Genomic DNA, 57,671 nt, shown 5'->3' with positions numbered 1-57,671 from the left:
ATTTTTGGATTCCTGAGAGAATGGAAGATCCAGATGCACAGGTTTCAAAGAGAATATTAAGCTTAGCTGCTTCCTCTTCGTTGATGATGGCTTTTCCATTGATAATCTGATAGCCGTAAGGAATATGTGCTGCCATTCATAGTCCCTCCTTAAGTTTGAGTCCACATTTCAGCTCGAATTCCACTTCACTTCTGGAAATGGCGATTATTTTTTCTCCGAAGGTGTCGAAAAGATCGTCACTAAATTCCTCCAGAGTGTTGGAAGAGGTCAGGTAAGAAATGAGTTTCTTTAGCTCATCTATCTGTGACCTATTTCCCACCATCGACTCGGATAATTCAGCTTTTTGTTTTTCCAGTTTCGTTTGCTCCTGAAGCAGCTCGTTTCTAAGTTTGGTCATCAATGCCGGTTCAATAATTCCGTCAGAGACTAAGCCAGCTAAGGTCTGTTGTTGTTCGAGATTCTTTTCCAGTCTTTCTGTAATTTCATCTATTCTGATCAAGTTTTCCTGGCTATCGAATCCTTGAAGACTTTTCAAGAGCGGATATAAAATCTGATCTTTGGCAAAACGTAGTTTATTCAGCATCGTGATAAAGGCGGTTTTCAACTCTTCATCTTTGATTGCCTTCAAAGAACAGGCTGTCTTGTCGGCCAGGTGTCCCTTACAAGACCAGAGGATGATTCCAGGCTCTGGCATTGCATGCTTCATCCGCTTCAGCTTTGATCCGCATTCTTTGCAATAGATTTTTCCAGAGAAGGAATAGCGGTTGCCATAGGAATCATTTCCTGCTTCATGTCCTTTTTCTGCAGCTCGACGTTCAAGCTCTCTGTTAGCAAGTTCGAAGATTTCTTTACTGACGATCGCTTCATGATGGTTCTCGACAATGTACATGTTTTTCTCACCGGTGTTTGAATGGCGGTTGAAGTTATCATCGGTATAGGTCTTCTGAAACAAGGCGTCTCCCGTATAGGTTTCATTTCTGATGATCGAATTCACCGTTGTCGAGTGCCACTTTCCCCCTCTTTGTGTTGGGGTATTCTCTGTATTGAGTTCTTTGGCAATCTGACAGGTACTTTTTCCATTGACAGAATCTTCAAAAATCCGTTTGATTACTTCGGCCTGTTCAGGGATTAGAACCATCTTCCCGTCCTTATTCCGATAGCCATAAGCAGGAACGGAAGTCTGATATGTACCGTCTTGAAACTTTTTCTGAACACTCCATCTTATGTTCTGGGAAATGGAATGGGACTCGTCTTCAGCCAAGCTGCTTAGAATGGAAAGCATGAGCTCACTTTCCATGCTTCCTGTGTCGATGTTCTCTTTTTCAAATAGAACCCTGACCCCCAGGTTCATCAATTTTCGAACCATATCAAGACAGTCTGTCGTGCTTCGACTAAACCGGCTGATAGATTTGGTTAAAATAAGATCGATTTTACCGATCTCACTATCTCGGATGAGATTCAGCAGGCCAAATCTGTCTTTCTTCTTTGTTCCAGAAATGCCTTCATCGTAGTAGACTCCGACAAACTCCCATTCCGGATTTGATCGGATGTATTGTTCGTAATGAGCTCTCTGAGCATCCAGGCTGATCAGCTGTTCTGCACTGGAAGTCGACACTCGGCAGTAAGCCGCGACTCGTGTTTTCTTCGCTATCAGCTGTTGTTCATCTAGATCGATTTTTGTAATTGTTTTTGTCATGACGACCTCCTTTCCGTCAGCACATATTTGCGTACTATCCGAAGCTTATCAACTCAATTTCGGCATAATCTCCGATAAGTAAGGCATAAATGAAGCTCTATTCTTTTCCGTAATTCGGTTAAATTCTTTCTTACTGATCAGCCCGTTCTCGAGAAGCGACGCAGTCATTTTTTGGGCCATTTGGTACTTACAGTCCCGGATGAGCAGCTCATGAGAAATCTTATTCATCGCTTCTGGATAGATTTCAGTTCCTTTATCCAGTCTGGTAATCGTTGTTTCTTCCATAAGAAAACACCTCCTACCAGGTAGCCGTGGCAGGAGGTGAAATAGGACGTTTCTCAATCCTTTTTATAAAATTCGCATTCGTATCCATCTGCTCGCAAAACAAGTCCATCCGCCCACGGTGGGGTCTTTCCCATCTGCTTGCAGATATAGTCGAGGTCCGTTTCTTTTGGACATTCAATGATCAGCTCATCATGAACATGAGCTGTGATAGCATAGCCTTCCAAAGTCTTCATGGAATACATCAAAATGTCCCTGGCTATTGCCTGAGTGATGTTTTCGACAAACTTCGGACCATAGCTTTCCAGACGTTCCCATTTCTTGGTTCCGCCTACTCCTTCATAAGTAACAGATTCGCTGCCGAATTGATTCATTCCAATTCTTGGCTTTACATAAGCCAATCTTCTTCCGGATGGCAGCGTGATGAACAGAAATCCGCTTTCATAGCTGAATCGGATTCCATGCGTTTTCGTTGGAACCCGGTATTTTACGGTTTCTTTTACGCAACGGTCCACTTCCCACCAGAGATCAGTGATTGCCGGATTTGTATTTCTCCAGGCATTTACCAGAGGCTGAAGCTCGTCTTCAGAAAGGCCCATTTCAAGAGCGCCCATTGCTTTTAAAGCACCGACCGAGCCGCCATAACCAAGAGCCAATTCCGCAATCTTCCCTTTCTGACGCAGATGGCCATTAATTCCATGCTTTTCAACTGGAACACCAAACATCTGGGAAGCACTTGAGCAGTAGATATCTTTCCCCTGCTCGAACACGTCAATCCGCCATTGTTCTCCGGCCAGCCAGGCCAAAACTCTGGCTTCGATGGCAGAGAAGTCGGAAACGATGAACTTGTTCCCGTTTTGAGGGACAAAGGCAGTCCGGATCAGCTGGGAAAGTGCATCTGGAATGTTGTCGTAGAGCAGACTGACAGCCTCATAGTTTCTGACCTTGATCAGCCCTCTGGCTGCTTCAAGATCGCTCATATGGTTTTGTGGCAGATTTTGCAGTTGTACCAGTCGGCCAGCAAACCGACCAGTTCGGTTTGCTCCATAAAACTGAAACATACCTCTCACTCTGGAGTCTTTGCAGACGGCATTTAAAATAGCCGTATATTTCTTGACGCTGCTTTTGGCCAGCTGCTGCCGAAGCTTCAGAACTTCAGCCAGATCTTCCGGAGATTCTTTAATCAGCTGCTCAACAGCCTTTTTCCCCAACGTGTCTGTTTCCAGACCGTTCTGAGAAAGCCATTCTTTCATCTGCATGACAGAGTTTGGATTCTCTAGTCCCGTCTTTTTCCGGAGTTCGTCAGTAAGCAGTTCTCTGCTCATGCCATCCAGGTCTATTGCGCTGTGGACAAAGGGCATGTCTACGCCAATCCCTCTGTCATTGATAATCTGATCCAGGTGGTATTCAGACCAGATGCTGCCGCTGACCGGGAATCGGGAGAGTTTTGACTGAATGCCCATTTCGGTTTCAACATCTCTTAAATTGTAGACTTTGAACTTCTTCCACTTTTCAGGATCGTCTGTCGGATAATTTCGAGTCCTTCCCCCATTGGTTTTAGTAGGTGAACAGGGAATGCAAAAATATCGAATCAGAGTTTTTCCTTCTGTCAGCTTCTGTTTTTCCAATCCCAGAATGGCTCCCACACCTTCCAGCGAAAGTGGAAGTCCTAATGTAGCTGACCAGACCATGGAGCAAAACCAGGAGTCAGGGTTCAGATATCCATTTCCTGTTCCGATAGCCACTCCCAGATCTGACAGATATCTTGACAGGCAGATCCTTTCAAACTGAGCGTTGAAAGCCCATTTCCGAATTTTTGAATCCATCAGAGCTGCAAGAATTTCACATGGGATTTGCTCTCCTGAAGCAAGATCCACAACCTGAACGGGGTCTCCATCAACGGAATATCCGAACAGCAAAATCTCGAAGTCAGGACTTTCCGCATATTTATAAACTCCGCATTTGCCAAGATCCACGCTGGAGAACGTTTCGATATCGATGCTGATGTTTTTCATCTGCTTCTCCTTCCATATATAAATAGCGGAGAGGACGATTCCCCTCCGCGTGTTTTACTGGTTTCTGGCGTTCTGTTCTTCTTCAAACTCACGAAGCCATTTCTTTTCGAGCTTTTTCTGAATCCACTTCAGGATGGAAGAGAAAATATTCCACCAGCCGATAATCGAGATTTCGATAAAGATGGCGAACAGGAAGATCACATCCCACTGAAGGGCAATTTCAAATAAGTCATTCATATCGTTAACCTTCTCATTGCCTAGTTCAGGAAGTCGTCATCCGTTTCAGTCTGGAAATCTTCAGCAGCTGTAGAGCGACCGCCCAGCGATTCTCCATCTCGAATTTTCTGGATGTTTCCAAGGCCCACAGCCACTCCTTTATTCCCATTGGAGTTGAAAGCGTAGAAATTCAGAGAAACACGTGCGTAGCATCCACTGTACACTTCATCACGATCCAGAATCGGATTAATAGACTTATCCACAATCTGCGGCGCAGTCTTCGAATTGGCATTCAGGAAGTAATGACCTTTGTAGGCTTCATCCTCTCGCTCTGCATCGCCATCGCGCAGCGGAAGCTTAATCGCTGCTTTGTTGGGCTTCTTTCCACCGAATTTTGCAATTCCTTCTTCGATAGCCGCATCAATCGCTTTATTGATGGCATCGATTGTTTCCTTATCGTCCTTCGGGATGAGGACAGAAGTAGAATAACGTTCCGGTCCACCGTTGATGGATGCGGGTTCCCATCCGTGGAAATATGAAAGACGTGTGTTGCGTCCTGTAATCACTCTTGTTTTATTTGCTTTTGCCATTTTACTGTTCCTCCTTAAATTCGCTGTTCGCGTTTTTCACTTCTATGGCTTTTCTCTTATCCGTTTCCGGAACGAGAGTTGGTTTTCCCTGGGGTTTGATGATGAAATCACCCAGGATTTTTTTGAAAGTTTCTTTTCCCATCAGCTTTTCCATTTCAGTCAGCGGGATCAGAGACTGACGGTAAATATCGGTATATCCTGCTTCTTTGCAGGCTTCAGCCACCTTAGCTTCATCCTTGTACTTACGGTTAGAACGGCCTTCTACAACCTTGAAGCCTTTCCACTGCTTTCCATGTTCAATCGCAGCTTCAGATGCATAGGCCATAAGGTCATTGGCCCACCTGGTAAGCTCTGGCAGCACAGCCAGTATTTCTTCGATTTCCTCATCGGTAAGCAAGGGCGGCAGTCTGAATTCTTCCTGTGCCAGCTGAAGCTTTTCTTCACTTCTCGCCCTGCATCTAGCTTCCGCTCTGCAGAATGTGCACCAGGGACCAGAATGAAATTCACCCTCACCCTTCAAGGCCAGCTGCGCTTTCGGCTTCAATACCTCATCAGCCCACTGCAGCAATTCGTGGATAGGAATAGTCCAGGTACAGACGTTTTCTCTTCTCGGCTGAAAGATGGTCATCGAGACTTCCTGGATGTCGTAGAGGGAGTCAAAAAGTGTTAAGGCTCCAAGCGCATAGCATTTCATCTGCGGATTATCCTTGGCATCAACCAGAACTCCGGTTCCATATTTGAAGTCAATTACATGAAGCTTGCCGTCTGATACGATCAGGCAATCGGCAGTGCCAAATCCATCCGGCACATATTTTGAGAAATCGACTTTCTGCTCGATCAAGATCAGCGGATCTTTGCAGTTCTGTTTTGCAGCTTCATAGCTTTCAAGAACAAACTGAACATAAGCATCACTGCATTCTTCCATCTCATCGCTGTCATATACGGAAACCGGGCGTTTGCTTCTCTTCTTCAATGCCCGTTTCAGCTTGTGTTCACAAAGGGCATGAGCGGCTGTTCCTTCTTCGGCTGCCTGGCTTGTTTTGCTTTCAAATTCGGCTTCCAGATTGGCACTGGGTGTGCATTCGAGCCAGCGATGGGAACTGGACGGTGAAAGCTTTGCATGCTTAGCCATTGGCAAGTTCTCCTGCTTCTTTGGTCAGATCCGCATAGTATTTCGGATCTACATCGGACAGTTTGTCTGCACCGTATTTGGCAATCAGTTCTTTCACCTTAGCGGTTAAGCCTGCTCTGCTTTTTTCAGCGAGAATTGCACGGACTTCTTCCAGAGAACAATTCTTCTTTTCCGCCTTTGTTTTTTTGGAATCCGGATTCTTCTTCTGAGCGGTTTTCGATTCAGGCGGTTCTTGAAGCATAGCTTTGAGGTGATTGGTTAAACTTTCCAGGTCAGCGATCACGCTCTTCAGATTTTCGGTGTTTACATTTACTTCGCACATACGGGTTCTCCTTTCTTCGACTTCGTGATCTCAAGTTCCTCGATCGCATCGCCAGGAACGAGGATGGTGATCTGGTGCTTTCTTCCAAACAGAAAGTTCAGAAGACGCTCACGGATGGTAATGTTTCTGCAGCTGATGGCACTCTGTTCCATCCGTTGCTTTGAAACGCAGATATGAAGGTTCTGCTTCATGGGTTTCCTCCTTTCCAGAGGGCTTACTGCTTTCCTCAACTGGTAGCCTTGGGAAGAGGAAAAATCGGACGTTTTCCAGAAGATTTCTAAAATTTCTTTCTGATCGATCGTCTGCATATCCCTCACTGGGTAGCCGTGAAAATAAGGGATCCAGGACGTTTGGCCAAAAAAAGATCTGAACCTGAAACAGTTCAAATAAAATTACGGTTGAATCGTGAAATATGCTGCTATATCGTTAAAAAACAAGAGTTATGGCTTTGGAGAATTGTATGGTGTCATTTGAATTGATTGAGAAAGATGACAGTCATGTTGTTTATTATTATTGGCCAGAAAATGACAGAACCAAAAAGCCAGGAAAAGTAATCATTGACCGAATAGCAGAAGAAGTTGATTTAGAACTGGCTGAAGGTGATTTCTGGTGCTCGTCCTCTGTAGAAGAGCAAAACAGCATGCGTCAGTCCATGAACCAAATGCGCATCGATGAGGGAAAGCCGGAACTGACCGAAGAAGAATGGCCTGTTGCTACAGAAGAAATGCGATGGACCTTTTATGGAAGTCATGCTGTTCATCAGATTATAAAAAGCTATAACGCTGGTTCCATCCCAGAAAATGGCATGGAAGCCTGGTACTAAGGAGGAAATACAATATGTTATGGGACATTTTTAAATCCAGCAGCAGGAATACCAAACGTGCTCCTGCGCCTGTTTCTCGACCTGTAGAACCAGAGGAATATTTTCACGGAGTTCCTCTATCTGAATTATCTGACTTAGCCAAGACTATCAATAAAGGTATCCGCTGTTCTCTCGACAATTCCGGTTTCTTGATTTTCCACTACTGGACTAACCGGGGAAATATCACAGTTAGCGCTCAGAACAGCGTTGATGAAAACGGGAAACTATATAAACTATTCAGCTACCACTATCCAGGACAAAACTGGTGTCCATTAGACGACTTCATCGATAAAGCCAATGAGACTTTCACTTTCACACCAGGAAGACCGAGAAACGAATAGAGCTCATAGACCATTGAAAGAACCCTCTTGCTTGTGAAACCCAATATAAAAGGCGGCGGGCTCACTCCACTAATGGAGCAGGGCCCACCGCCTTTTATTACTCATCTCAGCAGCTGATTGACTCGATGCTGAACTTCTGTTGGGTTATAACCTGCTTTGGAAAGACGGTTGATTCGATCCTGCCCATTGCCCCATTTTCCAGCAATAACCTCTCTGGCAATCGCATCCACCGATTTTTTGGAAGAAGCTCCCAGTTTCAGATTAACTAAAGCCTGAATAGTATTGGGATCATATCCAGCAGCTTTTAAACGGGTGATTCTATCAGAGCCATTGCCCCACTTCCCGTTAATAACCTCCTGCGCAATGGTGTCATTGGTTTTCTTTGTTTCTGCTGAAGAAGATGGATCAGGAAACAACTGATGCCCATGTGCATCAAAAACTTTGTAACCAGCTTTGCATGCCTTCTTTGCATTCTCAAGATTTCGGAAAGCTCCAATCTGGCTGACCGCATCGTTCCAGTTTTTTCGAACTCGGTACAGCTGGCCAGAAGCTGGATTGGAAGCCTGGGTTTCTCCCATTGCAGCCAGCACATCTTTTTCATACTGACCACTCTCAATTTTCTGCGTCAGCCAGTTTCCTGGACAGCTGGTAGCTGCGAACTGTTTATGCATGGTGATGGAACCGTTTGTCGTTCCATCATAATGAGGTTTAAATCCATGTCTTTTGCAGACATCAGCCGAAAGCTTAACCAGAGCCTGATAACAGGCATCGGTCAATGTTCCATTGCTGTCGATATTCGCACATTCAAAGGTCACTGCCCTACAGTCATTTTCATAGCTGGAGGAAGTCCAGGCTCGATAATCTTCCGGAACACAGACTGCAATTGAGCCGTCGCTTCCAATGCAGTAATTACAGGACGCCTGTCTCTCTGTGCTTTTAAGATAATCTGCACACTGCCTGGCTCCAAGATTTCCAGCCATATAGTGAGGCGTCAGCCTGTCAATAATATGGTTTCTTGGATTTCGTTTCGTACAATCGGCGTTATAAGAAGCTAATGTTGAATTTGGCATAATGTCTCCTTTCAAAATGAAAGGACGGAAACCATCATTCCCGTCCTTGTTAAAGTTCTCCGGCTTTCGAGGCGATAAAGTCATCGAGAATTTCCGCCTGCTTCTGCAGCTGACCAGAATGGTTCCCATCAGCGCAATGCTTCAAAAGCAAGCTCATCGAATGCAGCATGTGTTTGTTCATCTGGGCCTGAATTTCAAAACTGTGATCTCCGTCTCCAAGCCGCTGGGCATTTTTTCGGGCGGTATTTTCCAGATCATCCATCCTTTTGGAAAGGGAATCCACCAACTCTGCCAGATCATTGACCGGTTTCTTGAGCGCAGCGCTGATTTTATTAACCAGACCCCAGATGGTCGCAATCGCTGCGCAGATTCCTGCTGCCCAGATCAGAGTTGCTTCCACCTGACTCATTCCTGTTCCTCCTGCTGATATTTGACAGAAGATACACCCAGCAGTGCGCCTAAGAAGGTGTCAACAGCGGTAATCGTCATGGGAATTTCTGCTTCTCCGGGAAGTCCCCAGATCTTAGCCAGCATCGTGTAGAGCGTTGCTGTTGCAGGCAGGACCACCAGGGCGATCCATTTAAGAATGTCATAAACTCGATTTGTCATTTCTGATTCTCCTTTTCTACTGGTAAACAAAAGCCCCTCAATTTCGAGGAGCTAAGTTTCCAAACAAATCCATTGTTTCGAAGTCGAAAAAACATGAAGTTTTCCGTCGATAATGCACCGGTCGTTCACCTCATAAGAATGCGTGGGATCATAGACCGGATAAAGAGGCTTTAGCAGCAGAGCCTGCTCATCGGTTGCGCTTTTCAGAACCAGATCTTTCATCAGGGTCTGATATAGATTCTCGGCTTTGGTTTTCGCTTCCAGCGCTTCTTTTTCAGCCTTCGCCTTCAAATAGGCGTTTTCGTCATAAACCAAACTATTGATGCCCTTTTCATTTGGCTTCACGGAATAACCATCCAATCTGTCCATATTGATGGATCCGGTATCGCATTCGACTGGCGCAAAATCCATAAGCCGCGATGTGCAAATAGCGTCTACTTTTCCATCTTCGGTCAGTTTTACATAAACCTCCATTCGTTCTCCTTTCTGTTATGCTGTTCGTTTCCAGAAATACACTCCCAGAAAAGGCGGAGCATTATCCGCTGGGGTGGTATCCGCATACATATTCCAAAGACCCGGATCCGAGCGCTGTCCACCGGAATTGCATCCAGTATCGGAGAAGTTGGATTGAACCTTCGTTGGGTTTATCCAGCTGTAGTTGCTCTTCAGATCAGACTGATGCAGATTTCGAATGTGAGAAGCCCCGTTAACATGGCTGTACTGGATTCCATAGCAGTGGTTATGGTTAAAAACTCCGCCCGTCTGGCCAGATGTGATGGTCCAGGCGATTCCATTTGAATCGGTTAAGGAACCAACTCCAATCAACATTCTTCCCTGAGCAATCTGAGACCAGGTACCGCCTAAACGGCTGCCGGGATTCGTCGAACTAGATGATTGAATAATCGATCCAACAGGATAACACGCATCCAGAAATTCCCAGTTGGCTCTTCTGACTCCACTTGGAAGACTGGAAACATTCACATTCGCAAAACTCCATGAGATACAGGATGGCAGATACTGAAAGATATTAAATACCGCAGCCTGCTCCGACCCAGTCCTTTGAACATATACGTCCCAAGTATTGGCGGCAGATTTATGGATCCAGAACGGAAAATCCGGATCGGTTGTTGTGCAGATATCTGGTGAGGGGTCGGTTGTGTTCCCTCCAATGAGAATGATTTTTCCTGTCGGGATTTTTCCTCTCATGGCTCCAGAAAAATACTTGAATTCTATGGCTCCGTAGTTCCAGGCCTTATTCAGAATTTTCAATGTCAGAATTTTCAAATAGCCACCGGAACCGGAAACACTCGTGCGATGTGCGGCTCCTATTGGAAGCATGCATTGGAATGTACCATCGTTTGCGCTGACAGACCCCAATGCGATAGACTTTCCGTTCGCGCCATAGTTGATCAGCGTAAACGTCGGACCGACTTCTTTCTCAATCGTAACCGTAGTGAAGTAGTCCTGCGCCACGAATCGCACCTTGGTCGTAACATCCACCCCAAAGACGGATCCGGACGTTACCGATCCGCTATCGCCGTAGTCCGCTGTGTTACGGTATATATCTGTCCAAGTGGAGCCATTAAGATACTGGATGTAAAAGACGTGGGTATTCTTGCTTCCTACACTTGAGATGGAAAAACTGTAAACCGCCGTTGCTGTGGTGGATTCATCCGAGGTTCGAGTTACATTGGATGCGGTTATCTGAGGTGGACTATACGCAATCACAGTAATATTTGTTGTCTTACTGGCTGTTCGCCCCCTCGTGTCTGTGACCGTTGTCTGGACTGTAATCGTTCCTGAACCCTGGATGGTACCGGTTGTACATGGAGAGCCACTGTAAGACTTACCTTCTATGACGGTCATGATGGATCGTATCGTTGAACCCTGTGCTCCAGCGGCAGATGTAGTGACCTTCAATGTACTCTTGCTTTGAACATAAACCCCAAATTTCGATGCCAGGTTTGCGGTAGCTTCTGCAACGGTATGGGCTGAAATAGACGGAGCCACGGATGAAGGCACTGTCAAGGTGATGCTGACGCTCTTGGTACCAATAGTCGTACTTCCGTTTTTGGTAACAACGGTGATCGTTCCAGTACCGCTGACGGCGTTTGGTATCTGTTGCGCCAGGGTAACATCGGGTGTCCATGAGCAAGATGTACCAACACCTGTAGCGATTGTGCCGGAGGTGTTTCCGAATTGATAGGTAACGTCATGGGTAAAGCTGCTCGATGCTCGTGCCAAGCTGATGGTAACAGCCGAACCCAGGGTTACATTCGACGCTGAAAGTGACGGAGTGGTCGCTCGTGGGATAGTAGACATGGTCAGGGTTCCAGACAGAAACATACTGCCAGGCAGATAGCTGGCACTTGATGTCGGACTGTACGATGCAGAGCATCCGCATGTCTTTGTACCATCATTGTTGTGGCTGACCGTAACGGTGCCTGAACCGATACTGATTTGGCTGTTATAGCCGCTGAACACCATGGCAGGACGTGCATTATAAACAGCCTGACCATTGATGTAGGCTGTAACAACACCGGCACCGGGATTCCACTGGCAGTAAGCCGTTGTGGCCTTCATGACTAAAGACCAATTGACCGTCGACGTGTTGTTGGCGACGCTTGTGCTGGCTTCAGTGACTGTCAGAACCAGCGAGTAACCGGTTGATGTATTTGATGTGTATGTTGCCATAGATCAAATCCTTTCAAGAAAAAAGGTGTCCGACATCATCAGGACACCTTTTTGAAATCGAGTGAGCCGTTGGCCCGAGGAACAAAAGCGAAATTACCGATCTTGAGCGAATGCAAAATAGAAGCGTCCGTGATGACGAGCTGGTTGTCAGACAGATACGCCACCTCTTCACCAGACTGGGTAAATGAAATGCGATCATTCTTGATGGTCAGGATGATGGGATTCTGATTCTGTCCAAGAATGATGTTGCCATCCACGAAGCGGATATATTTCTGCCATTCCTGGAACGTCGCATCTGTTCCCTGCTGATTGCCGTTGACCGTCGAAACGAGATTGTTGAACTGCATTTCCCATCCTTCTACCGTCTGCTGCAGCTGCGTTGACTGCTTGGACAACAGGGTGTCTGTATCGCCTTTGGAATAGTAAGACTCCTCAATATATTGCGTGATGGAGTCACTCTTTGTGGTGATTTCCGCATTCAGCCGTTGTTCCAGTTGAGTGCTGTTTTCAACGATGAGAGCCACCTCATTGACCACTTCAATACTCCCTCTCGCTTTAATCATCGTCGGATACCTCCAGCTTTGGTTTCGCAAATTAGATTTCTCATCCTTCCAGCCTCACTTCCCATGACTCTTTCGCGGTGATCGTCCGAGTCAGCGTCTTGCCACTTGCCGTCTTAGTTTCACTGCCGTTCAGGTACCAGTTAAGAACGCCCTCATCTGCAATCTGTGAATCCGTCAGCTCTTCGCCTCCAAGGAATACATGAGCATTCAGGGTGCAGGACACACCAGACCATACTGGTGTAATCGTGATATGAAGGGCTGGAGCACCGTCTTTGCCTGATGGGCCAATCAGTCCCGTGGCTCCCGCAGCTCCCGTTGAGCCAGTATCTCCCGTTATTCGTACTGGAGAAGATTCAGAAACACTGCCATCCACATAGGTGGTTTTCATCTTCATCCAGATAAACTTTCCAGCTTGCTCGGTTGGTTTGGTGATGCTCCAGGAACCATCGATCGGCAATGTAGCCGATGAGGACAGATAGTAAAAGTACTCGACTTTCTGCTGCTGCAGACCATCGACTCTTGTACTGACATTAGATACGGTCAGTTCAATGCTGGATGCCGTATTTTTAATTTGCGTGGTAACTTCATCTGCGGTCAGATAATGCTCCCCAAGCTCATCCTGCCATTCCTTTCGCTGCTGTGCGGTATAGCTCGCGTTGATCTGGTCCGCTCCAATCGATCCAGCCGCTATATACTTTCCTGAAATCGTTCCATCCATCGTGATTGCCAGTTCGAAAGGTCCGTCTTTGCCATTACGGCTGAAGCCAAGACCATTCATATTCCAACGCCAGCAGTTGACGGCTTCATCAAGACTGGCATAGTCGGTTATGTAAAGCTCATTGGGTTCTGCAAGAGAAGGACTGAAAATGACATGACCGTCTTTCCCGGTCATGGTAATCAGGTGTTTAGCGTTATCGAGTGCTACGTTTAAGACGGTCTCTTTGGACGGAATGTTAAGCAGCCGAGTCTGAACGGACTTTTGCGCCTTGCCAGTAGACTGGCTGAATGTTTTCTGTTTGCTTCCAAGCGTGTAAATGTTTTGAGATGGATCTAGAAGATTGACCTTCAAAGAAGTCAGAGGAAACTCTCGATTCATCCCATGTGGTGCGGATGAGCAATGGATCCGATCAAGCAATCGAAGATGATCCATACTCACTCCAAAATCCGCCAGGTCCACAGCAGTCAGTTCCAGTTCCATACTTTCGTACTGGTTGTCCTGCAGCCACTTCTGGCCTTTGGATTTCAGGTTCGTAGCGGTCTGAACGTCATCCCAGATTACGACTTTGGCAATTCGGCCATACTTGTAAATGGCATCAGGCAGTTCCAGATAGTCCTTTCCATCATTGACCGATCCAATCGTGAGCCGTTCTTCCAGAGCTTCAATGGCTCCTTCGTCCTGACGGGCTCCCAAAGGGATACAGATGGTCGCCAGATCGATAGCCTGCGTGTTTTCTGAATAAGAAAGAAGATTTTCTCCAAATTCGATTTTTTGATTCGACACATGCGGATAGTCGGACAGATAGTCCAGATAGCGATGCGCGCCATCATATCTGATTCGAAGATGCCCTCCAAGGCTGTCCAGCAGGTCCTCTTTGATGGAATCTAAAGTGGATTCCCAGTTTGTATACCGATACAAAGAATCATTGTTGTCTGTAACCGTAACAGCTCCAAGTTCAAATTGTTTTTCCGCTTCGACCTGGCTGTTGTGAACCTGAATAAGTGTTGCCAGGTAATTTCGAACAGACTGGTCGTGGTATTCGGCTGGTCTTTGAATGCTGTCTGCAAGATAAGCCAGTTCTCCTTCACAGGTTACGCTGAGCGACTTGTCAAAGTTTCGAGACATCTCGATGATTCTGCCTTTAAACAGAACTTCCTCTTCCCACAAAACCGTTACAACGCTGGCGAGCATATTCAGGTGTTTGAAGCCTGGGTTATTTTTGTAAATCGTAAAAGTAAAAGAGCCGGCTGTATTGTCAGCCAGCTCTAAAGTTGGGTTTTCCAGGAGAATTTCGCGGGATGCATCCAGAATGCAGGTTTGATCAAGATAAGCAAAATACATTAAAGGCTCTCCCCTCTGAAGCTGATGGCCGCTGTTCCGGTTCCTGTGAAGATGAAGTCCGTCGAGTTTTTATAGAGAACCGTATCTTCCAGAAGCAATGGAGTGTTGGCCCAAAGCTGATACGTCTGGTCATTGACGACAAGAGTCATATTGGCGGTGGCAGTAACCGTCGGTGTGCAGGGGATACTTTTCGCGGTAATAGTGACGGTTTTGCTTCCAGAAATCTGAATATCGTTCAAATTGGATACCATCTCGCTGTCTGCAACATCTGCATTGCTCGTCCTATATTTATAGGGTTCCGCATCAATGGTAATCGTAAAAAAACTGGTCACCGGATTGTCTGCGCTCATCTCGCTTTTTACTGATGCCCGACCCATCCAATAAGCTCCTGGATCAATATCCAATGCCACCTTGCAGCGTTTTCCTGCAATGGCTGACTGGATCCGGCTGGAAAGCTCCATCCATTCTGTCCAGTCTGTATGAGCCCAGAATCCGAAAGTAAGAGCCCTGTTTTCATAGGTGACCTGTCCGAACAGACTTTCAGTGGCGTCCAGTTTGGTCTTCCTTCCCGGAATGTCCACATAAGAAGTAATTGGAACAGGCTCAGAGATCTGGCAGCTGTTCCAGTGAAGTCCCCAGTCTTTCAGGGTATGAAAGCCGTTGATGGCTACTCCCAGTTCTGCCATCTCATCATCTCCTGTTCTTTCTCTTCTCGAGTCCTTTATCAATCAAAGGAATCATTTCATTCAAAACGGGCTTCAGCCCGACATTCACAGAATTTTGAATCACGACACCAGACAGTGCAGAAAGCAGAGCTGTTGCCATCTGGTCATAGTCAATTTCAGCCTTGTAAGAGACAGAGCTGTTCCGGGTTTCCGTTTTGATCTGCTCCAGCCTTCTCATCGCAGCACGATCTACCGCATTTTCAATCAGCCGCTGCAGGCTGTTCACTCCAATAACCGCTTCGGCTCCTGCTTCTCCACCGCCTAAAAGCTGACCGTTTTGAGCCATGCCAAAGATGGTCGGAGAGTTCAGAATCATACCTTTGTCCATCGCTTTGGCATACCAGCTGATACTGATTCGCGGAATCTGGCCTTTCAGCCAGTCCAGTGGATTGGCTGAACCGGAAACAGAAAAATGTGGAAGTGGGATATGTGGCCATGAAATTTTGAAGTTGAAAAGGTTCTTGATTTTCCCGATAGCGGAGCTTACAGCATCTTTTGCACCATTAATCCTGTCAGAGATTGCGTTCTTGATACTGTTAAAAATCGATTTGACTGACCCCAGAGCGTCATTAATAGGATTGACGATGCTGCTTTTAATGCCGTTCCAGACATTCGAACAGGTACTTTTAATTCCTTCCCAGATTCCGGAAAGAAATCCTTTGATACCGTTCCACACGCTTTCGCATTTGGATTTGATTCCCTGCATCACATTGTCAAATACAGTTTTGATTCCGTTCCAGACATTCGAAAAGATGCTTTTTATCCCGTTCCAGATGGTGGATCCAAACTGCTGAATTCCATTCCAGAGAGTTGACCACGCTGTGGATAGATGGGAACAGAAACCATCCCAGTCTCCCTGAAACAGCGACACAAACGATGCAGCAAATTCCTGAATGGCAGTCAGGATCTGGTTGACGAAATCGCGGATGGCTGTCCAGATAGCCTGCCATTGCTGGCTGATCGTATCAAAAGCCGGTGTCCAGTTGATTCCAAACCAGCCAAGGAAATTTGAGATGACGCCAAAAATAATGTCGAGAATGTTTTGAACCGTATTCCCGATTCCGCTCCAGCAGGCATCCCAGATCGACTGAATTCCTGCCCAGAAGCCGTCCCAGTCTCCCTGGAAAAGAGCTATGAAAGTATCCACCAGTCCCATGATGACATCGAGTGCTGCTGAAAGAACGATTTCCACCTGCTGCCATACGCCTTCAAAAACCGTTGCCAGCAGGCTGCAGAAGCCGTCCCAGATTGCTTTGATGGCATCCGTAATACTCTGAAAATCGAATCCTAACGAATTGATCCGCTGAACAATTCCGTCGCAGAAAGCACTGACTTTTCCAACAATGCTCTCCCAGATCGAAATCATGTTGTCTCGAAATTCAGAATTCGTATTCCATAAAGAAACAAACGCAGCCCCAACCGCAGCAACGGCAGCGACAATCGCAAGAACCGGTCCCAGGGCGAGAGTAATTCCGCTTCCCATCCCTGTAAACATGGCGACCAGCTTACCGCCCCACGTAGCAGCATTTCCAAAGTAGGCAATCATCCTGCTAAATCCCAGCTCCATCTTGCCTATTACAATCAGCATCGGACCAATCGCAGCAGCGACCAGTCCAAACTTCACAATCAGATCTTTTGTATGCGGAGAGAGATTTTTAAACCAGTCAGCCAGTTTTCGACAAGTTTCTGCCAGCTTTTCGATCATGGGAGCCAGCGTTTCCTGAATCTGACCGCCCAAATCGGCTCCAACAAGTTTTAAGTTGTTCAAAGCCACCTGCACTTTATCGGCAGGATCTAACATATCGTTAAAAGTCTGGTCCAGCCCGCCTGCAGAATTGTTAATCACATCCATCATGTCCTGGATGTTCAGCTTTCCTTCGCGGGCGTAGTTGTAAATAGCAGCACCGGCTTTGGAGCCAAAGAGCTCCTGGGCATCGGCAGCAGTAGCCGATCCTGACTGAATGGCTTCAAACAAGGAAGCCATCTCGGTTTTGGCATCTTTACCCTGAGTTGCACAGTTTTTAACGGCTGCTTTCATACCCGTCAGTACGACGCTGGTATCGACACCTTGCTTTTCAAAGGTGGTGAGCAGCGCGATAGTTTCATCCGTGCTGAAACCAAGCTCTCGCATCGAAACACCGTTTTTGGACAGTGCGGTGGACAGCTGATCAACCGGAAGGCCTGAAGCTTGGGACGCCACGGTCAATTTATCCAGAACATTTCCCAGCTCTGAAGTTGGGATTTTTGCATCTGCCATTGCTTTTGCGACGGCTTCAATCGAACCGGAAACATCCGTGTTGTTGACTTTGGCATACTTCAAAAACTGAGTGCTGGCTTCTTCCAGAGCTTTTCCACTGAGTCCAAACCGTGTGTTGATGTCTGCAATCGCTGTTCCTACCTCAGCAGATTCAGCTGGGAAGTTTCCATAGACATGATCGAAGCTATCCTGCAATTCCTGCAGGGCTTCTCCAGTTGCGCCGGTTCCGGCAGCAATCCCGTCATACGCTTCATCGAGTTCTGACCAGGCTGCTGTGGCTGCCGTTCCAACCGCTGCGACTCCAGCCGTTACGGGCAGAAATTTCTTTCCCAGATTTTCCGTCTTGGTTCCAAGCTCTCCGATACGGATTCCCATCGACTGGATGTCTGCAGAAAATAAATTCTGCTGCTTTTTCAGCGACTCAAGCGACTGCTCGGTTTTCTGGATTTTTGATTCAAGAGCGATGTATTCCGCTCCATCGATATCCTTTCCGGAGCTTATATATTGCCTTTGCGCTTCTTTTAAGACCTGCAGTTCCTGCTCGGTAGAGCTGATGGTCGAGGTCAGCAGCCTTTGTTTCTGACTCAGAAGATCAACGTTGGATGGATCCAATTTTAAAGATTTATTGACCTCTTTCAGCTTTGACTGCAGGGCCATGCATTCTTTCTGCGGGGCTTTGAGGGCCTGGGTCAGTTTGGTCGTGGTTCCTCCGATTTCCAGAGTGATACCTTTAATCGTTCCCGCCATCAGCCCTCACCTCCCAGCATTTTTTGCAGCTCAATAATTCCCTGGTAGTCAGCGTCTTCCGCTTCAAAGATTTTCGCTTCCGTCAGTGACTTTCTTCCTTCCTCGGTTTTGGACATCTCAAAAATGAATGCTTCTCTTTTCAAAGCGAGAAAATCCAGGGAACAAAGATCGAACACCTCCACAAGCGGACAGCCCAGATACTGGCTGACCAGCTGTTCCCAATAGTGCTCGATCTCATAAGGAAGCCCTTCTTTGGACTCTGCGTCCGGCAAGAAGGGCAGTTTCAGTTTTTTTGATTGGTAATCTGATCCAGGTATTTCATGTACAGTTCGATAAAAGCGCTCAGATCGCTTAAATCAAAAAGCTCATCGACGTCCTGGACAGTGAACTGTTTCTTTTCGATATTTTCACTGAGAATTTCAGCGACCAGTTCAAGCGCCTTCTGGTCATCCACATCCGCGCCTAAGCGTACAAATTTCTTCAGGCTTCCATAACGGGGTGGACGAAGAGTCAGAGAACTGCCATTGGATAAAACCAGATGGAGATTTTCCTTTTTTACCTTGTTGAAATTGAATTCCATGTCTATGCACCCACTTCCGTTTCTGTCTGAGGCTGGTCAATGACGAGGATGATTTTAGTTCCTTCCTGGTCCATCGATCCAGCTACAAATGAAGGGTTCAGGATGGTCTCCGATTCAGGGCTGAATGAAAGCTGGAGCTCGCCATCGTTTTTACCAACAATAATTACGAAAATGTTTCCGCGTTTGTTGTCGATATGCTTAAAGCCGACCAGATAGCTCTTACCAGAAGCGTTGGACAGGCCTCCGACTTTCAGAACCTTTCTTCCAGTTACATTGGATGTAGCGATTCGTGCGGTTTCCATCAGCGGGATCAGGATCTTGTCATTGATTCGTACAAGTCCCAGCGCGAGCTTGACCTCTTCTTTGGTTAAGAAGGTCTCCACCACCCGGCCCAGATCATCCGTTACCGTGTAAGTCGAAGGAGTGTAGGTCAGCGTACCGCCATTTTTCGTATCTCCCCAAAGGTTTTCCGGAACGAAAAAATCAGTGATCAGTTTATCGACATCCGAGGTGTCGATTTCACCATCCACCTCTTTTAAGTAATTTTCACCAGACCCTAAAACGACCCGTCTGGTTTCTTCAGCTGTTGCAGGCATATTTCCATCCTTTCCTTAAAGCTTCTCATTAAGCTTTTTCTTGAAATCTTCTTCCAGTTTTGAATTGGCATGATCCATAGCGGGCTTAAAGTGCGGCTTTCCTGAAACGAAGCCCCCGTTACGGCTGGCATGACCGTTTTCGAGAAGATGGGAGAGGCTTCCTCCTGATCCACTTGCATAGACGGTATATTCTGCCTCTCCGTTTTGGTCTTTGGTTTTCTTTCGTTTGAGCGTTTTCTCGTAATCACCGAACCGCTTAGGTGCATTGTCTTGTGCGATTCTCAGTGCTTCTTTGGAGACTTCATTGAGTGTTTCCTCGTTGGCTGCATTTGCGATCCGAACGCACTCTCCGAAGATCTTCTCAACCTCGGTTGATAGCATTTCCACTTTCATAGCCAAAACCATCTCCTATCTCATAGGACGCCAGGTACATGTCCTCATTGGTAATCCAGACATCTGAAACAACCCTCTGCCACGTGACATTCAGACTCATTAAAAACTGCTCAAACTGTTTCTTCTGGATCCAGCTTTCGTAATAGAACTCCACCCGGAAATGATCGATTTGAGCCAGTACCTTTTCATCTGAAATCACGTTGTCGGATTCTTCTTCCTTCCAAACCACAAATGGAGGAGATGTCTCTGTCTGGAAGTGATGCCAGGTAACGGGAAAAGGGCAATTCGAAAACAGTTTTTCAAAGTTCTTAGCTTCCATGTGTTTTCCTCCTGGCGTGAAGAGTGATCCATCTTCGATAGTGGGAGTCCACTTCGATGTGGGTGATGTCATAAAAAGACTCCCGATATTTCATGAGATAAATATCGGGAGCAATACTTCTTGTTTTCAGACAGGACCGTACAGTCACCAGCAGTTCTCTGGCTTCATGGACATGGCCATTGGAATCAGTCTCGGTGACGCCTTTATCTTTAATGTTGGCCCATTGATCAAAACTCTCACCCGGTACCACTTTGTCGCCATAAAAGCTGGATTCTTTTACGAGCTTTTGAAAGCTGACTCTTTCGGTCAAATCTGCGATTCTCATTAAAAGGCGGCCTTTCTTTCAGACTCGAGCAAAGCCCTCAGATTGATTTTGAGCTGATTATGATCCGCATCTTCCCGATGTTCGAATAAATAGGCCATGCAATAGAGAATGGCGATTTTATTGACTGGAGAAGGTTCCAGCTCTTCAACTGAATTCAGGCGAAGCACATCAGCACAAATGGATGAAGCAGACTCCAGTAGTTCCTGGGCCATAGAATCATATTCATCGCCATCCAGCTTCATCCATTCTTTGACGAGTTCAAGACTGATCATGCGCCAGTCCCGATCTTGAGAATCTGAACAGCTTCCGGCAGAACGAGTTTTCCATCGACTCTCTCTTTGGCTACAAAGCCGATCATGCCATTTCCGGCAAACAGTTCTCGCAGCTCAGCAAAGCTTCTTGTTCCGCGATCTCCAATGTTGTAGTAGGAGAAATCACCGAAGGCGATTTTATCTTCAGGAGCGTAGGCAGAAGTATAGACCGGATAACCAAGAATTCGATCCGGTTCACCATCCACAAAAGACGGCTGCCAGATGTATTCCTTTCCATCCGAATACTTCAGTTTTCTGATTTTTGCGATGAGTTTGTCGTTGAGAATGAATGCCGCATTTTTGCGATAAGGACGTTTGAGAGCATATACCAGATCGATCAGGTCATCAGCTTTCAGAGTGGCTGTCGTCGCTGCCTGAGTTCCTCCGCCCGTTTCAGCAAAGATGCCAACAGGCTTTCCATCTGTCGCACCATTCAGGAAGGCATCTTCTTCCGCATTGGCCAGTGCCTTGCCAAACTGGTCAATGATGTAGTTTTCCAGGTTGAAGGCATTATCATAAAGCAGCTCTTCAGTGACCTTGACGGCTACATGAAGCTTATGAGCATCCAGCATGATCTGGGAGAACTTCGCATCTCCAAAGGTCAGAGCTTCACCCTCCTCAATCCAGGAAGCTGCAGGCTTGGAACCAGCAATGTTGATGCGGTGTTCACCGGAAGTGGTTATATTGGTTGCCAGTTTGCGTACGATGTTTTCTTCATTGAGAACATCGATCAGTCTGGAATCATATTCGACTGGAACCAGATAACCACCGTCCGCAGCTGTTCCTTCCTGCAGGACATTGGAAACCTGCTTGAAGTTCGTGCGCATTGCGGTAAGCAGCGCACTCTTATAGGCTTTGGTCGCTCTGAAATTTTCCGGTTCGGCAGTGCCTGCAGACGGTTTATTCATGATCGGCTTGGAAGTAGGCTGATTCAGTTCATTTTCCAGAGCCTCCATACCCTGAAGACGTTCAATTTCCACAGAATAGTCTTTGACTTTTGCTTCCATGGCTTCGTAAGCCTTCGCATCTTCTTTGGACAGAAGGCCATCCGTGTCCTGTCTTGCTTCGACAAATACTTTTGCAGCATTCCAGGCCTGGTTGCGCTTTTCAATCAGATTCATAAGTTTATTCATTTTTCATCCCTCCATGTTTTCATCAGGTTCAGCCGCTCAAGATAGGGTTCAGCATGAACTTTCTCTTCTTTAAGCCGGTTGGTCAGGTTGGTCATGACTTTTCGGCTCGAAAAAAGCATGGAGTTTGCGATCCCCATGCCCTGTGCTTCCACATCTTCTGTGGCTGTAGATTTTTCAATGTAGCCATCTGCAAAACCCAACTCGATGGCTTTGCCCGCATTCATCCAGGTTTCGTCGTCCATGAGTTTCGAGATCTTGGCTCGTGTCAGCCCGGTCTTTTTCTCATAGGCGTTGATAATGGATTCTTTCACTTCGCTCAGCATTGCAGCCGCCTTTTTCATTTCATTCTGATCACCCATGGCCATTGTGGCCGGGTTATGAATCATCAGCATCGAGACTGGACTTACCTGGACGGTATCCCCAGCCATTGCGATGACCGAAGCTGCCGAAGCAGCGATGGCGTCGATCTTGACCGTAACCTTTCCAGGATATTCGCAAAGCATGTTGTAAATCTGGGCTGCAGCAAAGCAATCCCCTCCCGGCGAATTGATCCAGACGGAGATATCTCCAGAATCCGCCATCAGTTCCTCTTTGAACTGCTTTGGAGAAATCTCATCATCAAACCAGGTTTCTTCTGCGATTGTGCCGTTCAGGAACAGAGTCCTGGTTTCCGTTGGAGTCTCCATTTCCGGATTCGTCTTGTTCCTGATCCATTTCCAAAACTTCATCATCTTCCTCCTTTCCAGAATAAAAGCTGCCAGCCTGTTGCAGCGGCAGCATGTTTCCATTCACCAGATACAGATCGCCGCCCGCTTCTTCCGGTATGGGATCCATTTCTTCCAATCTGCGGATGTCATTGGCAGACATCCATCCATTTTGTCTTGCTATCGCATAGCCGTTCATCCGGCTTTGATAATCTCCTCGAAGCAGACCATCCACGTTGAACTTGATGGTGTATTTCTTCTTTTCTTCCGGAGTCAGCAGGATTTTAGTCATCGCCTGCTCCCATCTGGAAACCCAGGGGTCGAGCGTGTATTTAACAAATTCCAAAGACTGCTGCTCAATATTCGAGAAAGAAGACTTCTCTAAATCTCCTACCATATGAGGAGGAACTCGGAAGATCCTGGCGATCTCATTGATCTGAAACTTACGCGTCTCCAGGAACTGAGCCTGTTGAGGATCAATGGAAATCGGAGTGTATTTCACTCCTTCTTCCAAAACCGCCACTTTTCCAGAATTGGCTGAACCTCCGAATGTTGCCTGCCAGCTGTCCCGCAGTTTTGAAGGGTCCTTTAAAACACCTGGGTGTTCCAAAACTCCAGAAGGCGCTGCTCCATGAGCAAAAAACTTAGCCCCATATTCTTCACAGGCAATTGCCATACCGATAGAATTCTTAGCCGTTGCGATCGGAGAGTACCCGACAAGACCATCAAAACCAAGTCCAGGAACATGAAGGACATCTTCTGGAGCCAAACGGACAGTTCCTGCCGGATTGACTTTAGGATCAGCCGTAGAAACCTGGTACTCGTAGTAGAGCTGACCATTTTCATCTCGGTCGACTTTCATCCGGTCTGGCATTAGAGGATAAAGTGCGACTACTTCCCCTTTTCCATTCCGGATGATTTGTGCATAGGCATTTCCCCAGAGCAGCAGATGCGTCATCAGAGTTTCTCGAAATACAAAAGACGTCATCTCTGGATTCGGCTCATCATGCAGCAGAAAGAACAGCGGATGGTCTGTGGCTTTCTTAGACTGCCCATCCTCCTGCTCATAAATATGAAGAGGAAGCGATGCGACAGCTTCTGACAGGATCCGGACGCAGGAATAAACAGCCGTCATTTGCATGGCAGACCGTTCGTTCACCCGCTTTCCGGAAGAGGAAGATCCAAGAAAGAAACGATAGCCAGCCCCAGCCGTCTGGTCCGTGACTTTCCGCTTGAATGGATTTTTGAATTTCACTTCATCACCTCCCCAAAAGAAAAGCGCCCATTTCTGGACGCGATAATTTATATAGTTTTGAGCAAAATAAAAGAGCGGGTATTGGCCGCCCTTTCAAGTACAAATGGTTTTGTACCTCAATTAGTGATTACATCTTAACCGCTAAGGGCCAAAAGTTCAATATGTCTGACTCATAAGAAGGCAAGAATTTTATTGGCTTTAGAAAGTGTATCACTTCGAATCTGCTTACTTGTAATGGCAGGATCATTCATATCAGCAATAAAATCTTTAGTCAAAGATATATAGCTATTAACAAGAGACTTAATTTGTCTCTTCTGTACACCTAATAATTTTAGTAGGTAGCAAACCAATATCAGGATGTCTTCTATAGTGTTAAAGTTTATCCCTTTTATAGAAGTTTTATTTTCTAAATAGGTAATGCAATCATTACGGAGACCTTTAGCCTTAGTATTCTGTATAAATCTTCCATCGTAGACAACATTGTCATGAGCTATAGCATTTCGAAGATCTTTGATCAAAAAAATGTAGTGTTCGAGCATTCTCGCTTCTTTATCATTTTGAAGATTTAATCCGATTTCTTGTGAAATCTTTTTTCGAAGATCGAGTTTTAAACAACGAGTGAGTTGTCCGAGATCTCCAAACATTAGTATTTCAAAAAGCCCCCAGATAGGAACTTGATCAGACTGATCATAATGATGCTGGATAATCGGATTTTTATGATTATAGCTTTCTAGAATCTTATTCTGTAAAAACCTAATCTCACCTAATTTACTTGATGTAGCATCCTTTTTTTCTTTTTGTTTTGCGTTTGCCGGTAACGTAGGCCCGCTTTCTAAAGCATTATCATAAAAATCACGGATTTTGTCGGATTTTATAAACTCAATGGTTGATTGAAGAATTACATTCTTAAAGGCAGTCTCAAGGAAGATTGTCCATCGATATAAAAGGTTTTTTAGCTCAATATCATACTCATAAGTCCTATGGATTTTTTCAAAATCCGTAAACGGAAGTCGATTGGCACTTACTCTATAAAACCTATATCCTTTATATAAATGATAGTATCCAAGATTCCTTAATTGTCTTTTTTCAGTGCTTCCATTTATATCAATACCATGATCTCTTAGATGTTTCATAAGACCATTTGTAGTTTTAATTGCCATGTTTATATCAAAATACCAACAGACCTCGGCTTTCATAAATGCTTTCGGTGCTGATATTTCCACAGCGAATAGCGCGGTCTAGGCCCATGATGGTTGCGATTACCCCATCAATTTTCTCTGTGGATTTCTCCTTATCTGCCTTAATGTTACCAGCAGGATCCGTTCTTATAAAGATGTTATCCATCATCCACCGCAGTACAGGATGACCACCGTGGGCAATTTTCTTCTCTAAAACCAGCTTCATTAGCTCTTTAGTTGGAGGTGACATGTCTTTGAAACCCTGGCCGAATGGGACAACGGTAAAGCCCATCCCCTCCAGGTTCTGGACCATCTGAACAGCTCCCCAGCGGTCAAAGGCAATCTCCCGTATATCGTATTTTTCTCCAAGCTTCTCAATGAACTGCTCAATGTAGCCGTAGTGAATAACGTTTCCTTCTGTCGTTTCCAAGAAGCCATGTCTCTTCCATATATCATAGGGAACATGGTCTCGCTTCACTCGAAGGTCCAGGGAGTCTTCTGGAATCCAGAAATACGGAAGGATCTGATATGGTTCTTCTTCCTCCAAAGGTGGAAAGACCAAGACAAAAGCCGTGATATCGGTCGTACTCGAAAGGTCCAATCCTCCATAGCAAACGCGGCCTTTCAGTTCTTCCGGTATAACTGGAAAACGACATTCATCCCATTTATCCATTGGCATCCAGCGGATGGACTGCTTTACCCACTGGTTCAATCGAAGCTGCCTGAAGGCATTCTCCTCACCAGGATTCTGGCTGGCTGATAACCAGGCATCTTTGACCTTCTCTATTGGAACAGTTATTCCTAGAGAAGGATTCGCTTTTTTCCAGACCTTTGGATCCGACCAGTCATCATCCTGCCCCGCTCCATAGATGACGGGATAGAAGGTTGGATCAATCTTTCGACCTTCCAGGATATCCAGCGCTTTCTGATGCGTTTCATAACAGATGGAATGTGTGTCTGTTCCGGCTGTTGTAATCAAGAAATACAGCGGCTGCATTCTGGCATCGCCAGATCCTTTGGTCATAACATCAAACAATTTCCGGTTAGGCTGGGTGTGCAGCTCATCAAAGACCACTCCATGAATATTGAAACCATGCTTGGAGTAGGCTTCAGCGGAAAGCACCTGATAGAAGGAATTCGTAGGCTGATACACAATCCGCTTCTGAGAAGCCAGGATCTTTACCCGTTTATTTAGAGCTGGACACATTCGAACCATATCGGCTGCAACGTCGAAGACAATGGCAGCCTGCTGACGATCAGCGGCACATCCATAAACTTCAGCTCGTTGTTCTCCATCTGCACAAGTCAGAAGAAGCGCAATCGCAGCAGCCAGTTCTGATTTTCCTTGCTTCTTCGGAATCTCAACATAGGCGGTATTGAACTGTCTGTAGCCATCCTTCTTTAAAGTTCCAAACACATCTCGAACGATCTGCTCTTGCCAGTCAATCAGCTCAAAGGGCTTACCTGCCCAGGTGCCTTTGGTATGGCAGAGGCTTTCGATAAAATTGACTGCGAAATCAGCAGCCTCCTTATCGTAGTGAGAAGTCCTGGCTTTGAATTTCGTCGGTTTGTATTTCTTCAGCTTTCGAATGGCCATAAACTTCCTCCTATCTAAAAAAGCCCCTGTGCTGGGGCTTAGTTTGCTTTGCAGTAGCGTTTGAACTCGGCTCTGATTACCTCGTCCATCATCTTTTCCAGGGCTGCTTTTCTTTCTGCTTTGCTCAGGTTCTTCATGCCTTTTGGCATCTTACCTTCGTTGTAGTAGGCGTTGTAGCTGTCGACCTTAGCCTGGTTTGCTTTGGTGAAGGTCCAGTCAGCCATCTGCATCTCATCGTAATCGTCCTGGTCGTTTCCTTCATGGTAGGCGTAGGTTCTTTCCAGTTCTCTGTGTGCTTCTCTTCTTGCTGCTGCTTTCAGGAAAATTTCTCTTTTTGTCATCGTCTTGTCCTCCGTTTTGGTACTGTATATATCACTCTGATCGTGATGCATAGCAAGTTGATAATCGGAGAAAAGTCGATAATTAAAGCACTATTCTCGTTTTCTATTGGAGTAAAACCGGATCGTTGTAATGATCTGCTCCTGTTCCAATTTGTCGATTCCAAGGCTTTCCAGTGCTTCCCTGGTCCCACACAGAGGGCAAATTTCCGTCCGGTTATCCTGTCGGGAAAGGGCTGGCGGCTCTGTAAACTGCTTACCGCAGCGAGGGCAGATCTGGGGAGTAGATTCAGTTTTCATTTGTTTCTCCTTGATGCGTTAAAAGCATCCTCTAAATATTTCAAGTCGAAGCCAAAGTCCTCATATCCATCTACACAGGTTCCAACATAGGACCCAGTCGGCAATCCGTATCTGGCTGTTGAAGGTAATGCATAGATCAGAACTTGTTCTAGGCTTTTCGAGCCGTCAAAACAATGGATGTTTATAGGGAGCATGAATTTTTGGTAGAAGTTCGGATACCCTTCATAGCGGTCCAGGGCTTTTTCATCGAAGTCATCGATCTGCCAAATTCCCAGCGGGACCGACCATCCCTTCTTCCTGTCGATCGAAAGGTAGAAACCAGAATGGCTTCCTTTGAAGGAGAGCTTCCAGCCTTTCAGCAGGGCGGTGCCTATGGGCTTTGCCCGTGGACACCGTCTTGCCATCTGTTTGGTATTGAGGTTGCTTCCATAAGCCGCGTAGTATTTCATCTTGACCTCCTATGCCTGGCAGGTGCGGAAGGCCCCGTTTCCGCTCAGTCTTTTCGTCAGTACTTCTCTGGCCGTTTTGAATTCGTCCCCAATAAAGCCAAGGCGCAGAAGCCAGGTTCTCATCGCGTACTTTGGATTTTCCTTTTGCTGAGGCTTTGGAGATGCGCTTTTTGCATCCTTAGCCATCTGACTGAGTGCCAGGCAAAACTGAATGTAGCTTTTCAGCTGGCCCGCGTGAAGTCCGCCTTTGCGGTCTTCGCTGGGGTTGTCAAATTGGAAGAGTCTGAACTCGATGGTGCCTTTGGTGAAAGTGGCGTGGAGGTTGAGCATGTGGTAGCGGGTTTCATTGTAATGAGCGCTTCTGGATCCCCAGGAATCCTGGTACCAAATGTCTGCAAGATCACTCATTGTTGCTGGTTTCTTGGAATTGAGTTTCTTCAGAAAGTTGGGATCTACCATTCGGCAGTATCTGTTAACGCGGGCATTGTCCAGGTTGAGGGCTTCTTTGATCAGTGATTCATGGCTGGCCATGATGTTGACCAGGTTGCGCAGTGTTTTTGCATTATGTCCCTCAGCTCCAATGTGGATGTGAACTCCGCATCCCTTGATCGGGTTGGAAATGGCTCCCCTTTTTCTCAGGGCTCTAACCAGTTCCTGCAGGGTTTCAATGTCCTCGTAGTGAAGGATTGGGGTGACCAGCTCGGCTTTTTTGCTCTCTGTATCGTTGATGCTGACATCCTTCATAATCTGCCAGGTTCTGCCCTGATTGTCTTTGCAGGTATATCGGTCGTATCCGCCACCCGCGTGTTCGATAGTGTCTTCAGTACCGAAGTGCTTGGCTATCACTTTAACCGCAGCTCTTCTAGTGATTCCAGCCATCTCGATTTCTACTCCGATCGTCTGCTGCTTCATTCTTTCGATTTGTGCTTCCGTATTCTTCATGCTCGCATCTCCTTGCCCCTCCAGGCACTGTATATATCACTCTAAAGAAGATACATAGCAAGCTATTTATAAACTAAAGCACGATAGATAAAGCAAATTATTCCAGGTCTTATTCAGATTGAATCAGATCAGAATATCTTAAAATCACTCCATCACGCTCGACGCACACATCCCGGTCATTACCAGCTTGCTCAATAAACCGATTGACAATAACATCACAGAATTTTTCATCTAGCTCGATGGTATAGCAGATCCGGTCCGTCTGTTCGCAGGCGATCAGAGTGCTGCCAGAGCCTCCAAAAGGATCGAGTACTTTACAGCCGGTCATTGAAGAATTCATGATTGGATAACAAAGCAGCGGGATCGGCTTCATCGTTGGATGGTCTGAATTCTTTTTGGATTTTTCAAATTCCCAGATAGTCGTTTCCTTGCGACCCGAGAACCACTTATGCTTACCAGACTTCTTCCATCCATACAGGCAAGGCTCATGCTGCCACTGATAAGGCGAGCGACCAAGAACAAGGGACGGCTTTTTCCAGATGCAGCAGCCGGATAAATAAAAACCGGCATCCTTAAAGGCTTTGCGAAAGTTCAGGCCCTCGGTGTCGGCATGAAAAACATAGATTGAAGCATCATCCGCCATCGCTTCTTCCATTCTGGAAAAGGCATCAAAGAGGAACTGGTAGAATGCTTCATCCTTCATGTTGTCATTTTTAATTTTGCCTGCGGATCCTTCATAGTCGACATTGTATGGCGGGTCCGTGAGAACAAGCTGTGCTTTCTCATTTCCCAGAAGTACGGCATAGGATTCCTTTTTCGTGGAATCTCCACAAAGCAATCGGTGCTTTCCGAGGTGCCAGAGATCTCCGTTTTTTGAGAAGACAGGCTTTTTCAGCTCTTCATCTACATCGAAATCATCCTCATGAACACCGTCTTTCACTGTATCTTTGAAGAGATCATCGATTTCTGCTGGATCAAAACCTGTCAACGAGACATCAAAATCCGCGGCCTGCAGATCCGTGATCAGCAGCGCCAGCTTGTCTTTATCCCAATCACCGGATATTTTATTCAGTGCCACATTGAGGGCTTTTTCTTTCTCTTCATCGAAGTCAACGACTACAACTTCCGCTTCTTCAACGCCAGCAGCCATCAGAACTTTTGCTCTCTGATGACCCCCAATAATGCAACTGGTTTTTCGGTTCCATATGATTGGCTCAACATAGCCGAACTCATCCAGAGAGCGTTTCAGCTTTTCATATTCCGGATCTCCTGGCTGAAGATCCTTTCTTGGATTGTATTCTGCGGGAATAAGATCCTTGAGTTTTTTAGTTTCAATGTTCATCAGAAAAGCCCCCATTCTGCAAATTTCTCGAAACCGCCGACAGACCAAATGAACTCTCGGGCTTCTTCAACGATTTTCTCGTAAGGAATCCCATCCACGAACTCATCTCCAATTGCGCAGCTGATTTCGACAGGCTCGCCTGTGTGCTGGGCTTTTAGAAAAGCATGGATGTTTACTGAGACATCAGCTTTGGATAGATCCTTTCCATGAAGCCCTCCTCCAGTTACAGAATCAGCCATATCGCTGCCCAGCTTCCTGTTCACTGCTCCAGTGTCAACATCCGTTCCGCCTGTCCAGTCTCCCAACGGATTGATCACTACATCTGGAAAAAGTCTCCTGATCAAATCAGAACTGGCGTGGCTCTGGCAGATGATTAGCCGGTCGCCATCCAGAATGTATTTGCCATCCGCTTCAAAACTGGAATACAGCATCCTGGCAATTCTGGATAATTCAAGCTGCTCTTTGGTCAGCGGCATTCCCATGAAGATTCCATTGTCTCCGCAGCGGATCTTCCCTTCCTGGTTCTTTGCCAGCAGCTTGTCCTGCCTGACCACATCTATTTCAAGATCGAGCATTCCAGCAATCCGGCCGATGGCTTTTGCGATTTCTTCCCGATCAATAAAAGCGGTGGTTTCAATGATTGCATGACACTTGCCATGTCCAATCAGAACTTCCACCGCTATCTTGGGATTCTCTTCAGTTTGATAAGCCAGATCAACAATGGCTCCGGCTATTCGATCCGCTATTTTATCCGGATGGGCCGGATTCACTTTTTCAATCATAACTATCCTTTCTTACGGAGCAGCAGCTCCATCATGTTGTCCTGGGGAGTTTGTCCCGACCAGGCTTCGGTGCAGTTGTCTTTAACGACCTGCATAATCTGATACCAGAGCTGATTGGCTTGTTTGATGTAGTTCTGGCTCATCGCCACATAAGGAGACTGCATAGCTGCTCCCGTTGTTGGATGCTTGGCCAGGAAACCATAATCCGAGATTGCCGTTTCGCACTGAATATACCGGGCAACGCTCATCGCATATTGCTCGACCAGGTTCTGACTGACCAGCTTCTCGCATCCTCTAGCTGCCAGCCAGTTCCATGTATCCTCAAAGACCTCTTCTGCACACAGGTCGATGCCACATTTCTGATGGGCTTTCAGATACTCTTTTACTGGCGGAGTTTCGACTCCAACCAAATCCGCAGGTTCTGGAAGAATCAAAGAAACAGCTTCTCCGGCTTCGATTTTTTCAATTGCGGATTTTTTCTTGCGCCCTGCTCCTGGACGCCTGCCGCCACGATTTGTACCGTCTTTGGCCATTTTAAGGTTTCTCCTTTTGAACTTCTCTCTCGAAAATGAGCAGGAAAGACAGAATGTCATCAAAATGCTGAACCGATTTCAGTTCCCAGCCTTCTTTTGAAAATTCATTTGTCGTCTGTTCCAAATCCGGGATAGACATGTATGGCTGATTGGTTCGAATCATTTTGAATTTATATTGTTTCATTTTCATCATCTCCCTTTTTGAAAGATAAAAAATTTATGAGGGCGACTGCCCCTTATAACCCGTTTGAAATCGCGTTTTTGCGCGCGAAGGGCCGGCCCCGTTATTTGTCAAGCCTTTACTAGAGATTTTTACCGCCCCTGGGGTATTTTTTATCATTTTTCATACACGTAGATTGTTTTGTGATGCTGGTAGTCTCCTCTAGCACCATGAATTTTCGCGTGGCAGCTTTTGCAAAGGGAGATTAAGTTGTCAGGGTCGTGGGTTCCACCTTCCGAGAGCGGAACGATGTGATGGACTTCATCCACCGGAACAATGATGCCTTTCTGATAGCAGAGTTCGCAGACTGGATGGGTCTTTACATATTTATCTCGGATCCTTTTCCAGGCTCTGCCGTAGCGTTTATGAACATCCTTGTTCCGTCTGTACTTGTAATCGTTTCTGCTTTCAGCTTTCTCGTGTTCACTGCAATACCTGCCGTCTGTCAGATTAGGACAGCCTGGATAGCTGCAGGGGTGCTTTGGTTTTCTTGGCATCTTGTTCACCTCCCTTCAGGCATAAGAAAAGCCCTGCCGATTTCCAGCAAGGCTCTGTTTTGATTCACTTCTACTAGTGACATATTACACTCTTGACAGCGGAACAGGGAGTGGCTTAGGGGTGGCCTGGGGGTGGCTTTTTTCAAAATCCTCAACGGCCTGATTGTTGAGTCGTTTAGTCCATCTTGGAGAATAGCCAAGGTAGTCTGACATCTGCCTTATCGACATGAGGCAAACATATCGGCAGCGAAGAACCTTCTGAAGCTTAAAGTCCTCGACTTGTTCTATCGCTTCATCCACTTCCCTTTTTACTTTTTCAAGCTCTTTATAATCTTCAACCACCTCGTCTTCTAACTCCATCGCTTTGTTCAGGTAACGAAGCGCTGAGGACTCTGTTGATGGATTCGAGTTGTTGTGCTCTTCAAATCCAGGAGACTTCGCAACTACCATCATCTCCCGATAGTCAGCAGCTTTCCGCTTCTTCCTCTCAATCTCCTTATTCAGCTCAAAAGGCTGATTCAGAAATTCTTTTGGAGTCAATGATCACCGCCTCCTATCCTGGCTTTGACTGCTTCGATGATTCCATCCTGCGTTTTCTCCTTGAGTTTCAAAGAGCGCATCACATCTTCATCGATTGTGTCTTTGGCAATGATGTGGTGGATGACCACCGTTTCTTTCTGACCCTGACGCCAGAGTCTGGCATTGGTTTGCTGGTAGAGTTCCAGCGACCAGGTAAGACCAAGCCAGATCAGCGTTGAACCACCAGCCTGAAGGTTCAAACCATGGCCAGCACTGGCAGGATGAATCAGACCAACAGGGATCTTCCCATCATTCCAATCGCGGATATCCTTGTCCGTTTTAATCTCTCGGGCCTTGATCCGACTTTTGATTCTTTCCAGATCGTGCTTAAACCAATAAGCAACCAGGACCGGTTTGCCGTTAGCTTCCTCGATCAGTTCTTCCAAAGCTTCCAGCTTCTGATCGTGAATGACGACGGTTTCTTTGTCTTCTGTGTAAATGGCCCCATTGGCCATCTGTAGTAGCTTTCCGGAAAGGGCAGCAGCGTTCACCGCATCGATCTCTTCGCCATTCAAATCAAGAACCATTTCTTTGCGCATTTCGTCGTAGACTTCCCGTTCATCCTCTGAGAGGGAGACTTTTACTTCATTTATTACGCAATCAGGCATTTTCAGATAGTCCAAACTCTTCATGGAAATCGTCATATCTGAGATCAGCTGATAGATATCTTTCTCTGCTCCAGGCTTTGGCTTGTAGGAAAAGATCATCTGCTGGTTTCTCTTATCCGGATCAAAGAATCGCGTCCGGTATGCTCCGATGTATCTGCCAAGCCTCTGTCCCTGATCCAGCAGTCGGAATTCCGGCCATAAATCCATAAGGTTTCCGGGAGTTCCGGTCAGGCCGACAATTCGTTTAATCCTTGGCCTGACCTTCATCAGGCTTTTAAACCGCTTAGCCTTTGCCGATTTAAAGGAAGAAAGCTCATCCAGGACAACCATATCAAAGTCGAATCGATAGCCGCTTTTGGTAATCAGCCAGTCGACATTTTCTCTGTTGATCAGATAGATGTCGGCTTTTCTGGCCAGAGCCGCTTTTCTTTCAGCTTCAGTGCCAATGACCACCGAATAGCGAAGGTCTGACAAATGATCCCACTTTCCAATTTCGTCAGGCCAGGTATTTCTGGCCACTCGTAGAGGTGCGATGACCAGAACCCGATTTACAGAGAAGTAGTCAAACATCAGCTGCTCAATCGCAGAAAGAGTGATCACACTTTTGCCAAGACCGCATTCCAGAAACACAGCGGAGGAAGGATGGTCAATAATGAAGTTTGTCGCAAAGGACTGGTATTCATGAGGAACATATCGCATCGATCATTCCTCCAATCCCATCCATGTTATCCAGGACAAAGCAGCGAAAACCCAGTTTTTCAAACTGCTGCATTCTTCGAACTTGCTGCTTCCTTGGTTTTTGGCCTGGGGCCTTGAGTTCGATGAATGCCAGAATTCCATCCGGCAGCAATACCATCCGATCAGGAACACCATCAAGTCCAGGGGATGAAAACTTGATACATAGGCCGCCTTTTTTCCTGACCTCTTTAACGAGCTTTCGCTCAATCTCTTTTTCAAGCATTTTCTTGAAGTCCTTTAAATAAAGGAGGTGTCGTGTCGGGACGTATGATTCTCTAACTTCTCTATATAGGCTTATTTTTTAACCCCTATAGGAAAGTTAAGGATTGACATGTCCTAATACGACACCCTATAGGCTTTTATTCGGAATCGAACTCCGATTTCAGCCTTAATCCCCTGATGTAACGGCCCTTCTTATTCCTGAAACGCTCAAAGCCGGCACTATCCAAAGCCTGATAAAAATCAGCACAATTTCGGACGTGCTCATTCCTTCTCATCGAATGATTCCGATATTCGTCATAGACCTGTCCAGATTTCTCAACATAGGATGGATCAACCTCACAGCAATCCTCTAGAAAAGCCGAGAACCAATCGCTGGACTCACGGTAATTTCGGATGGCATCGGCCACCTTCGTCGGTGGTTCGATTCTATATCCGCAGGCGATCACCTTCCTGGCTCCTTCGATAATCCAGGACAGGATGGCACCACCGGCTTTTTCATACAGGTAGTCAGCATAGTTTTTGATATCTGAACTGCCGTCAATAACCGCATTAAACGGGATCACGATCAGCCTTCTCCAAGTTCCTTTATCCAACGATCCTACCCTTGGCAGATGATTGGTATAAAGCACCAATGTGTGTGTTGGAGTATAAGAAAACGGATCCTTGTACTTCTTTTCCGCATAGATATCGTCGGTGCTGCACAGCTGTTTGACATTAGATGTACTTAGCCGCATCCCTTCTTCCAACTCAGCAGCAATCAGAAGGCGTTTACCTCTGGCTTCTGCCATTTCAGGTTTCACATTTCGTCTCCATCCAATGGTCAAAACATCAGCCGACATATTTCCGCTGTAACTGCCCAGGACTCTTGAGATCACATTCCAAAAAGTGGATTTTCCGTTTCGGCCTTCTCCATAAGCAATGATCAGAGCCTCAACATAGACCTTGCCAATTGCTGACAACCCTACGATCTTTTGCACGTAGTCAATAAGCTCCTGGTCATGCTGGAAAAAGGTATTCAATGCCTCTTTCCAGATTTCAGTTCCTTCATTCGATGGGTCAACAGCGGTCTGCTTACAGATCAGATGGCCAGAGCTGTGATCTAGTGGAGAAGACAAGCCGCGTCGAAGATCATAAGTGCGACTGGGAGTATTCAAGAGAAATTCCAGCGAGTCTAGCAGCTTGGAATCGACAGTGATCTTTGTCCTGCATTCCTTAAAGACAGAACTGATATATTTGGAGTCCCGTCTTTTCAAAACGAACTTTTCATAAAGATCTGCTTGCTGAAAACGTTCATAGGCGATCCTCTGCTTCTTGTTGAAAAGCGGAGCTGCCTTTTTTGCTCCTTGAGTCACCAGCAGATCCATTGCTCCATTTTGGATCAATTCCAGAGTGGCTTTCTGCTTTTCAGCCTGGGCCTCTTCCAGCTGTCGATCCGTCAATTCCTGGATCAGACGCTGAGCGCCAGGATCGTCTTCTTCCCAATAGGAACCGTTGTAGACAAGAAAACCGGTAGCCGTCGAATAGCGCAGATTACGACCATACTCACTGACCAGGATCTCTACCTGACCAAGATCGGTAAAATCGGCTGGTTTCAAAACGCAGACACTGTTGAATACTTCCGGTGGAATATAGCCTTTCTGGCCAGCTACCTTTTTTCCAAACTTGGCAGCGCTGTTCCAGATATGATCCAGTTCCTCTTCGTCTAATGGTGGATTGCAGCGTTCCGCCTGCTCCAGAAAAATGTTATGGGCCTCTTCTGTATTTCCATACCGCTTCATCAAACGACCAGCGATATGGCTCATGATGGCATTTCGCTGTCCCTGAACGATCTGTTCCGTCTGAGCGTCCAAATCAGCAAACGGATCATTTTCCAGAAAATCAACAATCGTTTGATCGCCTTGGTAAATCACTCCATCCGACTCAAAGCCAAAGAGGAATCTAGCGGAATCCATGGCATTGGCATCAAAGAACGGAAACTCATAAGCAATCTGCTGCTTCAGCTTTGTATATTTCTCCTCATCGCAGATCATCTCCACCGGGAAAAATACATGGAATCTCGGTCTAGGCGACTTATTCCCTTTCTGCTTGTTATGGCTTTTGGAAAAGGTAACAGCAAAACCGACTCCCGGAATCAGCTGAGAAAGCTTGTAGGGAGTCATCCAGTCTTCGGGATTTTCCGAGTGATCGTTGTCGCAATCGAGTGGAATGACATCCGAGCATTCAAAGTTCTCTCTGCTGCGGTAATTATTCGTATATCTGGCAGCCACGTGATCTTTCGAGGTGGCCGCGATCAGTGCTTCTTCGGAATCAACTGTCATCGCATGAGGATACAGGCAGTTTGTACTGCTGCCTGTAACGTTCGCGGTATATATGGTAAAGCTACGCATAAGCCGGAACCTCCTCACATTCGCTGTTAAACCAGCGGATCATCATGTTCCGCTTTTTGGCCAGATTGATCTCAGCCTGCATACCCCTGGTGATCACGCCTCCGAATACCCAGAGTTCTTCGCACTTGCCAAGCAGGACATAGTTGAAGCGCATCGCCTTTTCATGTTCTTCAGGATTCTTGTCATCCATAAACCTTGGATACAGAAGATGCGGAGTAACCGGAATAACATCTTCCAGCATTGCAAAGCGGCTGTACCGCTTTGCTTTATGAACATTGGTTCTAGTATCGCCTGAGTACGGGCTACAGATATAGGTAAGTGGCAGCCAATCTTCCTGGCCAGCCATTCTCTTGTTCATATAAGACTGGTGAGTCATTAGGCAGTTACCTCCATTTCCTGGTTCATTCGGTTCTGGTCGAGGAACAGATTCGTGAAGTAAATCTGACCTTTGCCTGTCACCTTAGTGGTTTTGACGATTTTCACGTAACCATCAGGATGATTGATACTTGTTTCCTTGATTTCAAACAATCCCATCTCCATCGAACGTTGGGTCGGACTATTCCAATCTGCGCCTTTTCTTTTGATCAGGTATCCGTTATCCCTCATCCATGCGAACAGACGTTTCTGTCCTGTATCTACACCGTTTTGCTTAAGCAGCTTAGCCAGGTCACCGATCAGGATGCTTGTCTTGCTAGTAGCAACAGCATCACTGAAGATTTCCTTGGGTTTCATCCGATCGTTATCAGCTTGTAAAGCTTTGTTCTTTGTCTGCTCATCTTTAAGAGCAAAGAGAAGCCCGATTGCAAAATCTGGATCAGCAATTGCCTGACCGAGAGTATCTGGAGTCAAATAGGCTCCATGCTTTCTGATGGATGGCAGAACTTCGGAAGTTACCCAGTGCTTGAACTCTTTAGCTTTTGGAAGCTTGCTAGACATGATCAGTGAGTAAAGTCCGGATTCGCTGATCAGCATTGGAGTCTGTTCCCTACCGATGGAGTCACGAATCGTTACCCCATCGCATTTGTCTTCTAAATCTACATGATCGATAATCGCTTTTCGCGGATTGGAATATCCCAGACATTCCGCTACGTCTTTCCCGACGAACCAGGGCTGGTTGTCGATGCTGATGGTTCTGATAGAACCGAATTCGTTATTTTCAAATTTCAGTAATTGCATCTCAATTACCACCTTTCTGTTTGTGGGAGTGGCGCCCCTCCCATTGGTTAGCCACGGGAGAAGCTGAAATAGGACATTCCTCATAAACTTTTTTCAATTTCTTTTTCGCTCTGACAAATCGGTGACTGACGTTGTTGGGATTGTCCCCAATCCGTCTCGCGTATTCCTCAATGGAGCAGTCATCAAGGATGATGGCAATCATCATGTCTGCCTGGGCCGGTTTGAAATTATCCCGGAACCATTTACAGCAGGTTTCGTATTCCCACCGCTGCTCTCTGTCCAACTGTTCTTTGATATAGATGGACGGGTCGCGAAGCTCACTCATAAGTGGTTCTTCCGGATAGATGCCATTTTCATCCGGTTTGGCTTTGCTGCAGCCTAGATGTCTGGTTTCTCGATGCCAGATGTTGTAGTCGGGACGATTGATTTGAAGTTCAATCTCTTGCTGGAGCCGCGTTCCGAAATGTTCTTCACTTTCGTTCTCTTCCATCCAGATGTTTAACCAGCCGTTTGCTTCACTGGCATCCAGTCTCACTACCTGTTCTTTGTCTTCGTTTTGAATTTTTAAATCGAGCATTTCTCGTTCCTTTCCGCCTGGGTAAGGGACGAGAGGTCAAAAAAAGAGCCGACACTCGAAGTACCGACTCTGCTGCCTGTTGCGCACGACGAAAAAGGTACTTCGATTGCGCTCAGTACCGCTTGCGCGATAAAGAGCTCAATTTTGTACCTCTCGCCATATTACGTAATTAGGCTTGAGATTATGTTTTTGATTTCCCCTAGTGGGGAGCAGGACAGGTTGATTCGTGAAACCGTTTCGCTGTCCTGCTGGAGGCACTAGTGTTTCTTTTTTGAATTTGCTTTAGGCTTTGCCTGTGCCAATGCACTGCCTGCGACCGACTTTGCCGATCTGCTGGACTTTTTGTCCTGCAAGATACGACCAGCAATAGAAGCAACCCTGTTGGATGTTCTTTTGATCATCTGAGGTATCACAATCACCTCCTTTGCTTTATGTGGCCTCATTATCTCGAAGATGGGAATTGGAAAATATGGGAGTAAAGCTGGGAAGGACTGGGAAAAAAGCTGGGAAAACTAATTTTGCTTTTCTGAAAGGATAAAAAAAGACCTCTTGTCTTATTAACAAGAGGCCATCCTTACACTTCTCATCGTTCATAGATTAAAGGAATAAATCTGGGTAATTGTATTTAACATCCTTAGCTTCAGTCGCTATTCCAATATTAGTTGATTCTAACAAGTCTTTATCCAAAACAATATCGTCCTCCCATTCATAAAAATGATATTTTCCACCTTTTTTTATGTAGAGAGCCGTCTCTCTGGAGAAACCGAGTTGTTGTAAGTAAATCATGACCTTATTGGTAGTTCCATATTCAATAAATTCATACCAGTCGTTGTCAAAATGATCTACCCCGTTTATTTCTTTGTATTCAGACGAAAACTTTCTAAAATAGTTGCATAAGCGAAAAAGAATAACATCTTCAATTTCACTCATCGTGCTAGCCATTACATAATTTCTATGAGCAATGCTTCCATTATAAAAATCTGCAATAGGATTTCCATCGACCCATACGCCAGTTTCTGGATGTTTTGATTTATACGAAAGGATATGTCCTAGTATTGTATTCAATCCGTTGCCACTAATCCAACGGATTAAAATTAACGCGTACCATCTTAGTACTCTATTAGACCCATCCTTTCCAACCTTACCCAAAGTCGATCTTTCATATATGTTCCACTTGAAAATGTTGCTCAATTTTTCAAGAAACACGACGACTTTTTGATAGTCTACTTTTCCATCACTATCAATTTCAGGATATTTCAATCCTGATTGAATGGCTTTTTTTAGGTTGTTCTGTTGATCAAATGAAATCGTTATATCATCGCCCGTTTTAATCTCTGGAAATTTTTCTTTTATATCATTTTTGCGTTCTTCACTTAAGGCCCCTGCTTCAATAAAGGCTTGCATCGTAGGCGATTGTCGATCGACAGCAATATCACGTATTAATATCAGGGAGAATTTCCTTGCCGCATCAAATTCTTTATCATTTGCTTTTTTCTGCGTCTTTGACAATTCGATATCGCCTCTCATTAAATCTTCTACAATGCTATTCAGAAGCTTTTGGTTTGGCTTTAAATCTATTGATACTTGTTGATTAGGAATTTTTGTTTCTAACAATTCTAGATACTTTTCATTATTCGTTGCTTCATCATTTCGGACTAAGAAGACGTTACCAAATAAACCATACTTGATCCTTCCAACCCTACCAATTAGATTTCTAAATTCAACTTCTGCTAGATTAGATCGCCCGTTTTTATAGCTGGTAATAAACAAGTTATCTGCTGGAAGATTAATTCCCTCAATAAGAGTACTCGTGCAAAAGATAGTTTTTAATATTCCTTTTTCGAAGCATCTTTCTATGCGCAACCGGATGGTTGAAGGTAAATAACCGACATGGTAGGCAACGCCTTTTTTAACAAAATCAGCTAAATAACAGTCTTTATGCACACTATTTGCTATATCGTTCGAGAGAGAATCTAGTTCCTCATTATTTAGATATGGGAGATCTTTAGAATACTGTTCCGCCATTTGAAGAACTTTATTCTTAGCACTACAGTAAACCAGGTTCTGTTTAGCTGCCCCTAGCTTAGAAAGAATTTCATTGAAAGATAAATTGTTCAAATTCGAATTGACTATCGTACTTGTTTTTGAATATTCGTCATAGTAAGCAACTGTATGATCCATTAAGTCAATCAAAAACTTAAATTGGCAAACAGGACTATATTCAGTTGATAGTCTATCTATTCCATAGTTTTCCTTAGCAGATGAAATTATGTCTTTTTTTGGAATCAACTTTAGATAGACTTCTGGGTTTGGAATATTTGGAGAGGCAAAAACGATATTTGGCTTTTGGTCACGTTCTGCCAGAATAGATAAAATCTTATAATAGTAGGTACTTCGGCCGCCACGTTCAGATATTTTGTGAGCTTCATCTATAAAAAGAAAATCTATATTGGCGTTATTTTTAGATAATAAAAGGTACAAGAAGCGTTCAGGAGTCATAACAAATATAAAATTATGCATCGTTTTAAGAGCTATATCTTCTGCCGAAGTGACTATCTTATAATTTGATTCCTGAAGCTTTTCCTTTAATGAAGAAATTAAGTTACTCTTAATTTCATTAATCAACGCTTTTGTAGGAACAAGAATTGCGAAATTTCGTTTCTCACCCATACGTATTTCATTTTCAATGTACGTCTGAACCACAAAGGATTTTCCCATTGAGGTAGGCCCTGAATAAGAAAAGTATTTCCGTTGAAGGCCATCATAAACCAACTTCTGATCATGAAAAAAATACGCATTCTCTACACCTGGGATTTGATGATTCTGTTTATCGTAATCAAAATAAATGCTATCTAGTGGGTCTAAGCTTTGAAAACCTTTTGCAACTTCAGTTTGTAATCCTCTAAAGTTACCTAACGTGGAGAGTATATTTCCTAAATAGTATTTGACATTTGGATCATCTGGGTGAAGCAAATTAAGCAAAATAATAATTTCTTGAGCCCAAGATTTATGCTTTGCTGATAGTGAGGGTAATAACGATTTTGATAATAAATCCGCAAATCTGAGACCGTGTTTTATATTAAATTCTTTTTCTAAAGTATTAATATGAAACAATTTTAATGAATAGTTATAAAGTAAATCATTGAATATTTCTTTGAGATAATCACTTGTTTCTAGATCTCTGCTAATAGCTTCTGATAAATATTCTTCTCTAGGAGTGTGCATGATTAACCTCCCTTAATTATCTGATGCAGTAATTTCGTTGATAATACTGATTCTTTCGTCGTTAGCATTATTAAAAGGAACAAAGTAAAAATAAAAATCATAATCTGACAAATCCAGTTTGATAATTCTTTCTTTAATAAACTTAACCGCCATATTCATATCTGACTTAGTTTGCTCCACAACTTTTTCAATATATTGTGCGTTGCTCATTCCACTAGGATCGAGTTGTAGAGTGTACCCGATGAAACAGGCATACGCTCTTTCTGGCTCTAACCCTGTTTGTTTTTGTGGGATTAAAAATTCTCTAATTGCTTCAGAATCTTCTTGAGAAAATAAACGGGATCCAATCGAGTAATCAAGAATTTGTAATTCGTCATCTGATTGATTTTCAATTCTAACTACCTTATCGAAGACGCTATTAATTGCATCATTTAAACTGTTCACTATTTTGGCTGCACCAAAAATAATCTGTTTAAAAGGTAATCCTTCTTTCTTTAACTGCATTAGATGCATTCCATCTGTATGACTTTCCCCGGGCACACTATTAAGCTCTAATTTGCTCATTATTTTAGGAGCTCCCAGAACTTGCTCTAAAAAAATATAGAGAAAAATATCTCCCAGAGCTTCATCCTTTCTCAGATTGGCTTCTTTCGTGAGTTTTCGTAGAGCGTCAATTCCCAATCTTGCAGGATTCTTTTGTTTCTCTGGATGATTAAGTACCTCTCTAGACATCACATAAGAGCTAAGATTATCCATTATAAATTCAGTTGCATTTTTAAACTTGAATTGTTTGTTACCCATTCCCACTGTGAAAACAGATACTCTGGTTGGATTTGTAGTATCTAGTACTTCTTCATGCCGTTTGATAAATGCTTTATCGAAGTCAGGATCATGAAGAGTAGCCTTTATTGGCAATCCTAAAAGTAAAGCTTTTTCTTCGAGATAGATTTTTCGACCATTATTTTTAACTTCATTCAAAAAGTTCTTATTCTTACTAATGAGCTTAACTGCATCCTGGCAGTCTGTACTTCTTTTATTGACAATGGCATAAGTCAAAACAGACACCATTGTCTCAGAAAAGCAAAATGTATTCTTGTTTATTAGAGATCTTTTCTCATATCCCTTTCCATAGCCTACGATCGCTTCATCGTCGATTGTCTCATCCGCTCTTAGTATTTCCTGAATACTTTTAATTAATGCTTCTTGGTACTCTGGACGAATTAAAGGGCAAATGTATTTAATGAAATTTGCTTTTGTGACTTTCAGGGGGGTATTAATAGGATTAGCAGCATTTTTCAAATCTCGTGTTGCATCATCGTGGCCATTTTTTAAATGGTCTTTTGTACTACCACAATCCTGAAAATTAAGCCCGTAGACCGAGAATATAGCATCACAAATTTTCTCAACAGTTGTTCCACTTACCTTTGCCTGAAAGATAAGGTTGATCATAGTAGCTAAACATAACCGAAGCATCTGCTATCACCTCCCTCTAAACAGGCAATCTTCGAATTTTTGCGATTAATTATATATTTTCATAGAAGTGAATTTCCATAACCGTTTTCTATAGATACACTTCATTTTAACCTAAAAGAATTTCGTTTGACCGAAAATTATTTACGTATTTCGATCAAGCGAATAAAATATGAACATAAAGAAAGATGAGGATCGCAGATGCAGGGCTTTATCACTCCTAATGAAGCAGCGAAAAAGTGGAATATTACGCCCAGACAAGTACAAATTTTATGTAAATCTGACCGGATTCCTGGTGCTATTCAAATCAGTCGAATCTGGCTTATTCCAGACAATGCTGAAAAACCGACTAAGAATCGAGTAAAAAAGTCAAATCTTTAAAGGGGGAAATGAGACTTTGTAATGAAAATAATCGATAACATTAGCGTGCTTCTTCAGGATGACTTAAAAGCCAATATTCAAAGTAAGGATAAAGTTTCAGTTGCTGCGGCTTGCTTTTCAATTTATGCCTACCAGGCTCTTAAAAAAGAACTGGATAACACAGCTGAATTTTGCTTCCTTTTTACGTCTCCAACCTTTAATAAAGAGAAACAGGAGAAAGAACAGCGCGAATTCTATATCCCCAAAGCGAAACGCGAATCAAGCTTGTATGGTACTGATTTCGAGATAAAGCTCCGTAATGAATTAACTCAGAAAGCAATTGCACAAGAATGCGCGAAGTGGATAAAGACAAAGGCTACATTCAAGACCAATACGACAAATAGCAGTATTCAAGGTATGATTGGCATTCAATCTGACAATAAAGAAATCGCATACAATCCAATTCAAGAATTTACAACTGTAGGTTTAGGGCTGGAAAAAGGAAACAGCTTTCTGAATCCGATCATCCAAACCGAAGATCAGGTTGCAAAACAGCTTTTAGACGGTTTTGAGTCTGTATGGAACAACAATGAGATGCTGCAGGACGTGACTGATATGGTCATTGACAGCATCTCAACCGTATATAAGGAAAATTCTCCAGAGTCTATTTATTTTATGGCTCTATACAATATCTTCCATGAATTTCTTTCTGATATATCCGAAGACACCTTTCCAAACGAAGCCACCGGATATAAGCAGAGCAAGGTTTGGAACCTGCTCTATGATTTTCAGAAAGATGCCGCAATTGCAATTATCAACAAATTAGAAAAATACAATGGTTGTATCCTAGCCGACAGCGTTGGTCTGGGTAAAACATTCACTGCCTTATCAGTCATCAAGTATTACGAAAACCGGAACAAATCAGTGCTTGTTTTATGCCCAAAAAAGCTTTCAGAAAACTGGAACACCTATAAAGGCAACTACAAAAACAACCCATTAGCAGATGACAGGCTTCGCTATGATGTTCTTTTTCATACTGATCTTTCCAGGGAGCGAGGCTACTCGAATGGTCTGAACTTAGCAAACCTCAACTGGGGCAACTATGATCTTGTAGTTATTGATGAATCCCATAATTTTAGAAATGGAAATTCTACAGCCACCGAAGATGGAAAAGAAAACCGTTATCAGCGCCTGATGAACCGAATCATTCGTGCAGGTGTAAAAACAAAAGTGCTTATGCTTTCTGCCACCCCAGTCAACAATAAGTTCAATGATCTGAAGAATCAGCTTGCCCTTGCCTATGAGGGAGATGCTGCATTGATTGATGACAAGTTGGGAACCAGAAAATCCATCGACGAAATCTTCAGACAGGCACAGACCGCTTTTAATGCCTGGAGCAATCTTCCGGCTGAAAAAAGAACGACAGAAGCTTTATTGAAAACACTTGATTTTGACTTCTTTGAAGTACTGGACAGTGTAACGATTGCCCGATCCAGAAAGCATATCGAAAAATACTATGACACAGCTAAAATTGGAAAATTCCCGAATCGTCTTAAACCGATAACGGAAAGATCTGATCTGACAGACCTCCCTTCCGCTATAACGTTCGAAGACATCAATGACATTCTGAACGAACTCTATTTGAGCATCTATACCCCATTCGATTTTATCCAGGACAGCAAACTCTATAAATACGAAGAATATGACAACCGAAAGGAAAAAGGACTGAGCATTTCTGGACGACAGCGTGGCCAGATGAAGCTGATGCGAGTAAATCTTCTCAAACGTCTAGAAAGTTCTGTCCACTCGTTCAGGCTGACGCTGCAAAGGGTAAAAAAGCAAATTGACAGCACAATCGAGATGATCAATCAGTTTGAAAAATCCGGAAAGGGTCTATTCACTCAGGAGTTTGGAGATTTCTCAGATTTAGATCTGGATGATGAAAACTCGGTTCTTTTCACTGTCGGCAACAAAGTCAAGATTGATTTAGCCGATATGGACTGGAAATCCTGGAAAGAAGAATTGGAGGCCGATGCTGAAAACCTGAAGTTGCTGGAATCGATGATAGAGGATATTACGTACCGTCACGACACAAAACTCCAGGAACTCAAACAGCTTCTCGATCATAAAATCAACTATCCGATCAACCCTGGTAACAAGAAAGTCATTATTTTCACAGCCTTTGCTGATACAGCAGACTACCTCTATGAGCATGTCAGCAAATATATGCTGGAAAAATATGGGCTTCATACAGCAATCGTAACCGGAACCAAAGAAGGACGTTCAACTATTAAGAACAAAAAATTCCATCCTGACCTGAATGAGATTCTGACCTGCTTCTCCCCTATTTCAAAAGGAAAGGACATGCTCCTTCCAGATGTGAAAGAAAACATTGATATTCTGATTGCGACAGACTGCATTTCTGAAGGTCAGAACCTCCAGGATTGCGACTATCTGATCAACTACGATATTCACTGGAATCCGGTTCGGATTATCCAGCGATTTGGTCGTATCGATCGTATAGGAAGTAAAAACGAAAAGATCCAGCTGGTCAACTTCTGGCCAAACATGGATCTGGACAAATATATCAATCTGAAAGCTCGGGTTGAAACGCGAATGAAAGCGACCATCCTGACTGCTACAGGCGATGACAATCTCATTAGTCCGGAAGAAAAAGGAGACCTGGAATACAGAAAACAGCAGCTGAAAAAGCTGCAGAGCGAAGTCGTCGATATTGAAGATATGTCAGATGGGATTTCCATCATGGATCTTGGACTGAATGATTTCCGGATGGATCTTATCGACTACAGCAAGACCCACAAGGATATCGATAAACTTCCGCATGGCCTTCACACGATCGTTCCTGCGGATAAAGATGATCCAGAAGGTATTATCTTTGTCCTGAAAAATATTAACGAAGAAGTGAATGTGGATCACCAGAATCGAATTCACCCCTTCTACATGGTCTATGTCGGAATTGATGGTGAAATTGTCTGTGATTACCTGAACCCAAAAACAATGCTGGATACTATTAGAAAACTAAGTAAAGGCAAAACTGAACCTATTAAAGAACTCTGTAGCCGCTTCAATAAAGAAACCAGAGACGGCAAGGATATGAGCGAAGCTTCCGAGCTTCTGGATCTTGCGATTTCATCAATTATCAACTCCAAGGAGGAAAGCGATTTGGACAGCCTGTTTACATTGGGCGGAACGACGGCTTTAATGTCCGATATTTCTGGTCTGGAAGATTTTGAGCTGATATGTTTCTTCGTCGTAAAGAAAGGCACCAAAACATGCCGGGATTTCCAAAATCAACAGAACTGAATCGAAGAATTCCAAAGCAGAAGTTTTACGACAATGCCCAATTATCACCTGCCATTAAGCGAGCCTTTGTCGACCAGATCAGGAAAATCACCTGGAAAAACAAACTTTCACCTGCAACAATCAACCTTCAGCCAAGCGAAGGAATTGAAGAACTTGAAGTATTTGAGATTCAGCTAAACTCCAATACAATCAACGAAGCCATTCTAAGAACGATTGACAAGTCGATTCCCTATCACATTCTTTACGTTCTTGAGTACGAAGGAAAATACCAAATCTGGATACCTTACAAAGAAAAGAGCGCAAACGGCAGCTATAAGACAGATCTCTACTACCATACCGACTGGCAGAACGAAGATGACCTGAAGCTGACTATCAACGGTCTGACAATGAGAGAGCTGTATGAAGGTTTAGTCAGACAGATTGCCAAAGATGCGATTGAGAAGGATGACAGTCAAACCAGCAGCAATCTGAAGGACTCGATCGAAAGGTCCAAAAAGAAAAAAGACCTGGAAAAGAAAATTGCAAAACTCCAGGCTCAAGTCAGAAAAGAAAAGCAATTCAATAAACAGGTCGAGCTTAATGGCAAATTGAAGAAACTGAAAAAAGAATACGAAAAACTATAAGAGGATAAACCATGGAAAAAATGAAGATGGAAACTCCCAATCTTACCGACCAGAACATCGAGAAGATAGCGGAACTGTTTCCAAATTGTATAACTGAAGGGAAAGATGAAAACGGTCAGCTCAAGAAACTGATCAACTTTGACATGTTAAAACAGATGCTTTCTGATTCCGTAACAGAAGGCAAAGAAGTCTATGAATTTACCTGGCCTGGGAAAAAGGAAGCAATCATTGAAGCGAATTCCCCAATTCGAAAAACACTCAGACCCTGTAAAGAAGAAAGTAAAAGCTGGGATACCACTGAAAACCTGTACATCGAAGGAGACAATCTCGAAGTTTTAAAGCTTCTCCAGGAAAGCTATCTTGGAAAAGTGAAAATGATCTATATTGATCCCCCATATAACACTGGTAATGATTTTATATATAGAGATACCTTTGAATCCTCAAAATCAGAATTTGAAGAAATGAATAACGTGAGATCAGATGATGGAGTCCAACTTATCCGTAATTTAGAAACCAACGGTCGCTTTCATTCGAACTGGTGTTCCATGATTTATCCTAGGCTGCATCTGTCAAGAAATCTTCTTACAGAAGATGGCGTGATTTTCATCAGCATCGATGACAACGAACAGGAAAACCTTCGGAAAATCTGCGATGAGGTGTTTGGAGAACACAACTTTGTTGCGCAACTTATCTGGGAAAGAGCCTATGCTCCAAAAAACGATGCAAAGCACGTTTCGAATAGCCATGACTACATACTAATGTATGCGAAAAATTTGGATGTATTCAAAATAGGACGACTTCCAAGAACAGAAGAGGCTAATGCACGCTATTCAAATCCGGATAATGATCCTAGAGGACCGTGGAAATCTAGCGATCTGTCTGTAAAAACATACTCTGCTGCATCTGATTATCCTATCACCCTGCCTTCCGGCAGGGTGGTAGAGCCTCCAGCAGGACGCTGCTGGAGGCTCTCCAAAAATAAATTTTTGGAGAGACTCCAGGATAACCGTATCTGGTTTGGTGTGAATGGCGACTCTGTTCCGAGCATGAAACGGTTTCTCTCAGAACTGAAGTTCGATGGAATGGCTCCTACCTCGATTATGTTTTACAAGGATGTAGGACACAGCCAGGAAGGTGCTAAAGAAGTTTCCGCGCTCCTTGGCGGAGGCTATTTTGACGGACCAAAACCTGTTAGACTTCTGAAACGCTTACTAACGCTTGCTAATTTGAAAGAAGATTCGATTGTGCTGGATTTCTTCTCTGGATCTGCTTCCATAGCGCAGGCGGTAATGGAAGTGAATTATGAAAGTGACAAGCACATTCAATACGTACTTGTTCAGATACCAGAACCGATTGATCCCAAAAGCAAAGCCTATGAAGCTGGATATCGAACGATTTGTGATATTGGGATAGATCGAATCAAAAAAGCCGAAAATAAAATCTACAAAGAAGATACACTATTTGAATCCAAAGCTCCGGGTTTCCGCGTTTTCAAAGTTGACAGTTCAAACATGAATGATGTCTACTATGCGCCCGATGACTACAACCAGGGATTTCTTGATCATCTTGAATCCAACATCAAGGAAGACCGCACTTCTTTGGATCTTTTGTTTGGCTGCCTTCTTGATTGGGGATTGCCACTTTCTCTGCCTTATACTTCTGAGGAAATTGATGGGTTTACTGTTCACAACTACAACGATGGAGACTTGATTGCTTGCTTTGATGAAAACATTTCTGATTCAGTCATCAAGGAAATCGCAAAGCGGAAGCCGCTTCGTGCTGTTTTTAGAGATTCTAGTTTTCAAGATAGCCCCTCAAAAATTAACGTATCTGAAATCTTTAAGGTGCTTTCTGTGGACGAAAACAATAAGCCAGTGACGCAAGTCAAGGTCATCTAGGGGTCTGGCATGAAACTTAAATTCAAGCACCAGAAATTTCAGGCAGATGCCGCAAAAGCTGTAACTGATGTTTTTGCTGGTCAGCCTTATGAGACTTCCACCTATATGATCGATCAGGGACGGGGAAATCGGCAGATCTCCTTATTTGCAGACGACTTCACTGGCTTCAAAAACCATAAGATTGTTCCCGGTCTTACAAATGAGAAAATCCTCAATAACATCCGAAACATTCAAAGAAGCAACCTGATCAAACCTTCTGACAAGTTGGAAGGAACGTTCAATCTGACGATTGAAATGGAAACAGGTGTCGGAAAAACCTACACCTACATCAAGACCATCTACGAGCTCAACAAGCTCTACGGATGGAGCAAGTTCATCATTGTGGTTCCCAGCATCGCCATTCGTGAGGGGGTCTACAAATCCTTTGAAGTGACCCAGGATCACTTTGCAGAAGAGTATGGAAAGAAGATCCACTTCTTCATCTACAATTCATCCCAGCTGGCCGAGATCAACCAGTTCGCTTCGGATTCCAATATCAACGTGATGATCATCAACTCGCAAGCTTTCAATGCGACCGGTAAAGATGCCCGCCGGATCTATATGGAACTCGATGAATTCCAGTCCAGAAAGCCGATTGATGTCATTGCGAAAACCAATCCAATCGTCATCATCGATGAACCGCAGTCCGTTGAAGGTAAGAAAACGAAGGAGAATCTGAAAAAGTTCAATCCTTTGATGACGCTTCGCTACTCAGCGACACATAAAGCCGACAGCATTTACAACATGGTCTATCGCCTGGATGCCATGGACGCCTATAACAAGAATCTGGTCAAAAAGATCGCTGTAAAAGGCATTGAACAGAAATCCAGTTCTGCTTCGGAAGGGTATGTCTATTTAGAAGGAATCAATCTTTCCAAGTCGGCACCAACGGCAACCATAGAATTTGAAGCCAAAGGAAAAAACTCTGTTCGGAAAACAACCCGGATTGTTTCTGAAGGCTTTAACCTCTATGAGCATTCCGGTGGTCTGGAAGAATACAGGAAGGGATTTACCATCAGCCGCATTGATGGACGTGACAATTCCATTGAGTTTGTAAATGGAACGAAAATCTATGCCGGGGATGTGATCGGCGATGTCAGTGAAGATCAGCTCCGGAGGATCCAGATCCGGGAAACAATTCTGTCTCACCTGGAACGCGAACGGGATCTTTTCTACAAAGGTATCAAGGTTCTGTCTTTGTTCTTCATCGACGAAGTGGATAAATACCGTCAATATGATGCAGCTGGCGATCAGAAAAACGGTCTGTATGCGGAGATGTTCGAGCAGGAATATCAGTCGATTGTCGATGAATATTTGAAAAACAATCCGGAAGATGAGTATTCCCAATATTTGAAGTCCATCACGGCTCATGACACGCATGCCGGTTATTTCTCCATTGACAAAAAAGGAAAAATGATCGACTCAAAGGTCAAAAAAGCTGAAGGCGGATCGGACGATATTGATGCCTACGATCTGATCATGAAAAACAAAGAGCTGCTTCTTGACCGGGATCCAAAGCGCTCACCTGTACGGTTTATCTTTTCTCATTCCGCACTTCGAGAAGGCTGGGATAATCCAAACGTTTTCCAGATCTGTACCTTGAAGCAAAGCAATTCTGAAGTCCGGAAACGCCAGGAAGTGGGACGAGGCCTGCGCCTTTGCGTGAATCAAAATGGGGATCGAATGGATTCAACTGTTCTGGGCGCAGACGTTCATAACGTAAACCTGCTGACGGTCATTGCCAGTGAGAGCTACGACAGCTTTGCCAAAGGCCTTCAGACGGAAATGGCTGAAGCGATTGCGGAAAGACCGGTTAAGATTGAGAAGTCTCTCTTCACTGGAAAAACAATCAAGGATATAGATGGAAACGAGTCCAGCATCGATGATGATATGGCATTAACGATTTACGAAAGTCTGATCGAAAATGGCTATGTCAGAAGAGGTGCTTTAACCGATAAGTACTATGAAGACAAGGCTAACGGGACTGTTCAGTTTCCGGAAGAAGTCATTCAGAACTCTGCTTCTATTCTCGATATTCTTGACTCTGTTTACGACCCACGTGTCCTTCAGCCAGAAGACGCCCGTGGAAATAACGTCGAACTCAAGGTTGATCAGGAGAAGCTGAACGCAAAAGAATTCAGAAATCTCTGGAATCAGATCAACAGGAAATCGGTTTATGTTGTCGATTTTGATACAGAAGAACTGATTGCCAACAGCATCCGCAGCCTCGACAACAAACTGCGGGTCCCGAAAATCTATTACCAGGTTCGAACAGGAATGATGGATGCAATCAAGTCGAAAGAAGATCTTGAAAGCGGAAATGCAATGACTGTCAAGACCTCAAAAACGATGGTCTCCGCTCCTTCTGCTGGTTCTCATGTGAAATATGACCTGATCGGCAAACTGGTGGAAAATACAGGACTGACCAGAAAGACAATTGTCCGTATTCTGAAAGGAATCCGGGAAGATACATTCAACCAGTTTAAAGACAATCCTGAAGAGTTCATCATTCGGACTTCAAATATCATCAATGATGAAAAAGCTACAGCCATCATTCAGCACATTACCTACGATGTTCTGGATGATGAATACGGCACGGATATTTTCACCGATGCTTCCATTCGAGGAAAGCTGGGTGTCAATGCAATGAAAGCGAACAAACATCTGTTTGACCATGTCCGTTATGATTCGACCAATGAAGAGAAGTTCGCTAAAGAGCTGGATACCAGTGACGAAGTTTCTGTTTACGTCAAACTGCCGGACGGCTTCTTCATCTCTACGCCTGTTGGAAAATACAATCCGGACTGGGCGATTGCGTTTTATGAAGGGAACGTCAAACACATCTACTTTGTTGCTGAGACCAAAGGATCCCTGGATTCATTGAATCTTAACCACATCACTCCAACTGAGCAGGCTAAGATCGACTGTGCCCGTCAGCATTTCAAGGCCATCAGTTCTGAGAATGTGAAGTATGATGTTGTCTCCAGTTATGATGATTTGATCCAGAAAGTAATGAAGTAGCAATCTTGTCAAGTCAAGCGCCTGTTAACAGTCTTGTCAACTCAACCTGCCCATATAGCATTTTTGTCAGGTCGACCCAGCCAAAATAGTAAAGTTGTCTACTCGACCCTGCCCTTTTCGCAATTTTGTCAGGTCAACCTTCCCACAAGTGGGAACAAGGACTGTATCTCTAAAACAAATGCACCCGGGAATCTTAGAATTCCCGGGTGTTCTTTGCTTTTAGCGTTTCTTGTTCTTTTTGGACTGCTTAAGCTCAAGAAGGGCTTTTTCATAAGGATTCAGGTCCTTTTTCGGCTTCTGAGCACCCTTTGATGGTCCTTTTTTCTCAAATTTCTTAGACGCATTCTTGGAAGGAGTCAGCAGACATATACTCTCGACGTGTTCAGTGTTTGGAAACATATCCACTAATGAAAGCTGATGAGTTACATAACCATGTTTTCTAAATATCAGTAAATCCCGAATCTGTGTCGTTGGATCACAGGAAATATACAGAATTTTCTTTGGTTTAAGGGCACAGGCACTTTCAATAAACGCAGGGGTGGTTCCAGCGCGAGGCGGATCGAGAATGATCACATCATAATAATTGTGCCGCTTCGCCGCATCAACCATGAATTTTGTCGAATCTTCGGCGACAAAGCGAATATTGTCTATATGGTTAAGCTGAGCATTATATCTGGCGTTGACGATGGCGTCCTTGTTGATTTCAACCCCAACGACCCGTTTGCAGGCATCCGCCATAAACAGGCCAATGCTGCCAACCCCGCAATAGGTATCAAGTACAGCTTCTGTTTTTGTCAGGCCCAGACTCTGCTTAGCCATCTCATAGAGTACCAGGCACTGATCATGATTGATCTGATAAAAAGCACTGGGCGAGAAGGCAATTTTGATTGGACCCAGCTGGTCTTCGATCATACCTTTGCCATAAAGAAGCAGCGTTTCATCCTGTAAGACGATCGATGTATCTCTTGGGTTAATGTTCTGCAAAATCGTTGTAATCTGCGGAAACTCTGTTCTCAGAGCATTCACCAGATTTTTTCGGGATGGAAAATTCTTTTCAGCTGTGACAAAGACAACCATTACCTGATCAGTTTCCTTGCCATATCGAATCAGGACATGACGAAGCAAGCCAGTTCCCGTTTTTGGGTTATAGATCTGAATCTTCATCGATCCAACCATCCGAGTGATTGCATCAATAATTCTGTTTACAATGGCTGGCTGCATGGCACAGCCGGAAGTGTTAATTACCCGGTGACTTTTTGGAGCATAAAGTCCGGAATAAACTTTCTTCTCCCTGTCTTTTGCAAAACCGACAATCACTTTGTTTCGATAGCCAAAAGGTTCCTTGGCCATAACCACTGGATTGACTGTAATCTTTAATCCTGATTTTTTTACAAGTTCTTCAACCTGTTTTTGTTTCTTCTGAGCCTGTTGTTTATATGGAACTGAAATCAGAGGACAGCCTCCGCACAGTTTCGCTTTAGGACATTTCATAAAAAACCTCATTTCCACTGTTCTTTTCCATTATACCGTTCTGCAGATTTCATCCTCATAATCAGAACTCAAAGCAGGACTTTTTCCATATAAAATCACACTCTGAACATCCGCCAAATCGAATTCCTTTTCAACTGCAATCACTGCTCTCCTATTCTGCTTCTTTTCACTTCTTTGGAATCACTAAATTGGCATGACTTCCTGTAACCGCCAAAGAAATTCAGTAATAAGGATTTATAATAATTCATGAATAACGATTGGAGGTGGTCTGATGCTGAATAATGACGATAGCGGTCCGGAGAAATTAAACAGAAGAAAGGCAGGCCGCCTCTTAAAATCATTAATAAATCCCTGGATCAAGAACCATCCTCAAGCACAAGTCAGTGGTAAGCATTATTTCTTATTCTGAAGTCACTTTGATACAGTTTTTTTTTACTAACCCCCTGATATTTTTGGATAGTACTGAATTCCATTGATCCAGGATTCTCGAAGGCAGCCTGATTGGTGATGCTATGATAAAAAATATCCTTCATCCGGAAAACAAGGTGGATGTCATTCAGAAAGTCCATCCTGACTATGATCGCAAAATATTATCGATCATTCGATCAGCCGCCTCACCCAAGGTTCTCCGTGATGAACTGCTGCAGTTTCACGCCTCTTCCATTGCAGATGCATTATTTGACTTAGAACCCTTTGAACGCGAAAAACTGTACAAATTACTCGATACTGCCCGCCTGGCTAATATTTTTGAATATCTTGATGAGAAAGAACAGGTCGAGTGTCTTAACGAAGTACATATTCGCAAGGCCATCGCATTATTAAATGAGATGGAACCTTCTGCAGCTGCTTCTCTGTTAAGACTGATTTCCAAAACAAAAAAAGACATCATTATCGAACTGCTTGAACCGGAGCGGCGCAGAGAATTAAATCTGATCATCTCATACTCCGATGACCTAATCGGATCGGATATGACAACGGATTTTATCGAAATTTCGAAAGATCTTTCAATTGCCGATGCAATGCGTCAGCTTCGCCTGCAGGCAAAAGATAATGATAATATTTCAATTATTTATTTAAAGGATGCTTCTGATCAGTATTATGGAGTCATCCGAATTGCTGATCTGTTTGGGGCCAGGCTCAATGATAATTTAGAAGAACTGGCTGAAACAAATTTTCCCTTTGTTTATGCAACCGAACCAGTAGAGAGTGTCCTTGATGATCTGAAAGAGTATTCAGAAGATTCAATTCCTGTGCTGAACAATGAAAACAGACTGCTTGGTATTGTCACTTCGCAGGATCTGTTGAAAGTTTTCGACCGCGAAAGCGGTGAAGACTATATGCGTTTTGCCGCGGTCAGTGCTGAAGAAGATCTGGAAGAAACTCTGTTTGAATCAGTAAAAAAACGACTCCCATGGCTTTGTCTGCTGTTAGGACTTGCCTTAGGGGTTTCTGCCGTTGTATCCATGTTTGAAACGGTTGTAGCTTCCTTAACCATCCTGATGGCTTTTCAGTCCTTAATCCTCGATATGGCAGGTAATGTTGGAACTCAATCCCTTTCTGTTACGATTCGAGTTCTGGCTGATCCTGATTTAACCACAAAAGATCGGTTAAATCTGGTCTTTAAAGAAGTCAGAACGGGTTTTGTCAACGGAATTATCCTGGGGTTGGCAAGCGGGCTCATATGTGCCTTTTTCATCCATTATGCCGATGGATTTGAATGGATGGCATCGTTTTCCATTGCTGGATGCATCTCACTTTCGATGATTATCAGTATGGTCATCTCATCCTTTACCGGAACAGGAATTCCAATCTTCTTTCAGGCCCTGCACATAGATCCTGCAGCTGCCAGCGGACCATTGATTACGACCCTCAATGATCTGATTGGAGTGGTCACCTACTATTCCCTTTGCTGGTTGATCCTGATTCAGATTCTTCATATTTAATAAACTGAGACCAGATTATGAATTCAGATGAAAGTTTTAGATATTCATCTTTATCATGCATATACTTGTTATGTATGTAATGAAATTATTTAAAAGAAGAAAGGAGAATCCTTATGGCTGAAAACCAGGACGAAATCCTCCGTGATCGAAGTAAAAATCCCAATCCGGGTGAATCTGAAAGTGCTCCCGAAAAACCAGATTATGAGCAGCAGATCATCGAGATTATTAAAACCATAACCGCTCCAAAGGTTTTACGAAATAAGCTTGATGATTTCCACGCCTATGATATTGCGGATACGTTTGAAAAGCTGACGAATTTCGAGCGCGAAAAACTGTATCGAATGCTCGATACGGAACGGCTGACTGAAATTCTCGAATACCTTGATGAAGAAGATCAGGCTCGTTATCTCAACGAAATGAATATCAAAAAAGTCATCTCGATTATCAACGAGATGGAACCGGATAAGGCGGCTGATTTGCTTCGTGAGATCGATAAGGAAAAGCGGGATATCATTCTCGAACTGCTTGAACCAGAAGTTCGAAAGAACATTTCAACTATCTTCTCTTATGATGATGAAGAAATTGGTTCAAAGATGACTACCAACTACATCGAAGTCCCCCGCGGAATTTCTGTAAAACAAGCGATGCGTCATCTTCTTGATCAGGCTCCTGAAAATGACAACATCTCAACAATTTATGTTCAGGATGAAAACGGCATGTATTATGGAGCTATCACTTTAAAAGATCTGATCATCGCAAGACCTGATACCGATCTTGAAGATATTATTACCACTTCCTATCCTTATCTGTATGCGACTGAACCCATCGACCGCGTCGTTGAAGAACTGAAAGACTATAATGAGGACTCCATCCCAATTCTGAATAACGACAATATGCTTTTAGGAATTATCACAGCTCAGGATTTACTTGAAGTTTTAGATGAAGAAATGGGTGAAGACTATGCGAGATTGGCTGGTCTTTCTTCAGAAGAAGATCTTGAAGAAACCCTGTTTGATTCTTTGAAAAAACGTCTGCCCTGGCTGATTGTTCTTCTGTTCCTGGGCCTTGTCGTCAGCAGTGTTGTATCCATGTTTGAAGGTGTCGTCGCTCAGCTGACCATCGTCATGGCTTTTCAGGCCCTGATCCTGGGTATGGCCGGTAATGCCGGGACTCAGTCTTTGGGTGTCACCATTCGGGTATTAATGGATGATTCCTTAACTTCCAAACAGAAAACGTATCTGATATTCAAGGAAGCCAAAGTCGGCTTTACCAATGGATTAATTACCGGTCTGGTCTCCTTTATATTCCTTGGACTCTATATTCATCTGGCAAAAGGCTATGGCTGGTTTGATGCTTATGCGATCTCAGGATGTATTGGCGTGGCCTTATGGCTGGCCATGCTGATTTCTTCAATCACAGGTACAACCATTCCTCTTTTGTTTAAAAAGGTGGGAGTTGATCCAGCGGTTGCCAGTGGTCCATTAATTACTACTGTGAATGACCTAGTCGGAGTAGTTACTTATTATGGTTTAGCCTGGATTTTTCTTATCAATATGCTCCATATTTGATCATATACAAAGATTTGACCATGTAAAAGGGGCTGTTAAATTTCGACTGATTTTTCATCAGCGAGATTTACAGCCCCTTTTTCTATGCTTTTTATCTGATTCAATCCTGTTTTATGATGTGTTTTTCCGCTCAAGTCAATTTTCGAACGCACTGAAAAGAGCCAAAACTCAAAAAGACTGTTTATAATCTTTTTCAGATTTCGCTTTTCTGCTCCTTTAATTTTCCATAACGTTCGAGTTCTGGGCAACTCATCCGATTTCTGTTGTTTAATTTTCTGATATTGTGTCCCATGGCCACAATAAGCACCTCAAATTTTACGTTTTCCAGTCCCCGGCGTCTCAATCGGCTGTATCTGTAGTTTTCTTTAAGATCTCCGAAGGTTCCTTCAGCCTGAAAGGTCAGGCTGACCATAATCTCATGTCCTGCATCTGAAGACATGTTCTCCCG

59 protein-coding genes (1 of these 59 running past the window's edge) are annotated in these 57,671 nt (G+C 44.2%); 9 read left to right on the top strand and 50 right to left on the bottom strand.

The window, feature by feature from the left end:
* The 9 genes in view from BO222_RS04530 to BO222_RS04490 are tightly spaced (at most 54 nt apart) and all read right to left on the bottom strand, a layout consistent with a single transcriptional unit that may run on beyond the window.
* On the bottom strand, window positions 1-136 hold the 5' end (the start) of the coding sequence (locus BO222_RS04530) for a hypothetical protein (protein ID WP_075818761.1). 281 nt of this gene lie to the left of the window's left edge; 136 of the gene's 417 nt are visible here — the first part of the coding sequence; its start codon is at window positions 134-136; the stop codon falls past the left edge of the window.
* Window positions 137-1,696 carry a recombinase family protein gene (locus tag BO222_RS04525; protein ID WP_075818759.1) on the bottom strand — a complete coding sequence of 520 codons (1,560 nt, stop codon included), beginning with the start codon at window positions 1,694-1,696 and terminating at the stop codon, window positions 137-139. It abuts the gene before it with no gap.
* Between the two features lie 48 nt (window positions 1,697-1,744).
* A complete protein-coding gene (locus BO222_RS04520) occupies window positions 1,745-1,981 on the bottom strand; it encodes an SHOCT domain-containing protein (protein ID WP_075818757.1) in 237 nt (78 codons plus the stop codon).
* A gap of 53 nt (window positions 1,982-2,034) precedes the next feature.
* Window positions 2,035-3,993, bottom strand: a complete 1,959-nt coding sequence (locus BO222_RS04515; RefSeq protein WP_075818755.1) for a DNA polymerase — start codon at window positions 3,991-3,993, stop codon at window positions 2,035-2,037.
* A 54-nt stretch (window positions 3,994-4,047) separates the two neighbouring features.
* Window positions 4,048-4,230, bottom strand: a complete 183-nt coding sequence (locus BO222_RS04510; RefSeq protein ID WP_075818753.1) for a hypothetical protein — start codon at window positions 4,228-4,230, stop codon at window positions 4,048-4,050.
* Window positions 4,231-4,250: 20 nt separating this feature from the next.
* Window positions 4,251-4,799 carry a DUF2815 family protein gene (locus BO222_RS04505; RefSeq protein ID WP_075818752.1) on the bottom strand — a complete coding sequence of 183 codons (549 nt, stop codon included), beginning with the start codon at window positions 4,797-4,799 and terminating at the stop codon, window positions 4,251-4,253.
* A 1-nt stretch (window position 4,800) separates the two neighbouring features.
* On the bottom strand, window positions 4,801-5,931 hold the full coding sequence (locus BO222_RS04500; RefSeq protein WP_075818750.1) for a DUF2800 domain-containing protein: 1,131 nt from the start codon (window positions 5,929-5,931) through the stop codon (window positions 4,801-4,803).
* The gene (locus tag BO222_RS04495) at window positions 5,924-6,253 is read right to left on the bottom strand and encodes a hypothetical protein (RefSeq protein ID WP_075818749.1); all 330 of its coding nucleotides are present in this window, start codon (window positions 6,251-6,253) and stop codon (window positions 5,924-5,926) included. Before BO222_RS04495 ends, BO222_RS04500 begins: the two co-directional genes overlap by 8 nt.
* On the bottom strand, window positions 6,241-6,444 hold the full coding sequence (locus tag BO222_RS04490; RefSeq protein WP_075818775.1) for a hypothetical protein: 204 nt from the start codon (window positions 6,442-6,444) through the stop codon (window positions 6,241-6,243). Before BO222_RS04490 ends, BO222_RS04495 begins: the two co-directional genes overlap by 13 nt.
* A 251-nt stretch (window positions 6,445-6,695) precedes the next feature.
* On the opposite strand from BO222_RS04490, the gene BO222_RS04485 reads away from it, so the two are divergent.
* A complete protein-coding gene (locus BO222_RS04485; protein WP_143356934.1) occupies window positions 6,696-7,076 on the top strand; it encodes a hypothetical protein in 381 nt (126 codons plus the stop codon).
* 14 nt (window positions 7,077-7,090) lie between these two features.
* Window positions 7,091-7,456: a hypothetical protein gene (locus BO222_RS04480; protein ID WP_075818745.1), complete on the top strand. Its 366-nt coding sequence runs from the start codon at window positions 7,091-7,093 to the stop codon at window positions 7,454-7,456.
* 101 nt (window positions 7,457-7,557) lie between these two features.
* Here the strand turns inward: BO222_RS04480 and BO222_RS04475 are convergent, their stop codons facing one another.
* The 39 genes from BO222_RS04475 to BO222_RS04285 all read right to left on the bottom strand — a co-directional run bounded on the left by BO222_RS04475 (window position 7,558) and on the right by BO222_RS04285 (window position 42,959).
* A complete protein-coding gene (locus tag BO222_RS04475) occupies window positions 7,558-8,526 on the bottom strand; it encodes an N-acetylmuramoyl-L-alanine amidase (RefSeq protein ID WP_075818743.1) in 969 nt (322 codons plus the stop codon).
* A 49-nt stretch (window positions 8,527-8,575) separates the two neighbouring features.
* On the bottom strand, window positions 8,576-8,935 hold the full coding sequence (locus BO222_RS04470; RefSeq protein WP_075818741.1) for a hypothetical protein: 360 nt from the start codon (window positions 8,933-8,935) through the stop codon (window positions 8,576-8,578).
* Window positions 8,932-9,135 (bottom strand): phage holin, encoded by a 204-nt coding sequence (locus tag BO222_RS04465; RefSeq protein ID WP_075818739.1) that lies wholly within the window; start codon window positions 9,133-9,135, stop codon window positions 8,932-8,934. The genes BO222_RS04470 and BO222_RS04465 overlap by 4 nt, the downstream gene beginning before the upstream one ends.
* Window positions 9,136-9,186: 51 nt before the next feature.
* The gene (locus BO222_RS04460) at window positions 9,187-9,609 is read right to left on the bottom strand and encodes a hypothetical protein (protein WP_075818737.1); all 423 of its coding nucleotides are present in this window, start codon (window positions 9,607-9,609) and stop codon (window positions 9,187-9,189) included.
* Window positions 9,610-9,624: 15 nt separating this feature from the next.
* A complete protein-coding gene (locus BO222_RS04455; protein WP_075818734.1) occupies window positions 9,625-11,829 on the bottom strand; it encodes a DUF859 family phage minor structural protein in 2,205 nt (734 codons plus the stop codon).
* A 38-nt stretch (window positions 11,830-11,867) separates the two neighbouring features.
* Window positions 11,868-12,392, bottom strand: a complete 525-nt coding sequence (locus BO222_RS04450; RefSeq protein ID WP_075818732.1) for a hypothetical protein — start codon at window positions 12,390-12,392, stop codon at window positions 11,868-11,870.
* Between the two features lie 40 nt (window positions 12,393-12,432).
* Window positions 12,433-14,451 carry a phage tail protein gene (locus tag BO222_RS04445; protein WP_075818730.1) on the bottom strand — a complete coding sequence of 673 codons (2,019 nt, stop codon included), beginning with the start codon at window positions 14,449-14,451 and terminating at the stop codon, window positions 12,433-12,435.
* On the bottom strand, window positions 14,451-15,137 hold the full coding sequence (locus BO222_RS04440; RefSeq protein ID WP_075818728.1) for a hypothetical protein: 687 nt from the start codon (window positions 15,135-15,137) through the stop codon (window positions 14,451-14,453). The genes BO222_RS04445 and BO222_RS04440 overlap by 1 nt, the downstream gene beginning before the upstream one ends.
* A gap of 4 nt (window positions 15,138-15,141) precedes the next feature.
* A complete protein-coding gene (locus BO222_RS04435) occupies window positions 15,142-18,180 on the bottom strand; it encodes a phage tail tape measure protein (RefSeq protein WP_075818725.1) in 3,039 nt (1,012 codons plus the stop codon).
* The gene (locus BO222_RS04430) at window positions 18,180-18,452 is read right to left on the bottom strand and encodes a hypothetical protein (RefSeq protein ID WP_075818723.1); all 273 of its coding nucleotides are present in this window, start codon (window positions 18,450-18,452) and stop codon (window positions 18,180-18,182) included. Before BO222_RS04430 ends, BO222_RS04435 begins: the two co-directional genes overlap by 1 nt.
* Before the next feature lie 11 nt (window positions 18,453-18,463).
* Window positions 18,464-18,760: a hypothetical protein gene (locus BO222_RS04425; RefSeq protein WP_075818721.1), complete on the bottom strand. Its 297-nt coding sequence runs from the start codon at window positions 18,758-18,760 to the stop codon at window positions 18,464-18,466.
* Between the two features lie 2 nt (window positions 18,761-18,762).
* Complete coding sequence (locus tag BO222_RS04420) at window positions 18,763-19,356, bottom strand: hypothetical protein (protein WP_075818719.1); 594 nt, start codon at window positions 19,354-19,356, stop codon at window positions 18,763-18,765.
* Between the two features lie 15 nt (window positions 19,357-19,371).
* On the bottom strand, window positions 19,372-19,749 hold the full coding sequence (locus tag BO222_RS04415; RefSeq protein ID WP_075818716.1) for an HK97 gp10 family phage protein: 378 nt from the start codon (window positions 19,747-19,749) through the stop codon (window positions 19,372-19,374).
* Window positions 19,718-20,068 (bottom strand): hypothetical protein, encoded by a 351-nt coding sequence (locus tag BO222_RS04410; RefSeq protein ID WP_075818714.1) that lies wholly within the window; start codon window positions 20,066-20,068, stop codon window positions 19,718-19,720. Before BO222_RS04410 ends, BO222_RS04415 begins: the two co-directional genes overlap by 32 nt.
* Entirely contained in the window at window positions 20,058-20,393 is a 336-nt protein-coding gene (locus BO222_RS04405; protein ID WP_075818712.1) for a phage head completion protein, read from the bottom strand. The genes BO222_RS04410 and BO222_RS04405 overlap by 11 nt, the downstream gene beginning before the upstream one ends.
* Window positions 20,393-20,665: a head-tail connector protein gene (locus tag BO222_RS04400; RefSeq protein WP_075818710.1), complete on the bottom strand. Its 273-nt coding sequence runs from the start codon at window positions 20,663-20,665 to the stop codon at window positions 20,393-20,395. The genes BO222_RS04405 and BO222_RS04400 overlap by 1 nt, the downstream gene beginning before the upstream one ends.
* The gene (locus BO222_RS04395) at window positions 20,662-21,837 is read right to left on the bottom strand and encodes a phage major capsid protein (RefSeq protein ID WP_075818707.1); all 1,176 of its coding nucleotides are present in this window, start codon (window positions 21,835-21,837) and stop codon (window positions 20,662-20,664) included. The genes BO222_RS04400 and BO222_RS04395 overlap by 4 nt, the downstream gene beginning before the upstream one ends.
* Complete coding sequence (locus BO222_RS04390; RefSeq protein ID WP_233131205.1) at window positions 21,834-22,523, bottom strand: head maturation protease, ClpP-related; 690 nt, start codon at window positions 22,521-22,523, stop codon at window positions 21,834-21,836. The genes BO222_RS04395 and BO222_RS04390 overlap by 4 nt, the downstream gene beginning before the upstream one ends.
* Complete coding sequence (locus tag BO222_RS04385) at window positions 22,456-23,796, bottom strand: phage portal protein (RefSeq protein ID WP_075818703.1); 1,341 nt, start codon at window positions 23,794-23,796, stop codon at window positions 22,456-22,458. Before BO222_RS04385 ends, BO222_RS04390 begins: the two co-directional genes overlap by 68 nt.
* Before the next feature lie 170 nt (window positions 23,797-23,966).
* Window positions 23,967-24,956, bottom strand: a complete 990-nt coding sequence (locus BO222_RS04380; RefSeq protein ID WP_075818773.1) for an Abi family protein — start codon at window positions 24,954-24,956, stop codon at window positions 23,967-23,969.
* A 7-nt stretch (window positions 24,957-24,963) separates the two neighbouring features.
* Window positions 24,964-26,571, bottom strand: coding sequence for a terminase large subunit (locus BO222_RS04375; protein ID WP_075818700.1), 1,608 nt, complete (start codon window positions 26,569-26,571; stop codon window positions 24,964-24,966).
* Between the two features lie 38 nt (window positions 26,572-26,609).
* The gene (locus BO222_RS04370) at window positions 26,610-26,912 is read right to left on the bottom strand and encodes a hypothetical protein (RefSeq protein WP_075818698.1); all 303 of its coding nucleotides are present in this window, start codon (window positions 26,910-26,912) and stop codon (window positions 26,610-26,612) included.
* 90 nt (window positions 26,913-27,002) lie between these two features.
* Window positions 27,003-27,209, bottom strand: coding sequence for a hypothetical protein (locus BO222_RS04365; RefSeq protein WP_075818697.1), 207 nt, complete (start codon window positions 27,207-27,209; stop codon window positions 27,003-27,005).
* Window positions 27,206-27,658, bottom strand: a complete 453-nt coding sequence (locus tag BO222_RS04360) for a gamma-glutamylcyclotransferase family protein (protein ID WP_075818695.1) — start codon at window positions 27,656-27,658, stop codon at window positions 27,206-27,208. The genes BO222_RS04365 and BO222_RS04360 overlap by 4 nt, the downstream gene beginning before the upstream one ends.
* A 9-nt stretch (window positions 27,659-27,667) precedes the next feature.
* Window positions 27,668-28,600 carry an amidoligase family protein gene (locus BO222_RS04355; RefSeq protein WP_075818693.1) on the bottom strand — a complete coding sequence of 311 codons (933 nt, stop codon included), beginning with the start codon at window positions 28,598-28,600 and terminating at the stop codon, window positions 27,668-27,670.
* A gap of 109 nt (window positions 28,601-28,709) precedes the next feature.
* Window positions 28,710-29,942: a site-specific DNA-methyltransferase gene (locus BO222_RS04350; RefSeq protein ID WP_075818771.1), complete on the bottom strand. Its 1,233-nt coding sequence runs from the start codon at window positions 29,940-29,942 to the stop codon at window positions 28,710-28,712.
* The gene (locus BO222_RS04345) at window positions 29,942-30,724 is read right to left on the bottom strand and encodes an S-adenosylmethionine synthetase N-terminal domain-containing protein (protein WP_075818691.1); all 783 of its coding nucleotides are present in this window, start codon (window positions 30,722-30,724) and stop codon (window positions 29,942-29,944) included. Before BO222_RS04345 ends, BO222_RS04350 begins: the two co-directional genes overlap by 1 nt.
* A 2-nt stretch (window positions 30,725-30,726) precedes the next feature.
* Entirely contained in the window at window positions 30,727-31,257 is a 531-nt protein-coding gene (locus BO222_RS04340; RefSeq protein WP_075818689.1) for a P27 family phage terminase small subunit, read from the bottom strand.
* Between the two features lies 1 nt (window position 31,258).
* Window positions 31,259-31,441 (bottom strand): DUF4177 domain-containing protein, encoded by a 183-nt coding sequence (locus tag BO222_RS04335; RefSeq protein ID WP_158024554.1) that lies wholly within the window; start codon window positions 31,439-31,441, stop codon window positions 31,259-31,261.
* 152 nt (window positions 31,442-31,593) lie between these two features.
* On the bottom strand, window positions 31,594-31,974 hold the full coding sequence (locus tag BO222_RS04330) for an HNH endonuclease (RefSeq protein ID WP_075818685.1): 381 nt from the start codon (window positions 31,972-31,974) through the stop codon (window positions 31,594-31,596).
* A gap of 84 nt (window positions 31,975-32,058) precedes the next feature.
* A complete protein-coding gene (locus BO222_RS04325) occupies window positions 32,059-32,514 on the bottom strand; it encodes a DUF1492 domain-containing protein (RefSeq protein ID WP_075818683.1) in 456 nt (151 codons plus the stop codon).
* Window positions 32,511-33,860, bottom strand: coding sequence for a DEAD/DEAH box helicase (locus BO222_RS04320; RefSeq protein WP_075818681.1), 1,350 nt, complete (start codon window positions 33,858-33,860; stop codon window positions 32,511-32,513). Before BO222_RS04320 ends, BO222_RS04325 begins: the two co-directional genes overlap by 4 nt.
* On the bottom strand, window positions 33,841-34,122 hold the full coding sequence (locus tag BO222_RS04315) for a PDDEXK family nuclease (protein ID WP_075818679.1): 282 nt from the start codon (window positions 34,120-34,122) through the stop codon (window positions 33,841-33,843). Before BO222_RS04315 ends, BO222_RS04320 begins: the two co-directional genes overlap by 20 nt.
* 136 nt (window positions 34,123-34,258) lie before the next feature.
* On the bottom strand, window positions 34,259-36,508 hold the full coding sequence (locus BO222_RS04310; RefSeq protein ID WP_075818677.1) for a phage/plasmid primase, P4 family: 2,250 nt from the start codon (window positions 36,506-36,508) through the stop codon (window positions 34,259-34,261).
* On the bottom strand, window positions 36,501-36,884 hold the full coding sequence (locus tag BO222_RS04305) for a DUF4406 domain-containing protein (RefSeq protein WP_233131204.1): 384 nt from the start codon (window positions 36,882-36,884) through the stop codon (window positions 36,501-36,503). Before BO222_RS04305 ends, BO222_RS04310 begins: the two co-directional genes overlap by 8 nt.
* A complete protein-coding gene (locus BO222_RS04300) occupies window positions 36,884-37,684 on the bottom strand; it encodes a phage antirepressor (protein WP_075818675.1) in 801 nt (266 codons plus the stop codon). Before BO222_RS04300 ends, BO222_RS04305 begins: the two co-directional genes overlap by 1 nt.
* Window position 37,685: 1 nt before the next feature.
* Entirely contained in the window at window positions 37,686-38,261 is a 576-nt protein-coding gene (locus BO222_RS04295; RefSeq protein WP_075818672.1) for a hypothetical protein, read from the bottom strand.
* A 597-nt stretch (window positions 38,262-38,858) separates the two neighbouring features.
* Window positions 38,859-41,486 (bottom strand): DEAD/DEAH box helicase, encoded by a 2,628-nt coding sequence (locus tag BO222_RS04290; protein ID WP_075818670.1) that lies wholly within the window; start codon window positions 41,484-41,486, stop codon window positions 38,859-38,861.
* Between the two features lie 12 nt (window positions 41,487-41,498).
* The gene (locus BO222_RS04285; protein ID WP_075818668.1) at window positions 41,499-42,959 is read right to left on the bottom strand and encodes a HamA C-terminal domain-containing protein; all 1,461 of its coding nucleotides are present in this window, start codon (window positions 42,957-42,959) and stop codon (window positions 41,499-41,501) included.
* Between the two features lie 198 nt (window positions 42,960-43,157).
* Here BO222_RS04285 and BO222_RS04280 point away from each other — a divergent pair, with 198 nt between their 5' ends.
* The 5 genes from BO222_RS04280 to BO222_RS04260 are packed head-to-tail and all read left to right on the top strand — an operon-like array spanning window position 43,158 to window position 52,221.
* Complete coding sequence (locus tag BO222_RS04280; protein ID WP_075818666.1) at window positions 43,158-43,337, top strand: MerR family transcriptional regulator; 180 nt, start codon at window positions 43,158-43,160, stop codon at window positions 43,335-43,337.
* Window positions 43,338-43,358: 21 nt separating this feature from the next.
* Window positions 43,359-46,640 carry a helicase-related protein gene (locus BO222_RS04275; RefSeq protein ID WP_075818664.1) on the top strand — a complete coding sequence of 1,094 codons (3,282 nt, stop codon included), beginning with the start codon at window positions 43,359-43,361 and terminating at the stop codon, window positions 46,638-46,640.
* Window positions 46,610-47,263, top strand: a complete 654-nt coding sequence (locus BO222_RS04270; protein ID WP_075818662.1) for a DUF4391 domain-containing protein — start codon at window positions 46,610-46,612, stop codon at window positions 47,261-47,263. Before BO222_RS04275 ends, BO222_RS04270 begins: the two co-directional genes overlap by 31 nt.
* 11 nt (window positions 47,264-47,274) lie before the next feature.
* On the top strand, window positions 47,275-49,161 hold the full coding sequence (locus tag BO222_RS04265) for a site-specific DNA-methyltransferase (protein ID WP_075818660.1): 1,887 nt from the start codon (window positions 47,275-47,277) through the stop codon (window positions 49,159-49,161).
* A 9-nt stretch (window positions 49,162-49,170) separates the two neighbouring features.
* Window positions 49,171-52,221, top strand: coding sequence for a type III restriction-modification system endonuclease (locus BO222_RS04260; RefSeq protein ID WP_075818658.1), 3,051 nt, complete (start codon window positions 49,171-49,173; stop codon window positions 52,219-52,221).
* A gap of 219 nt (window positions 52,222-52,440) precedes the next feature.
* On the opposite strand, the gene rlmD is transcribed toward BO222_RS04260, so the two are convergent.
* Window positions 52,441-53,724: a 23S rRNA (uracil(1939)-C(5))-methyltransferase RlmD gene (gene rlmD, locus BO222_RS04255; RefSeq protein ID WP_075818655.1), complete on the bottom strand. Its 1,284-nt coding sequence runs from the start codon at window positions 53,722-53,724 to the stop codon at window positions 52,441-52,443.
* 500 nt (window positions 53,725-54,224) lie between these two features.
* Here rlmD and mgtE (BO222_RS04250) point away from each other — a divergent pair, with 500 nt between their 5' ends.
* Window positions 54,225-55,655 (top strand): magnesium transporter, encoded by a 1,431-nt coding sequence (gene mgtE, locus BO222_RS04250; protein ID WP_083647669.1) that lies wholly within the window; start codon window positions 54,225-54,227, stop codon window positions 55,653-55,655.
* Window positions 55,656-55,768: 113 nt separating this feature from the next.
* The gene (gene mgtE, locus BO222_RS04245; RefSeq protein ID WP_083647668.1) at window positions 55,769-57,223 is read left to right on the top strand and encodes a magnesium transporter; all 1,455 of its coding nucleotides are present in this window, start codon (window positions 55,769-55,771) and stop codon (window positions 57,221-57,223) included.
* A gap of 193 nt (window positions 57,224-57,416) precedes the next feature.
* Here mgtE (BO222_RS04245) and BO222_RS04240 read toward each other — a convergent pair.
* Window positions 57,417-57,671: transposase (locus BO222_RS04240; protein ID WP_075818653.1), on the bottom strand; the 255-nt coding region annotated here is incomplete at its 5' end.

The organism is Ileibacterium valens (assembly GCF_001945525.1).
In the GTDB taxonomy this organism is placed as follows: Bacteria; Bacillota_I; Bacilli_A; order Erysipelotrichales; family Erysipelotrichaceae; genus Ileibacterium; species Ileibacterium valens.
Note: the sequence above shows the minus strand (reverse complement) of the source record. Positions and strands in the feature narration are given on the sequence as shown.

Coding starts and splice junctions, on each gene's coding strand:
- BO222_RS04335 (WP_158024554.1), bottom strand. CDS start 31,441: ATGAAACAATATAAATTCAAAATGATTCGAACCAATCAGCCATACATG.
- BO222_RS04490 (WP_075818775.1), bottom strand. CDS start 6,444: ATGAAGCAGAACCTTCATATCTGCGTTTCAAAGCAACGGATGGAACAG.
- BO222_RS04310 (WP_075818677.1), bottom strand. CDS start 36,508: ATGCGTAGCTTTACCATATATACCGCGAACGTTACAGGCAGCAGTACA.
- BO222_RS04265 (WP_075818660.1), top strand. CDS start 47,275: ATGGAAAAAATGAAGATGGAAACTCCCAATCTTACCGACCAGAACATC.
- BO222_RS04340 (WP_075818689.1), bottom strand. CDS start 31,257: ATGGCCAAAGACGGTACAAATCGTGGCGGCAGGCGTCCAGGAGCAGGG.
- BO222_RS04365 (WP_075818697.1), bottom strand. CDS start 27,209: ATGAAAACTGAATCTACTCCCCAGATCTGCCCTCGCTGCGGTAAGCAG.
- BO222_RS04330 (WP_075818685.1), bottom strand. CDS start 31,974: ATGCCAAGAAAACCAAAGCACCCCTGCAGCTATCCAGGCTGTCCTAAT.
- BO222_RS04455 (WP_075818734.1), bottom strand. CDS start 11,829: ATGGCAACATACACATCAAATACATCAACCGGTTACTCGCTGGTTCTG.
- BO222_RS04435 (WP_075818725.1), bottom strand. CDS start 18,180: ATGGCGGGAACGATTAAAGGTATCACTCTGGAAATCGGAGGAACCACG.
- BO222_RS04270 (WP_075818662.1), top strand. CDS start 46,610: ATGCCGGGATTTCCAAAATCAACAGAACTGAATCGAAGAATTCCAAAG.
- BO222_RS04395 (WP_075818707.1), bottom strand. CDS start 21,837: ATGAATAAACTTATGAATCTGATTGAAAAGCGCAACCAGGCCTGGAAT.
- BO222_RS04260 (WP_075818658.1), top strand. CDS start 49,171: ATGAAACTTAAATTCAAGCACCAGAAATTTCAGGCAGATGCCGCAAAA.
- BO222_RS04500 (WP_075818750.1), bottom strand. CDS start 5,931: ATGGCTAAGCATGCAAAGCTTTCACCGTCCAGTTCCCATCGCTGGCTC.
- BO222_RS04295 (WP_075818672.1), bottom strand. CDS start 38,261: ATGCTCGATTTAAAAATTCAAAACGAAGACAAAGAACAGGTAGTGAGA.
- BO222_RS04355 (WP_075818693.1), bottom strand. CDS start 28,600: ATGAAGAATACGGAAGCACAAATCGAAAGAATGAAGCAGCAGACGATC.
- BO222_RS04480 (WP_075818745.1), top strand. CDS start 7,091: ATGTTATGGGACATTTTTAAATCCAGCAGCAGGAATACCAAACGTGCT.
- BO222_RS04470 (WP_075818741.1), bottom strand. CDS start 8,935: ATGAGTCAGGTGGAAGCAACTCTGATCTGGGCAGCAGGAATCTGCGCA.
- BO222_RS04505 (WP_075818752.1), bottom strand. CDS start 4,799: ATGGCAAAAGCAAATAAAACAAGAGTGATTACAGGACGCAACACACGT.
- BO222_RS04300 (WP_075818675.1), bottom strand. CDS start 37,684: ATGCAATTACTGAAATTTGAAAATAACGAATTCGGTTCTATCAGAACC.
- BO222_RS04275 (WP_075818664.1), top strand. CDS start 43,359: ATGAAAATAATCGATAACATTAGCGTGCTTCTTCAGGATGACTTAAAA.
- BO222_RS04420 (WP_075818719.1), bottom strand. CDS start 19,356: ATGCCTGCAACAGCTGAAGAAACCAGACGGGTCGTTTTAGGGTCTGGT.
- BO222_RS04350 (WP_075818771.1), bottom strand. CDS start 29,942: ATGAACATTGAAACTAAAAAACTCAAGGATCTTATTCCCGCAGAATAC.
- BO222_RS04345 (WP_075818691.1), bottom strand. CDS start 30,724: ATGATTGAAAAAGTGAATCCGGCCCATCCGGATAAAATAGCGGATCGA.
- BO222_RS04360 (WP_075818695.1), bottom strand. CDS start 27,658: ATGAAATACTACGCGGCTTATGGAAGCAACCTCAATACCAAACAGATG.
- BO222_RS04520 (WP_075818757.1), bottom strand. CDS start 1,981: ATGGAAGAAACAACGATTACCAGACTGGATAAAGGAACTGAAATCTAT.
- BO222_RS04415 (WP_075818716.1), bottom strand. CDS start 19,749: ATGAAAGTGGAAATGCTATCAACCGAGGTTGAGAAGATCTTCGGAGAG.
- BO222_RS04320 (WP_075818681.1), bottom strand. CDS start 33,860: ATGCGATATGTTCCTCATGAATACCAGTCCTTTGCGACAAACTTCATT.
- BO222_RS04410 (WP_075818714.1), bottom strand. CDS start 20,068: ATGGAAGCTAAGAACTTTGAAAAACTGTTTTCGAATTGCCCTTTTCCC.
- BO222_RS04315 (WP_075818679.1), bottom strand. CDS start 34,122: ATGCTTGAAAAAGAGATTGAGCGAAAGCTCGTTAAAGAGGTCAGGAAA.
- BO222_RS04440 (WP_075818728.1), bottom strand. CDS start 15,137: ATGGCAGAACTGGGAGTAGCCATCAACGGCTTTCATACCCTGAAAGAC.
- mgtE (WP_083647668.1), top strand. CDS start 55,769: ATGGCTGAAAACCAGGACGAAATCCTCCGTGATCGAAGTAAAAATCCC.
- BO222_RS04460 (WP_075818737.1), bottom strand. CDS start 9,609: ATGGAGGTTTATGTAAAACTGACCGAAGATGGAAAAGTAGACGCTATT.
- BO222_RS04450 (WP_075818732.1), bottom strand. CDS start 12,392: ATGATTAAAGCGAGAGGGAGTATTGAAGTGGTCAATGAGGTGGCTCTC.
- BO222_RS04485 (WP_143356934.1), top strand. CDS start 6,696: ATGGCTTTGGAGAATTGTATGGTGTCATTTGAATTGATTGAGAAAGAT.
- BO222_RS04305 (WP_233131204.1), bottom strand. CDS start 36,884: ATGACTCACCAGTCTTATATGAACAAGAGAATGGCTGGCCAGGAAGAT.
- BO222_RS04465 (WP_075818739.1), bottom strand. CDS start 9,135: ATGACAAATCGAGTTTATGACATTCTTAAATGGATCGCCCTGGTGGTC.
- BO222_RS04405 (WP_075818712.1), bottom strand. CDS start 20,393: ATGAGAATCGCAGATTTGACCGAAAGAGTCAGCTTTCAAAAGCTCGTA.
- BO222_RS04390 (WP_233131205.1), bottom strand. CDS start 22,523: ATGGAGACTCCAACGGAAACCAGGACTCTGTTCCTGAACGGCACAATC.
- BO222_RS04400 (WP_075818710.1), bottom strand. CDS start 20,665: ATGATCAGTCTTGAACTCGTCAAAGAATGGATGAAGCTGGATGGCGAT.
- BO222_RS04445 (WP_075818730.1), bottom strand. CDS start 14,451: ATGTATTTTGCTTATCTTGATCAAACCTGCATTCTGGATGCATCCCGC.
- BO222_RS04290 (WP_075818670.1), bottom strand. CDS start 41,486: ATGCACACTCCTAGAGAAGAATATTTATCAGAAGCTATTAGCAGAGAT.
- BO222_RS04475 (WP_075818743.1), bottom strand. CDS start 8,526: ATGCCAAATTCAACATTAGCTTCTTATAACGCCGATTGTACGAAACGA.
- rlmD (WP_075818655.1), bottom strand. CDS start 53,724: ATGAGGTTTTTTATGAAATGTCCTAAAGCGAAACTGTGCGGAGGCTGT.
- BO222_RS04515 (WP_075818755.1), bottom strand. CDS start 3,993: ATGAAAAACATCAGCATCGATATCGAAACGTTCTCCAGCGTGGATCTT.
- BO222_RS04280 (WP_075818666.1), top strand. CDS start 43,158: ATGCAGGGCTTTATCACTCCTAATGAAGCAGCGAAAAAGTGGAATATT.
- BO222_RS04425 (WP_075818721.1), bottom strand. CDS start 18,760: ATGGAATTCAATTTCAACAAGGTAAAAAAGGAAAATCTCCATCTGGTT.
- BO222_RS04510 (WP_075818753.1), bottom strand. CDS start 4,230: ATGAATGACTTATTTGAAATTGCCCTTCAGTGGGATGTGATCTTCCTG.
- BO222_RS04375 (WP_075818700.1), bottom strand. CDS start 26,571: ATGGCCATTCGAAAGCTGAAGAAATACAAACCGACGAAATTCAAAGCC.
- BO222_RS04370 (WP_075818698.1), bottom strand. CDS start 26,912: ATGACAAAAAGAGAAATTTTCCTGAAAGCAGCAGCAAGAAGAGAAGCA.
- BO222_RS04380 (WP_075818773.1), bottom strand. CDS start 24,956: ATGGCAATTAAAACTACAAATGGTCTTATGAAACATCTAAGAGATCAT.
- mgtE (WP_083647669.1), top strand. CDS start 54,225: ATGATAAAAAATATCCTTCATCCGGAAAACAAGGTGGATGTCATTCAG.
- BO222_RS04525 (WP_075818759.1), bottom strand. CDS start 1,696: ATGACAAAAACAATTACAAAAATCGATCTAGATGAACAACAGCTGATA.
- BO222_RS04285 (WP_075818668.1), bottom strand. CDS start 42,959: ATGCTTCGGTTATGTTTAGCTACTATGATCAACCTTATCTTTCAGGCA.
- BO222_RS04495 (WP_075818749.1), bottom strand. CDS start 6,253: ATGTGCGAAGTAAATGTAAACACCGAAAATCTGAAGAGCGTGATCGCT.